29 protein-coding genes and 2 pseudogenes are annotated in these 41,629 nt (G+C 40.0%); 17 read left to right on the top strand and 14 right to left on the bottom strand.

The genetic code is table 11. The features are described 5' to 3' along the window. Positions 1–182 (bottom strand): annotated as a pseudogene (locus V7L31_RS28875) (hypothetical protein); the annotation flags it as partial. 1,651 nt (positions 183–1,833) lie between these two features. Here V7L31_RS28875 and V7L31_RS28880 point away from each other — a divergent pair. Then, a complete protein-coding gene (locus V7L31_RS28880) occupies positions 1,834–2,103 on the top strand; it encodes a hypothetical protein (RefSeq protein WP_334699408.1) in 270 nt (89 codons plus the stop codon). Positions 2,104–2,124: 21 nt separating this feature from the next. Continuing rightward, positions 2,125–2,775, top strand: coding sequence for a tyrosine-type recombinase/integrase (locus V7L31_RS28885; RefSeq protein WP_334699409.1), 651 nt, complete (start codon positions 2,125–2,127; stop codon positions 2,773–2,775). A gap of 172 nt (positions 2,776–2,947) precedes the next feature. Here V7L31_RS28885 and V7L31_RS28890 read toward each other — a convergent pair whose 3' ends face one another. The 3 genes from V7L31_RS28890 to V7L31_RS28900 form a co-directional block, all read right to left on the bottom strand. Then, on the bottom strand, positions 2,948–6,397 hold the full coding sequence (locus V7L31_RS28890; protein WP_334699410.1) for a plasmid replication protein, CyRepA1 family: 3,450 nt from the start codon (positions 6,395–6,397) through the stop codon (positions 2,948–2,950). After that, positions 6,394–6,762: a hypothetical protein gene (locus tag V7L31_RS28895; RefSeq protein ID WP_334699411.1), complete on the bottom strand. Its 369-nt coding sequence runs from the start codon at positions 6,760–6,762 to the stop codon at positions 6,394–6,396. The genes V7L31_RS28890 and V7L31_RS28895 overlap by 4 nt, the downstream gene beginning before the upstream one ends. A 544-nt stretch (positions 6,763–7,306) precedes the next feature. Continuing rightward, positions 7,307–8,818 carry an NB-ARC domain-containing protein gene (locus V7L31_RS28900; protein WP_334699412.1) on the bottom strand — a complete coding sequence of 504 codons (1,512 nt, stop codon included), beginning with the start codon at positions 8,816–8,818 and terminating at the stop codon, positions 7,307–7,309. A gap of 401 nt (positions 8,819–9,219) precedes the next feature. On the opposite strand from V7L31_RS28900, the gene V7L31_RS28905 reads away from it, so the two are divergent. Further along, positions 9,220–11,178: a protein kinase domain-containing protein gene (locus V7L31_RS28905; protein WP_334699413.1), complete on the top strand. Its 1,959-nt coding sequence runs from the start codon at positions 9,220–9,222 to the stop codon at positions 11,176–11,178. A gap of 33 nt (positions 11,179–11,211) precedes the next feature. Then, complete coding sequence (locus tag V7L31_RS28910) at positions 11,212–12,222, top strand: hypothetical protein (protein WP_334699414.1); 1,011 nt, start codon at positions 11,212–11,214, stop codon at positions 12,220–12,222. Here the strand turns inward: V7L31_RS28910 and V7L31_RS28915 are convergent. The 3 genes and pseudogenes from V7L31_RS28915 to V7L31_RS28925 all read right to left on the bottom strand — a co-directional run. After that, on the bottom strand, positions 12,183–14,687 hold the full coding sequence (locus V7L31_RS28915) for a CHAT domain-containing protein (RefSeq protein ID WP_334699415.1): 2,505 nt from the start codon (positions 14,685–14,687) through the stop codon (positions 12,183–12,185). The genes V7L31_RS28910 and V7L31_RS28915 overlap by 40 nt on opposite strands. 18 nt (positions 14,688–14,705) lie before the next feature. Further along, positions 14,706–17,198: a two-partner secretion domain-containing protein gene (locus V7L31_RS28920; protein WP_334699416.1), complete on the bottom strand. Its 2,493-nt coding sequence runs from the start codon at positions 17,196–17,198 to the stop codon at positions 14,706–14,708. 94 nt (positions 17,199–17,292) lie between these two features. After that, a pseudogene (locus tag V7L31_RS28925) lies at positions 17,293–18,152 on the bottom strand (ISAzo13-like element transposase-related protein); the annotation flags it as partial. On the opposite strand from V7L31_RS28925, the gene V7L31_RS28930 reads away from it, so the two are divergent. Then, positions 18,119–18,523 carry an alpha/beta hydrolase family esterase gene (locus tag V7L31_RS28930; RefSeq protein ID WP_334699434.1) on the top strand — a complete coding sequence of 135 codons (405 nt, stop codon included), beginning with the start codon at positions 18,119–18,121 and terminating at the stop codon, positions 18,521–18,523. The pseudogene V7L31_RS28925 and the gene V7L31_RS28930 sit on opposite strands and share 34 nt — an antisense overlap. Before the next feature lie 235 nt (positions 18,524–18,758). Here the strand turns inward: V7L31_RS28930 and rppB are convergent, their stop codons facing one another. The 6 genes from rppB to V7L31_RS28960 all read right to left on the bottom strand — a co-directional run bounded on the left by rppB (position 18,759) and on the right by V7L31_RS28960 (position 26,595). Beyond that, positions 18,759–20,093, bottom strand: coding sequence for a two-component system sensor histidine kinase RppB (gene rppB / locus V7L31_RS28935; protein WP_114084977.1), 1,335 nt, complete (start codon positions 20,091–20,093; stop codon positions 18,759–18,761). Positions 20,094–20,138: 45 nt separating this feature from the next. After that, complete coding sequence (rppA, locus tag V7L31_RS28940; RefSeq protein WP_109009301.1) at positions 20,139–20,873, bottom strand: two-component system response regulator RppA; 735 nt, start codon at positions 20,871–20,873, stop codon at positions 20,139–20,141. A gap of 451 nt (positions 20,874–21,324) precedes the next feature. Beyond that, the gene (locus V7L31_RS28945) at positions 21,325–21,705 is read right to left on the bottom strand and encodes a hypothetical protein (RefSeq protein WP_334699417.1); all 381 of its coding nucleotides are present in this window, start codon (positions 21,703–21,705) and stop codon (positions 21,325–21,327) included. Positions 21,706–21,915: 210 nt separating this feature from the next. Further along, complete coding sequence (locus tag V7L31_RS28950; protein ID WP_334699418.1) at positions 21,916–23,490, bottom strand: GMC family oxidoreductase; 1,575 nt, start codon at positions 23,488–23,490, stop codon at positions 21,916–21,918. 305 nt (positions 23,491–23,795) lie between these two features. After that, on the bottom strand, positions 23,796–25,415 hold the full coding sequence (locus V7L31_RS28955) for an FAD-dependent oxidoreductase (RefSeq protein ID WP_334699419.1): 1,620 nt from the start codon (positions 25,413–25,415) through the stop codon (positions 23,796–23,798). A 382-nt stretch (positions 25,416–25,797) separates the two neighbouring features. Then, positions 25,798–26,595, bottom strand: a complete 798-nt coding sequence (locus tag V7L31_RS28960) for an SDR family NAD(P)-dependent oxidoreductase (RefSeq protein ID WP_334699420.1) — start codon at positions 26,593–26,595, stop codon at positions 25,798–25,800. Between the two features lie 454 nt (positions 26,596–27,049). Between V7L31_RS28960 and V7L31_RS28965 the strand changes: the two genes are divergently transcribed. Both V7L31_RS28965 and V7L31_RS28970 read left to right on the top strand, forming a co-directional pair. After that, a complete protein-coding gene (locus V7L31_RS28965) occupies positions 27,050–27,979 on the top strand; it encodes an SMP-30/gluconolactonase/LRE family protein (protein WP_334699421.1) in 930 nt (309 codons plus the stop codon). Then, positions 27,976–28,518, top strand: coding sequence for a DoxX family protein (locus V7L31_RS28970; protein WP_334699422.1), 543 nt, complete (start codon positions 27,976–27,978; stop codon positions 28,516–28,518). The genes V7L31_RS28965 and V7L31_RS28970 overlap by 4 nt, the downstream gene beginning before the upstream one ends. Before the next feature lie 37 nt (positions 28,519–28,555). On the opposite strand, the gene V7L31_RS28975 is transcribed toward V7L31_RS28970, so the two are convergent. After that, positions 28,556–29,536 carry a VOC family protein gene (locus V7L31_RS28975; RefSeq protein WP_334699423.1) on the bottom strand — a complete coding sequence of 327 codons (981 nt, stop codon included), beginning with the start codon at positions 29,534–29,536 and terminating at the stop codon, positions 28,556–28,558. A 713-nt stretch (positions 29,537–30,249) separates the two neighbouring features. Here V7L31_RS28975 and V7L31_RS28980 point away from each other — a divergent pair. From V7L31_RS28980 to V7L31_RS29025, 10 genes are all read left to right on the top strand, one after another. Beyond that, a complete protein-coding gene (locus tag V7L31_RS28980) occupies positions 30,250–31,062 on the top strand; it encodes an SDR family oxidoreductase (RefSeq protein WP_334699424.1) in 813 nt (270 codons plus the stop codon). A 118-nt stretch (positions 31,063–31,180) separates the two neighbouring features. After that, positions 31,181–32,026: a glycogen debranching N-terminal domain-containing protein gene (locus V7L31_RS28985; RefSeq protein ID WP_334699425.1), complete on the top strand. Its 846-nt coding sequence runs from the start codon at positions 31,181–31,183 to the stop codon at positions 32,024–32,026. 114 nt (positions 32,027–32,140) lie between these two features. Continuing rightward, positions 32,141–32,326, top strand: coding sequence for a hypothetical protein (locus V7L31_RS28990; protein ID WP_334699426.1), 186 nt, complete (start codon positions 32,141–32,143; stop codon positions 32,324–32,326). A gap of 15 nt (positions 32,327–32,341) precedes the next feature. Next, complete coding sequence (locus V7L31_RS28995; RefSeq protein WP_334699427.1) at positions 32,342–33,124, top strand: cation diffusion facilitator family transporter; 783 nt, start codon at positions 32,342–32,344, stop codon at positions 33,122–33,124. A gap of 206 nt (positions 33,125–33,330) precedes the next feature. Continuing rightward, positions 33,331–35,727 carry a glycoside hydrolase family 15 protein gene (locus V7L31_RS29000; protein WP_334699428.1) on the top strand — a complete coding sequence of 799 codons (2,397 nt, stop codon included), beginning with the start codon at positions 33,331–33,333 and terminating at the stop codon, positions 35,725–35,727. Positions 35,728–35,782: 55 nt separating this feature from the next. Next, positions 35,783–36,241 (top strand): cupin domain-containing protein, encoded by a 459-nt coding sequence (locus V7L31_RS29005; RefSeq protein WP_334699429.1) that lies wholly within the window; start codon positions 35,783–35,785, stop codon positions 36,239–36,241. 313 nt (positions 36,242–36,554) lie between these two features. Then, positions 36,555–37,850, top strand: a complete 1,296-nt coding sequence (locus tag V7L31_RS29010; RefSeq protein WP_334699430.1) for a cation:proton antiporter — start codon at positions 36,555–36,557, stop codon at positions 37,848–37,850. Between the two features lie 60 nt (positions 37,851–37,910). After that, positions 37,911–38,702, top strand: coding sequence for an alpha/beta hydrolase (locus tag V7L31_RS29015; protein WP_334699431.1), 792 nt, complete (start codon positions 37,911–37,913; stop codon positions 38,700–38,702). A gap of 23 nt (positions 38,703–38,725) precedes the next feature. Next, positions 38,726–40,366, top strand: coding sequence for an alpha/beta hydrolase (locus tag V7L31_RS29020; RefSeq protein ID WP_334699432.1), 1,641 nt, complete (start codon positions 38,726–38,728; stop codon positions 40,364–40,366). A 488-nt stretch (positions 40,367–40,854) separates the two neighbouring features. Then, complete coding sequence (locus V7L31_RS29025) at positions 40,855–41,553, top strand: hypothetical protein (RefSeq protein ID WP_334699433.1); 699 nt, start codon at positions 40,855–40,857, stop codon at positions 41,551–41,553. Positions 41,554–41,629 lie beyond the last annotated feature (76 nt).

Raw genomic sequence — 41,629 nt, forward strand, 5'->3', positions numbered from 1 at the left:
AAATCGTTACCACCTATTGCATCAAGCTTATCGTGAGAATCGCCTAAGTAGAGATCGATAAATTCGAGCAGCGTGGCTGTTGCGGTCGTCCCTTTCGAGTTGCAACAGGCGATAAACTGCTCCCACTTCCTTTGGTCACAGTTGAAAGATGCTAATTTTTTTTTCCGCCCTGTATTGCTCATGGAAAGCGTATCATCTAGGTAAACTTGGACTGCCCACGCTTATTAAATCGTGTAATTCATCATGATGAATTACCTTGATAGTATCATCGCCAAATGTGTCAGCGCATTCTTCAAGCGATGGTTTTTGTAAAGTGTCCATTAAAGAATTAGTTGTCAGTTTTAAATAATTAGTGTCCAAACGCTCGATTTTTTAGCTCTGTGCAATTTAAATGATGGTCTAGCTCTGTAAATCCAGTTTTTTAAAATTAATGTCCCTTTCACTTACAACAAAGGCCCTCATTATCAAGAAAGGCAGAGGGCAGGAGGCAGGAGGCAGAAGGAAATTCTGACTCCTGCACTCTGCCCGTGACCGTACCGAACTTGGGTTTAAAACCCCGCCGTCTATACGGCGCTGACAATTGGTTGGGGTCTGAATCCCCATCCAATTGTTTCCAACTGAGCCTCCTGCCCTCTGCCTCCTGCCTTCTTCAACCACTCAAGCTTTTCCAGTAAAATCGCGATCTGGCTTCCCGAGCGAGTTTATGACACTATACTTTGGGTTAGGCTGATACTAAGCCTAAGCGATGGCGTACTCGCTCTTTTCGGTGGCGATCGCTGCGCCACGAGATAACCACAATAGTCAATACCTTATTCGGATTTCCAAAAAAAAGGCATTTAATCATTTAATTCTTGAGGAGTCAGTTTTAAGAGAAAAGGCATTTAATTGTTTAAAACCATTCAAAGAATATACGAGTTGCTAAAAGACCAAAATCTCCGTATTAATAAGCTTTATAGCCTCTTACACAGCAAGACATTAATTACTTAAAATTGACAAATAATTCTTTAATGGACAACATCATAAACTAACTCGCAATCACCTAAAGTTCCTTCGCCCATCAGGGAGCATCTTGGCGTTCAGGCACTTACAAGTAATAAAATGCCCAGCCCCTATGGGCTTGGTGCAGTCGCTCATGGGGGAAACCCCCTTGGCGCTAGCCTCTCCCTTTGGGAGAAGACCGCGCTGCCTCACCGTATCAAGAATATTTTGGCTACACAACTATATTTCTGGCGCTTTCGCCCTTCTCCCAAAGGGAGACGCACTCGCGTTCGGGGCGAAAGCTAGGCTCATAGCATTTTATTATTTGGATCTCCCTCACCCTGAAAATTGATTCAGACCAAGTTCGGAATCAATCGGAGAAAAGTTTGAGTTTTTGGTACGCAAGTTTTACCCGTCCGTTTTTTGAAGAATTTTTTATAGAGCAATCACACTACTCTCAAAAATAAACTAAAAATGACTCTATAGTTTTATGGCGTGATAGCGATTAAAAAGCGGGCTATTCCGATAAGCTTGATTTAGCATGAAAGCAACAGAAGCAGGAAAGAATTTTGTAAAGTTTCTTAAAATAAGCACCTTTGCCCGTTTTCTTTAACCCAAACCTACACCTGTAATATTTGTGTAGTTAACTGTTAAGAGTATACTCTTTAAATTTTTATATCACTTATTAACTATAAAGCCATTTTTAGTTTATTTTTTTCACCTATCTTTAGGTTTTTCAATATAGGGGCATTGGCTATAGCCCAATGGCATGAAGAAAGGTAGTGGCTAGGTAAACTGGGACGAAGAGTCATTGAGTCAACCGATCGCTCATCATGATAAAGGTGATTATTGCTTGTGCAGCACGAGCGATGGCAGTCCCAAATGGCAATCGGCTTTTTCTCCTGTGCGCTTAAATGGCAGGTAAATAGTACAGCATTAGTACACCACACCGTTCTGGCTACAGGTGACGGGGGTATTCTGTTGCTGACAAACTGCCACAATTTTCACTTTGTCCGTGAACAGGGAAAGGGAAACGGTAGAGAAACTAGTACACATTGCAGTACAGTTCCACACTTTTTTCACCGAAATAAATCCTGGGACGGGAGCATCGGCGATAATGATTAACTATCGGGGGTAGCATCTGGGGTGAAAATTGACCGTCACGGAAAGGCAAAAGTTTTGTCGCCGGAAGAAATCGGGCGTCTATTCACTTCGGGGTTAACCACAGAGCGAGACAGAACCCTAATAGGCGTGATGCTGTACACGGGTTGCCGCGTCAATGAAGCAGTTACCCTAAAAATTAAAGATGTTTATAACAGCAAGGGACGGATCAGAGCAGAGCTGATCATCCGTAAAGGGAATACAAAGGGAAAGTTAGCTACCCGCAGCATTCCGATTTTGTCAGAACTAAGGTGCTTCCTAGCTACTTACAAACCGACAAACTCCCGTGATGGTTTTTTGTTTCCTGGTCGATGGGGGCGCGGTCACTTGCACTCAGAATATGCAAGCCTAATCTTCCGAGAAGCTTGCGAACGTGCGGACATCGAAGGAGCAAGCACACACAGTTGCCGCAGAACTGCACTTACTTTCATGAGCAATGCCGGAATTCCATTGCGAGTTATTCAAGAAATTAGCGGACATCGCAGTTTGGAGCAACTGCAACATTACCTGGAGGTGGAACCATCCCAAGTCCGGGGTGCGATCGCGGCGTTGTCGATGTTATCACCGCCATCAATTAGCAGCAACAATCAAGACATGCAGAATGCGGATAACACGAAGTTATCATCGGAGGGATAGATCAGGAAATACATGTTAGTTGATCTAGACAGGACTGAGAGTAAATAAAGGCTATAAGGATTTTCCCAAAAAGCCATTTACAATTCCATAGGCAACACCTCAAGCGATAGCCACTGATAAAAATGAGGCACAGATTGCTCTAGGTTTACGTAGCTCAGTCGCGGCGTAGGCTTTATCCCTCCATCGGCAACACTTCTTCATTCAGCAAGGCGTAAAATTCCGGTACTGCTGCCTCCACAAGTCGCAGTTCATTTGCCGCGATCGCTTCAAGTTCCAGCACCGTATCCCAGCGCAAATCCTCAACCCATCGCTTAAGGATGTCCTTAATCGCGTCCACCCCCTGCTTGATACCAGAGCGTAACATTTCCACACAATGAAGTAGCGTAATGCGATCGGTCGGAGGCGACTCAAATGCGGTAGTATCCTCCCCTTGGCAATGGGAGTTCCCTATAGCATCAAGGGGGGGTGTGGATACGGCCTGCTGATTGGGATTTACACTATACGCAGCAGGGGTTTTGGGGGCATAATAGGTTCGATTTTCTTTTTGATTACGCTTCGTTTCACGATGAGCAATTACATGCATTGCAAATTCTAATTCCTCTTTAGATAAAGAAAAAAGTTTCACCTGTTGCCCCCGTTTACCTTGCTTGCGGAAAGTCAACTTTAGCCCCAGCTGCTCTACTAAAGTTGCCAGCAACCAAATAGGTTTACAGTCACTGGGGATAGTAAACCCAAGAATTGCTTTGACGTGAGCAGCGCAGTTTTTAGCGATCACCGCCATCTTAAGTAAGGTGGAATCGTCGGCGGTAACTTCATCACCCCTCACTAAAGAAGTGAGAATCTGATGCAGTCCCAGGTTAAATCTAGCAAGCCACCGTGCCGAGTAATTGCCCCAGTCGATGCACAAAGGTAGATTGTCGCGCTCGGTGCGGTCTTTTTGGGTGACAATTGTTGGTGGGGTAGGATAACTTTGCCCAGTTTTCGGGTCAGTAAACGATTCTTCGGGTGGGGCTAAAATGGCCTCAAGTCCAGCAATTGCTCTAATTAAGCGGCCACCTTTATCCATTTCTACGAGTGATTCGGTTACTTCGATGCCGTAAGAATCAGAAATGCGGAATTTTTCGCATTCAAAAATTTCGCTAGGGTCAAGGTAATCTTTGCTCTGACGGGCACGGTACTCGCTCAAAGTAATATTGTTCGCCTTGGCAACAGCCGAATTGTGGGCACGATCCAAAGCTTGTGCTGCTGCTTTAAGATTTTCAAGGGATTGAGGATCTGAGTCGCTTCCTACACATATAAATGTATTGCCCATTTCGGTGAGGAGCGATCGCAGTGAATCGCGCAAATTATTGAGAGAATAGTGGCGGTTAGCCATAATTTGGCAGTAAGCCTCAAGCGCCCAATCTTTCTCCGCTCCCCGCTTACCCGTTTCTCTGTCAATCCGCAACAGAAAAGCAGTCATTTCATTGGTTTGGAGCAAGCGCTCTTTAATCTTGGATGCGTTTGTATCTTGGTAGCCGAAGGGAGGACGCGGGGCCACCCAAATATGAAACGGGACTTTTGGACGATAACGGTACAGTTGTTGAGCGCACTCAGTAGCGGTTTGGGAAACGCCGTGAAAAACACCGAACACCAAATCAAAATGATACTCAGAAATATCGACACCAGTACCGAGACTGGGAGAGGTGAACAAGGCATCAAAGTTTTTGACGGCGTTGGTGATATCTTTGATGAAAGCGACATTCTCATCACTGCCAGAATTATCGGAATGAACCGACCAAATACGCCATTTTTGATGTGTCTGGGATTTTTCAGAGCTAGATTCTTCGCACTTGATAGTAAAGGATTTGTCGAGTTTTTTGATAAAACGCTTACTGTCACTTGCAACCATGACTTTCTCACCAAGCATCAGCGCTGCCGAGATTTGGGCGACTAGGGCGCTTGAATTATCCCCCTCGTACCAATAAATTGTGCGTGAACCGTTTCGCCATTCGTTTTTAATGATGTAAGGTACTTCACCTTTTGGTCGCATTGCAAGAAAGAAGTTTACCGTTAAATCGTCCATGTGTGCATCAGCGATGACGACCAGTGGCGCATTGTATACTATATATTCCAGTACCTCCAAAATGGCGGCGCGATGTTGTTTGCAAGTATTACTATGTAGTAAGTGGGTGAGATACTGGCAGGCTTCATCTATAAATATGCAGCCGTAGGTGAGAGACTGAGTATTCAGCTTATGCAAGCTGTCGATAGTAATACTAAGGGCTTGAGCCTGAGCTAAACCTGTGTAACCCAAGTCTGAATACATCGCCGTCTGCAAGCGAAGGGCAAGATTTTTCAGCAAATTTACGCGATGCCCATTGTTGAGGAACCGCGCGTCGGGGTTTTGGTCACGCCACCAGCGCATAAGTTGGGTTTTACCAGTACCCATGTCGCTCCAGAGTACGACTAGTCCTGATTTTGGGAAATTGAAGGTAGGGGATTTCTTCGATTTGTCTGAATCAACTCCGCCAGAATTCGTAGACTCTTTCTTTCTTTGATGTCCTTTTATAGATGGCGTGAAAAGTTGTTCCTTTTCAAGATCATAAAGCTCAGGCACTCTCAAGCATTTTTCTTCAAGTTCAGGAATACACAAAGCTTCAGAGAGATACTTGACATTAACAGTGACATCCGGTTTGTACTTGCTTAACCCCCATTTTTTAGCCCGATACGAGCGCTTGTAATCAGCAAGTGATTTAGCATCATCGATGATTGCGGTCAGTAAAGCGTTAGCATCTTCGCCCCGCGCCACAACAAAATCATCAACACCTTTTTCTGGCCCTGGCAGCAATGCAACTTCACAAAAGCAACCTGCCGATTCGATTGCTTTTGCAGTCCGTACCGTTGCCTGGTAAACTGACCAACGGGTATTAGCTTTAGTTTCGTAGTCGAATAAAATAATGAACTTGCGTCCCGCCTGAGCCATTGGTACTAAGTCAGGATGCAACCGTTCATCAAAATCCCGTCTTCCGACTCGCCCGTTCCAAATTCCCGGAAGTGCGATCGCTACAAACCCCAAAGAGAGCAAGCAAGCTGCCTTTTTTTCGCCCTCGCATAAGATAATCGGAATCTCTGGGTGTTGCTTTATCCACTCCCAAAATATTAGTGGATTGAGTTGATCCAGCAAGCGCAATGCTAAAAGCGAATGATAGCGCTTAATTAAATAACGCTTTGCAACTCGGTCCCAGATGGGGTTAGCGACATCAAAGTAGGTAACGCGGTTGGGAGTTTTGGGGGGTGACTCGTATTTGACGGGTTTCCCTTTTTGCCAATCAATGCGAGGAAAGTTGGGCTTGATCCTTCCCCACTCCATTGGTTGCCAGTTTTTAAAGGGGTCAAGTGATTGAATCCAGGTTCCCCCCAGCAATAGATGCTGATACATTTTGATGTATGTATCCGTGGCTCGACCTGCATTTTTTCGAGGGATTTTGTTGGAGATAAACAGGTAGTCATAAATTGTTTCTCCCTCGATGTGGAAGAAGTTGCGCTCAATCAATGCAGGATGAATGGCGCTACCAGTTAGCAACTCATGGTACTCGGCAGCCGTGAGATTGTTTGGGTATTCAGTTGTCGCACTACTCATCGGTTCTCCCCTTGGAATTCCTTGGAGAGAGATGGGTTTAAAGTCATGTCAGTGTTCAAACTTTCCCCACTTGCCAACACGATGCCCAAAAGCAACGCTCTTGAAATCAGCAGCAACAAATCTGTTGCTCTAGTAGTTAGCCAAGTTCCCTTGGCTGGGTAAAGAGAAACGGGTAAAGGGGAAAGGGATAAAATACCTTTCCCTTTTAACTTTTCCCCAATCCTCACCCAGCATTTTTGAGTTGGTAGACGACTAGGCAGGATATTCCTGAAATTACCCGACGCTACAGCACAAAGTTGCCATGCAAAAGCTGCACTCAACCCCATACGCTCTACTACTGCGCTCTTGGGTTTGCTATTTTTCACAATATTTTCCCCTGATAACTCGGTTTACAAGCTTCAGAGGGGGTTGTTGCGCTGCTAAGGATTTTTAACTACGAAATTCGGGTTTTTCTTAATCAAACTTAATATCTTGCCCCTTTGAGAAATTTCAACAGCCAAAAATGCCACATAAAACTGGTGCGTTTCGTGTGGCTTCTCGTATAATATGAGAAGCAGCGCGGATTGAATCTCTTCTGACCGTCAGTGGATAAAAGCGGCCAAACTTTCCATACCACTGCTTCGGTTCTCGTGAGATAACCCCGCTCTGAAATTATTCTGTTTTTGGTACTGGGCAAAGCGTCACTAATTAATGACTCTTTGTCCTTTAAATTTTTGGTGCTGTTGTATATCTTCCTCCATTTCCTGTTCGTTTTTATATTACAGAACTTTTGGTCGTCTGGTGTAATAGCGTCGTTTTGATTTTTACTTTTAGACCTCCATATTTATTAACGATTGTTTTAGTTAGGGGTAATCAGAGGTTTGGTGACACTCTATGTAGGGTAGATTACCCTGCGGTAAAAGCTTTTGTTCAAGACGCATTTGCTAATTTTGGGAAAGCATGGGATATACGTACTAATCCTTGCGGATCTTTCATAATATATTTTTTTATTACTGGTTGAAGAGTAAAACTGATTTCTTTTGTAAATGGGTCTTTATTAGTTTCAATCAACGATTGTCTTTCAAGTTTTTCCAATGCATTTATTAATTCTGAAGTTGATACTAATGCTTGGTGTTTCTGATTTAGATCGTTGATTATTTCAACGAATTTAATAGGTTTAAAATCTGAAGCTACTTTATCTGCTAAATAAATCATAATTTGCTTCTGAGTCTCATTCAATACTTGACCAAATGCTTCATCAAGCATTGCTTGAAGCTCATTGCTAAAAAATGTAGTTTTGTGTTGGAAGAATATTTTTGTACTACCACTAAAGAAGTGGTTAATTCGATCCGCTACTGTTTTAAGTTCTAAAGGATTACCACGATAGGTGTTGATTAACTCGCTGCATTTTTGCGTATCAGTCAATCCTTGAGTAGCCAAAAAATGCATTGCGGTATCTGCGTCTAACCCTTCAACTCTAACCCACTGGATGTGCCGTTTAGCACTTAATAGACTATCAAATTCATCAGGTAAAACTCTACTAGTTAACAGTAAGCGGCTTTGATGTTGTTCTTCTACCAAGCGACGAAAGAATATTCTGTAATCTAGTCTCTGCTCGAAGTTATTTTTCTGGAATAATGCATCAAATTCATCTAATACCAGCAAACATCTGCGCGATTTTAATTGCTTAACGAGTTTTGTAATCATTGTCTGAGTGGTTTCTGGCAAGCTTGAGGATGTTTCTGAAGGTTGGATTAGTTGCATTAGTTCGGCTACTAAGTCCTGAACTTTCGGTGCATAGGCAACTGATTTCCAAATTAAACAATCAAAATCAGATGGAGACTCTATACTAAGCTCTGTTAACAGTTTTGCTGCTAATGCACTTTTACCAACTCCCGCCACACCTATTAATGATACACAGCGTTGCTTTATTATTAATTCTTTTAAATGGATTAGTTCCTGTGTCCGTCCATAAAAATTAGATAAGTCAGGTAATTCGCCTCGGATGCCTTGTACAAAGTCATTAGGAGGAAGTACTTGCTCGTTGTTTAGTCCAAATGGAATAGAATATTTTTTGGTGGCTTGTTCTAAGAAATATCGTAGGTTCCTCTTTCCCACCCGTTCTTCATTTCCAATAGTTTCAGAGAGTAGATCCCATAACTGAGGAGCTAAACGCCGTTGCAAATAATTAGCACTATACGGGGAATTCTCTGCTATCTCCACGAACTCACTGTTATCCCACCCTCCTCTCATAATTCTAATCTCTGCATCAGATAGGGGTTTACCCCTTTTTGCAAACACTAGATTATTCACTACGATCAAAGCTTCTTCAAAAGTTACTGTTTCTGAAATTCTCTGCTCTAGAGGCTCCTCTGCTGTTGTAACAGGGGAGGAGGGGGAAATCTCTGAAAACCTTAGTCCTTGCTCCGCACTGAAATCCATATTTGTACTTTATCCTATCGGTTTAGTAAAGTCCTCCCAAGGGGCGTTTAATTATAGTCAATGGTAGAGGTGTGTTAGATTAGACTTAATAATACTAGCTTTTTGTGCTTATATTTGCTTGATTTGAAGAAAGTAACATACAAATATCTAATAGGTTACTTAAAACTGTGAATGCATCAAATAGTTTATTTTCTGTTAAATCAATGGGATTATTCTACTCAAAGCTTAGAATAAAATAGTTGTATAATATACAAAATAAGTCATAAGTACTGAGTAATATTTACTGTAATAGTCTTTTAGTACAGTATTAGAGCAATAAAACTTAGATTCAAAATAGGTGATGTTTAGTTGATTAATGCCTAATAACCATTGTCAACTGCATTGGTATAAGTTTTTCAAATATGTCATGCTACTGTATTAATCCCCTTTGCGATCAACGTCAAAATCCCGACAATATTGAAAACTGTCTCTCTTGTGGCACTTCGCTGCTGATTAATGACCGCATCCGCTTAATTAAGCCGTTGAGAGCGCTTACTCAAGAATTGTTCACTTATATGGAAGTTTTTGAAGTAGAGGACGCTGGTACTCAGTGGAATCCTGTACGTGAGCAGCGAATTATGAAAGTTCTGAGATGGGGATCGCCTAAGATGGTTGAGTTAATTGAGCAAGAAGCTCTAACTTTACAGCTAATTCATCATCCAAGAATCCCTAAAAGTACCTTAGATGATTTTTTCACTTTTGTTCCTAATGATACTCAACTGACACTGCGTTGTTTAGTTATGGATAAAGTCGAGGGACAGAACCTGGAGCAGTGGATAGAATTTAATGGGAGAATTTCACAATCTTTAGCATTGGAATGGTTCAGACAATTAATCGAAATTCTTCATGATGTACACCGCTCCAATTTTTTCCATCGAGACATTAAACCTTCTAATATAATTCTTCAGTCAAATGGGCAACTATCATTAATTGATTTTGGTGTGGCGCGACGGGTGACAGATACCTATCTAGCAAAAATTAGTGGAAGCGGAGGAACTAATACAGGAAGGGGAGGACGATATGAAATTACGTCTGTAGTTACGCCTGGTTACACTTCACTAGAACAAATTGAAGGGCGGGCAGTCCCACAGTCAGATTTTTTTGCTTTAGGGCGGACTCTTGTACATTTAGTCACTGCGACTCCACCTGTTGATTTGTCTAAAGATACAAAAACAGGGAACTTGCTTTGGAGAAAAGATGCGCCACAGATTGACAAACCCTTTGCTGATTTTATTGATGAGTTGATGGCTCCTTTACCAGGGAATCGTCCAGCAACTACTGAAGTAATTTTGCAGCGATTGGATCGCTTACCATTTAAATCAAAGCTTAATCGAGTAATTAAATCAAAGCCGTTTCAACTTAGTGTGTTTGTATTAGGTTTATTAAGTATTGTTGGTTTGATATATGCATCACTACCTCTAGTAGCAAAATATTATTTAGATTCCGGTAAAAAAGCTTATAAAGAAAATCAATTTGACCAAGCTGAGGACGATTTTCAAAAAGCAGTAAATTTGAATAATAGCTTAAAATACACAGTAGCAGATTATTTTTTGAATCAAGGTAAAGAAGCTTATAAAGAAAATAGGAATGCCGATGCGGAGAAAGACTTTCAAAGGGCAATAAAGTATGGACATAATTTAACTAACTCAGTCTCATTTTTTTACTTTGAGAAGGGTTTACAGCATCAAAATGACCCTAAGATTGCTAGAAATAATTACGAACTAGCTATAAAATATAATCCTAAAGATGATAGTGCTTATAATAATTTAGCAATTGCATGTCAGCAGTTATATGACTACAATTGTGTTAACAAAACTTACGAGATAATTTTTAAATTAAAACCTAATAAATGGGAATCACATTACGGATTAGGTGATTTTTATGATAGACAGGGAGAATATGATTTAGCACAAAAGCAATATGAAATTGCTATCAGAAGTAGCGATCAAGCAATATTTCCTGTTGCAGGTTTAGCAAGATTGAAAAATAAAAAAGGGGATTACAATGCCGCAGCTACTTTAGCGTTAAGCGGGTTAAAAAAAACTAATAATAAAGAGTTGCAAGCATCGTTGTATAAAGATTTAGGATGGGCAAGGTTAATGCAAAATAAGTTAAATGAAGCGCAAAAATATTTAGAAAAAGCGACAAAGTTAGACAGTGAAAGAACAGATGCATATTGTTTACTATCTCAAATAGAAGAATCATTAGGTCAACTTAATTACGCCAGAGCTTATATAGATGCTTGTATATTGACTAAATCTAGCCTACCAGAAGTGTTTGTCTGGAGAGAAGAATTACTAGATCACATACTTGACAAATGATAAGATGCTAAGACACTTTATGTTTGTCAAACAATGAAAAAGCTGATTTTTTTTGGAGAAATGTGCTGTTTAACTTCTCTAATACTAATTCATCTACCATTGCTAGCAAATGTACCGCTCATAAGAGTAAGAAGAAATCAGGTTCGTTGTGAGCCACCGTTAGGAAGGATAATAAGCAAAGGCGACAAACGATTTGAAGTAGGAAGTTTAATTTGTAAGGGAGATAAATTAGAAGTTTTAAATGGTGGTTCTGTAGAATTCTTATGTTTTAGTTCGGGAAAATTTTTAAAATTACCTAGTGGGACTATTCCTCTTGATAAATGTGCCGAATCTGAACAAGCCTCATTTCCTTGCAATCCAAGCAACACTGATGGATGTCGCATACAAAAAGGAGGCACAGAAGGGAGCGATGAGCCGACAATTATTTCTCCTTACAGCACTTCAACATTGAATCCTCGACCGGAAATAACTTGGACTCCCGTTAAGGGTGCTACTTCTTACAAAGTCAAAGTCGAAAGTTACGAGTTTGGATGGGAAAAAATTGTAAATCAAACTCGGCTTGCCTACCCAAGCGATGAAAAGGAATTTCAACCGGGGAGCATATATACAATATATGTCTTTGCTTACAAAGATGGTAATGCTTTTAGCTATGACTCAACGCCTGTTAACCTATTGTCTGTAGTTTCACAAGAAGAAATTGCACAAAATATTAAACGCATTAAAGAATTAGGACTACCACCAGATGAAACTGTTCTTGATATAGACGCAATCTATGCGTCAGAAAATCTTTTAAATGAAACAATTGAGATGCTGAAGTCACAGACGGAGACCGCAACTCCTAGCCGAAATCCAACTCTTTACAGAGTACTGGGCGATCGCTATCTGAGGGCTTGGTTGCCAAACGAAGCTAAACGCCAATACACCAAGGCTTTTGAGGTAGCGAAAAGTAGTAATAATTCAAAAGAGTTACAAAAAGCGCAAGAAGGTTTGAAGATGGTGAAATTCTACAACCAACTTCCCACCAGGAGGAACGGGGCCCAGTAGTAAGATTTTTGATATTGGGGATTTGACAGTAACCTCAATTGTGCCTGACGTAGTGCCTCTGCTTTAGGTAAGCCATTATTCAACCCTTTATAAAATTCTTGCATAAGCAAAGCGGTAGAATTGGCATCCACGCGCCACAAAGTAGCGACAGTACTACGCGCACCTGCCTGGGCAGCTATCCCTGCAATGCCCATCGCTGACTGCTTGTTGCCTTTTGCAGTTTCGCAGGCGCTGAGAACAAGTAACTCAATTGCATCTTGACTATTTTCAGTTTTACCTCTGATTAAGCTGTCAAAGTCTCTAATATTAATTAGTTTGTCATAGGCAACCAGTACTGTTTTGAGTGGGTCAGAACTGAATTGTCCGTGGGTAGTAATATGTACAATAGGAAAATTATTTTGAGTCAGTTCTTCTTTGAACCTTTTAAGGGTAAACTTATCGTCTAACAAGGCGACTGACGATTTAGTTTGTTTTTCAACATTTTCTACTTCTTGTTTAGATGGGGGCAAATTTTCCATGTTTTTAGGTGCATTTTTATCTATATAACTGGGGCTAATTTTTGATAGTCCAGCTATCAAAGCTATCATTTGGTTTTCATGCAAGATTCTAGGTTGTCTTACCCTAGAACCTAGAGTTTCTGCAATACTATAATGCTCTATTAGATAATGTTTTCCATCATATAACAATGCCATTGGTAAGCTTTGAAAAGATTTATCTAAAGTGAATATTAGCGTACCTGATGAGGGTATATATGTTTTAATTGGTGTAATTAAATATTCATAAATTTTTTGAGAATAATGAGTAATAGCATTCTCATTGATGTTAATAAGTTTTTCGCCTTGTAATGCTTCTAAAAGCTGATTCACCTGAAATCGAACTAACTTAGAGTCAACAGAATTATGGTGAAGTGAGCCATCTGGAGACTGAACAATTATCTCTATAGTATCTTCTAAGTCAATAATATTAATTACAGATGGAACGTTCTTGAGATTTTGAAGCTGGTTCAAAGCAACAAGGTCAAGCTTGCCACATCGAAGAAAGTTTTCTAAACGTGCTATTTGCAGTCCTTCATTTATCTGTATTACTTTTTTTAAATCAGGACTAGGAGATGCTAAGAGTAATCGCATATAATTGCGATAGGTCGGCTCCATTTCCTCCTGAAACGATAACTGTAAGTCTCCGTTACTTGACAAAAGACTATCACGAACTTGAGTCATGTTTGCGATCGCAGCATTATAGTTCTGAATCGCTAACTCAGTTTTTCCCTGCTTTTGGTAAATTAGTCCTAACTGCTGCTGCCATTGGTAGGCGATATCCGAAGCCCGAATTGATTGAGCGAATCCTAAAGCCTTCTTAAAATATGCCTGTTTTTGTTCTGTTTGAGTTGAGAATTTACCCAAAGTACCAAAACTATAGGATAACCATCGGATACTATTAATAGTTTCAGCCATTTTCAAGGCTAAATTAGCATATCGAATCGCTATTGATTTCAATTGTTCATCTGGGATCTGGCTGAGGTTATTAGCAAAATTCAACCGAGCATGAATAGATGGCTCAGGTGATAACTCCAAAAAGGCAGAAGAATTGTCATCTATTTGATTTACCAATACTCTAATTTGTTGATTAACTTTCTGATGGAGGTTTGCTTGATTTGGTTGATGACTGAGCCATTTTTCCCAACTGATCAGTAAAGTTAAGTGATTCAACTGAGCTTGCAGTTTAGCTGATTTGGAGATATTTGGGATGTTTTCTAGTGTTTGGTAATACCAGAGTGATTTTTGCGCTTTTTGAGGAATAATGTTAGCAATCTGCTCTCGAAAAAGTGGTTCCTCTATCCAAGAATATTTATCTTGCAATTGCTGATAAATTGACTGTTCGATATTACCCAGAGACAGATAAATCCCACTAATCTTTGATGAGGATACAAGTTTTGCCAGCGTTAATGTTTCTTGTATAACTGTTTCAGATTCATTTAACTGACCTAAAATCCGCAAGACTTCTCCTAGATTCTGTAATCCAAGCAAGTTAACTGATGTTGGTTTCTGCTTACCGATTACTGCCGTCAGTTGCTCTTTTTGATCAATAGCAGGTTGCTGCAAAATCGGATCGCAAATATCTAGAATTGTATTCAACTTTAAAGCTTCTAAAAGTGTATTGCAAGCTTGTTTGTGTAATCCTAATGCTTGGAAAGCAAGGTTTTGATTAATCAGGCTTTCCGTAATTCCCTCTTGATCGTTTAGTTGGCGATAAATTTTCGTAGATTCCTGCCAAGTTCTTAAAGCTTCATCCGCACGGTCTAGAGCTAATTGTTCGTGACCTGATGAAGTCAGGGATGCCGCTTGATTTTTGAGAAATTCTTTTTCTTTTTTTACAGTCTGGGCAGGGGAAGATGATTGAATGAAAATTATAGATAATGCTAAAATGCTTGATAAGAGATATTTAAAGCAAGATTGAGGTGAGATCATTTTTCTATCTTTTTATCATCACTGAGATACTGGAAAACAAGAACTTGCAGACAATGAAGCATTATCCCAGGTTGGATTTGCTTGGTCTGTCGTCAAAATAAAATTCCCATGAGAATCCCGAATCAAAGCGTTGGCTTCTATGATTTGTGTGGGTTGGTTACTGAAGAATGAATTGGGATTATGTGAATTATTAAAAGCTGGAACTGTAACAGAGTTCCTGTCCTCAACATTGTTATACATCAGATTGTTAGGCTTAGATTGTAGATTGCGACTACTAACAACAAAACTACTTCTTCCTGTGCCTAATTGTCTTTTACAAACTGGGGTGATTTGAGGAGTTATTGGAATCACTTCTGCTTTTATTTTAGTAGTGTAAATATTAGGATCAAGAATGTTGTACTTAACCGTACCGTTGATTCCATATTTGGAACTAGCTGTAATCAAGCTATCAGGGGAAAAGAATAGTCCTTGAGCATTAATTGTGATATTTCCACCACGACCCTCAAGAGCATCTGCGGTGATGCTGCTGCTTTTCCAGGCTGTTAATATGTCTGCGTTAATGTTAATGTTTCCGCCATTGCCTCTACTAGCTGCGGTCGTCGTTACAGCACTGTTATTACTTAGCTGTAAATACCGTGTATTTACGAAAATATTACCACCTTCGCCGGAAGTAGTAGTTGCTGTAATGGTACTTTTGTTGTCTAAAGAAAGAGAAGCAGCATTAATTGTCAGCTTACCACCAGCAGTATTGGTTCCTTCATTTCTGATACCAACTTCTCCACCATCTATTAGACTTAAGCGTACAGCATTGATATTAACTTCTCCAGGCGAACCGCTTGGTACTGAAGGAGTTCTAAATATTTTCTGCCCACTTGAACTTGGATCAAGCGCAGAAGAGTTTATTGTGCCACCTCTGATCTCTACATTAGAGGCATCAATGCTAACACTACCAGCAGAGCCAAGACCTCTAGTAGTAGTGTTAACAGTTGCTTCATTTCCTACGAGTAATCTCAATGTTTTTATTGTTAAATTTCCAGCGTTACCTGTTCCGACAGCTTCAGAAGACAAAGAGATGGGGATATAATCGATATATTCTTTTTTCCCATCAGTAAAATCTTTAGAATAAAACAATTCTGTAGAATTTGTTGCATTAATAGTTACGTCTCCGCTAGTACCACTACCACGAGTTATAGATGTGATAAAGCCCCCATTTTGAGCTAACAAATTCTCTGTCGAAACTGTGATATTTCCTGCTTTTCCAGAAGTTAAGGTACTAGTGGATATCCCACTAGGAAAAAAAGGACTAAAAGATGAAAACCCAAATAATTGTATAGATTTATAAGCATTTATAATTACGTTACCTCCATTCCCAGTAGCGTAATTTCTAGTACTTAAATTTGCTCCTCCTTGAAAAATTAAATTTTTAGTAGAAATGCGAATATTATTTCCATTTCCAGACCCGAAATATTCAGTTCTTAATATGCTCGTAAATCTTCCATCTGGAGATGTTCCGCTCAGTTCTAATGAATTAATGGCATTAACATTAATATCACCAGAAGCTAGAAAATTTTTGCTTTGAATTAAAGCTGTTGAACCACCTTTGAAAAAAATATTATTCCCCTGCATAATCAGAGAGCCACCATTATATCCACTAGTATTTAGTAATGCTTTTTCAGATAAAATGATATTTCCAAAAGAAGATATTTTTTCGTATCCTAAGCTCCATCTTTGAGGAAGCGGAGTGAGACTTACTATGCTATTATCAGTAACGCTACCTAACTCGATTCTTCCATCTTGTGCCGTTAATATACCACCATCTAAAGTAATATTCCCCCCTATTAAAGCTAAAGTTTTTCCTGGTGCTACACGTAGACCAAATGTATTATTATTTATAATATAAGGGGAACTTCCTACACTAGGAGCAATCAAACCTTCTCCAGAATTTTGCACTTGAATAGTACTCAAATTGCTATTACTGCCAAATTGTAAACCAGTTGGAGTATTGATTTTTAGTAATGTTGGTGATTGAGGGTTTATAGCACTAAATTCAGAACCATTAGAAAATTTTATACTATTAGCAGTAGTTCCGATAAAGGAACCTCCAATATCTAAGCGTGCATTGTTTCCGAAAATAATTCCATTAGGATTGATAAGCAGCAAGTTCGCATTACCATTTGCTCTAATTAAACCATCAATATTAGAAATAGACTTTCCGGTTATCCGGCTAATAATGTTCTCAATGCCTAAAGCATTGTTAAAGTAAGCAGTATTCCCAGTTGGCAAGGAAAATTCTATGAAGCTGTGAAAGAGGTTATTTCCTGCTTTGGTTCCACCTTCGATTAAATGGATATTTCCTTGATTACTAACAAGAGAATTATTTTGCAATGTAATATCTGGTATAACTTGTGCTGTAGCTGATGATGAAGTAAGCGGCAGCAAAAAGAGGATGCTAACTTTGACGAATAGTGTAATATGTTGTTTTATTGCTTGATTTTTTTTATATTTATACATTGTATTCAATAAAGGATAAACTAATTTTTTAAAATTTAAATATGATATGTCATTTATGAATTCCTGTATTAAGAATAGCTTTTATAAAAAAGTTACGTTTCATAAATTGGGTACGTCGTGAACTATTTTGCGGTCCATTATCTTGATTAATAAGTAGGGTTTGAATATCAGAAAAACGATGATTTTCTTCTAACCAAAAATCTTCTAAAATATCAACAATAAAATCGCTTGTAACTTTCGATTCTGTAAAGCATAAAAATAGCTCATCAAGCTCTGGGAAAAAGATACCATAAGGAGTTACAGTTGTTTTCGGATTATAATCATGGTCGTCAGCCTTCGCCCCATCCCGGCTTTTACCCCCTCGATCAAATGAGCCAATCTTAACGCGGGCTTTTCCGTCCATACTTAGCCGTAAAACACTCTTATCTTCCGAAGCGTCTTTGTTTACTATGTCTAATTGCTCGAAGATTGCATCAGTTTGTGGGATTTTTTTGAGGCTGAACTTTCTTTACCTTTCTGAGCTTGTAACCTAAATTATTTAATTTGATGCGAATTGAATAGGAATGTATGTAAATTTTCATCACTATAACCATATTTTTCAATTAATTGTTTTCTAACTTCGGCGGCACTAAGTCTGCTATATAGTCTTTGACTTTTAAAACTAGGATCAGTTTGACTTTGCGAATCTACTATATTTTTTATATTTTCTAAAAGATTTGGCAAGTGTTCTTCTGCTTTATAACGTCCTTTTGCACTCATGTTATCAATGCAAGTAATACCGCTTTTTAATTCTCTTGTTCCTTTCCGAATCGTATCTCGATTCCATCCTAATTCTGATTGTGCAAGCCTTTGCCCTCCTAAACCTAAGCCTTGAACTGTCTGTGCCATAAATTTGCGCTTTGCTGCACCAATTAAAATTTGTGCCGAGTTGTCATCCTTCGACTTCTGTATCAATGATGATGATTAATGGTACAAAGGATTTAAATGTACATTATAATGGCGATCGGATGAGTCAAAAAGAAGCACTTGTTTCTATTCCAGAAACAGCAAATTTTTGGCGAAGACATGACCAATGTACTTCCTCATCGGAATTTCAAAAGTTAACTGGAACTAAATCTAGTAATCGCCTGCGAGTCAAAACTCTTCGTTACTCAGGTTGTAGAAACAGCTCGGAAGTGTTGCAGTTAGCTGTAGTCAATGGTGGTCACTTCTGGCCTGGTGGTGCTTCAACTGATACTAAATTAAATAAGTTAAATATTCAGCTTGGTTTTGATGCTAGTCAGACAATTTGGAGATTTTTTCAACGCCACAGTTTAAGTAAGTAATTTCATGAAAGTAAAAAATCATTAACTCTCAAGAGAATTGAATACATCGGTGCAAAGACTCTTGGTGTCATTTCGGTTTGACGAAGTATCAACCACTGCGCCAGGTCATTGGTAAGGGTTTTAAGCATATTTATGTTTCGTAATATAATTTGGTTTATTCCCACCAACTTACTTAGCATAGAATATCGTTATCAAGATAAATAATGCATTAGATAGCAACATTTATTTCCAGAAGTCAGGATGAAAGTGGAAGTCGAACTGTAAATGTACTACCTAGGCCAGGTTGACTTTGAACGTGAATATTGCCTTTATGCGCTCTGGCGATCGCGATTGCGATGGCTAATCCCAATCCTGAACCGCCAGAGGTGCGAGAGCGGTTGCGATCTACTCGGTAGAAGCGATCAAAAATTCGCTGTTGATGTTCAACAGCAATACCAATTCCTGTATCTTCAACTTTAATCATGGCGTAAAGCTCACTCTTTTCTAAAAAAACCGTGACTTTTCCACCGCTAGATGTAGCTTGAATTGCATTGGCAATTAAGTTGGAAATTAAGCGATAAAGCTGTTCTTCATATCCCATCACATACAGTTTTTCTGAGACTTGCACCTGTTTAGAGAGATTTACCTTAGTTTCTACTGCCAAAAATGCTAATTCCTCAGTTAAATCGCTAATTAAATCATTCAAACAGCAAGATTGATATTCTCCTGTTAGTTCTTTTTGGTCTATCCTAGTTAATAGCAATAAATCTCCAACTAATTGTGATAAGCGTCGATTTTGGCGTTTGAGTACATCTAAAATTCCCCCATTGGATTTTGGTTCTTGCTGTAACTTGATAGCAGCTTCAATAGTAGAGTACATTGCTGCTAAAGGTGTGCGAAACTCATGGGCAGCATCAGCAGTAAATTGTTGCATTTGTTGGTAGGAAAGATATACAGGTTGCATTGCCCTTCCTGCCAACCACCAACTAGACAACCCAACGAAAATCATGGAAATTGGCAATCCCAACACCAAAGCTAATCTTAAATAAGCAATATGTTGGTCTAAATCAGTGATACTACGCGCCACTTGTAGATAACCCGAAACCTGGTTTTGAGTATACAAAGGTAAAGTGATTTCGCGGTATCGAGTGCCAGAGTCATCTGTTAATATTTGCCAATGCTCTAATGCTGAGGTAATCGGAAAATTGTCAAGTTCCATGCCTCCACTAGCAAAAAGTTTTCCTGAGCGATCCAATAAGCGGATATAGTAATTAACTGGATTCGCCACCTCTGTGATTGATTTTTTAATAGATGTTCTTTTAGGCAAACAATTTGTCTGACCCACACATAATTCTAAAGAAAATTCTTTATTCAGGCGTTGTAATTGTCCGGGTTGTTGCCAAGCCGGTTCAATACTTTTATGGAGTGCGTTTGCGACTGATTGCAATCCCTGGTCTATGGTTTCATAGTAGGCATGGGCAACCACACTATAAACCCCCAAACTAGATAGCCCTAAAATACCGCCCATGACGAGGGTATACCAAGCTGCCAGCCGCAACCGAGTCTGGTGGAAAATGGGATTGCGTTCCATATTTGTATAACCTTACTGAAAGTGTTACTGTCCAGTTAGCAGAAATCATCTGCTTATTTCCGCAGCTGGAATATTGAGACGATAGCCCACACCATAAACAGTTTCAATCAAAGATTCGTTCTCTTCTTCTCCTAATTTGCGTCTCAATAAGCGAATTTGTGCTGCTACGACATTACTAACTGGTTCTGCACCAATTTCCCAAAGCTGATTAATAATTTGGTCGCGGCTGACAATTTGGTTAGGATGTCTCATGAAATATTCCAGCAATTGAAATTCCTTGACAGTTAAAGAGAATACTTGATTTTCACCGTGACCATACTGACGAGTAAGTTGATGAGTGCTGTAATTGAGAGTCAGGCAACCTACTTGTAAGCGTCGGGGTTGGACTTGAGGTGTCAGCGTTGCTCCTACGTAAGAGGATCGCCGTTGTAATGCCCGCAATCTTGCCAGCAGCTCTGCCATATCAAAGGGTTTAACTAAATAATCATCTGCACCGCTATCTAAACCAATAATCTTTTCTTCCATCCGGTCTTTAGCCGTTAGCATTAATACAGGTAGAGTTAATTGGCGATCGCGCAACCATTTACACAACTCTATCCCCGATACTCCAGGCAGCATCCAATCAAAAATCGCAAGTGTGTACTCAGTCCAGCCAGTTTCTAAATATTGCCATGCCTGAGTACCATCTAGAAACCAGTCAACTATATACGCCTCATGGCTCAGGACTTGTTTGATTGCTGCACCTAAATCTGCTTCATCCTCAACTAATATCAGCCGCATAGTCAACCCAATGCTAAAAACCTTCTTTAATTACGCTTTCACGAAAAAGTGAAATCATTATGAAATTTTTATTCTACTTAAGAAATAAATATTGATGCCTGCATAGTTTTTGATTTATTCAAAAATAAAGTTTTTCTGCTTGTTAAGTTATCAATATTTATTATCTCAATAGTAAGAAGCAAACTTTATATAGCAATCATAAATGAGTTTTGGAAAATATTTTTTGAATCGAACCACAGAGATATAGAGGACAAAGAGAGGTAATAAATAGGGATTTTTACGAATGATTTAGGACTGGTAGAGCTATTTTATAAATGATGTGACAACTATGTTATTGATAGTTCTCACAAAAACATTTTCTTCGTAAGAATATAACTCAATTGTGACTGTGGATTGCCTTTATTGACATGATTCTTTTGGATTAATTCGTAATTCGTAATTAATTTTTTGTTTATGTAGCTTGCATTTTTTCACCTTGGGGTTTTGATAGTGCTTGTAGTTCTTCCCAACTATAGTGACTAGGTAATTCAATTGGTTTGTGATTTGCTCCTAATCCCAATCCAACTGTCGGTTCGAGTTCTTCAGTAAATTCCTCTACATATTCTGCCAACTTATTGGCTGCAAGCCCACCAGTAATTGCCCCTGCAAGCCCACCAATTGCAGCACCCATCTTACCACCAATTGAGCGACCCAGTGCGGCTCCTGCAAAGCCACCTCCCACAACACCTAGACCTGTCGCTAAGGGATCAGAATCTATCTGTTCTGACTCGTCCTGTTGAGATTGAATCTGTGGTTGCTCAATTGGTGTAATTTGCCGTTCATCCTTCGTCATAATGTTTCTCCTTTTTGCTATTTACTCTTGACCAATAACCTGTTCATTTCAATCGTTAAGCTATGCGTTAGTGTGCCTTCCCTACGGGATACAGCGCTTCCGGCTATTATGCAATATAGTTTTCTCCTTGCCCCTCTGCTATCATTGCTTTCAGCTTTTAGGATGTACCTCATAGCTGCCGGAAGTGCTGTAAGGGCGAATGGGATCTTGCTATACGGAGCGTGCTGCAAGCAGATCGCCAACACGCAACGCATTCGCCATAATCGTAAGTGTTGGGTTAGCACCGGAATTTGACGGAAAGAAACTACTATCTACCACATAGAGATTATCGACATCATGGGTACGGCAATTGATGTCAAGGACTGAGGTTTTGGGATCTGTGCCAAATCGACAACTACCACATTGATGGGCTACTGCTTGTTCTGGTAGATGAGTGCGGGGATAAAGGCTAAATGGCAGAACGTGTTTAGCAGAGTGCGGGATTGACTTGAGTACAGATGTCCATCGGTGAATTAAGCGATCGCTTGCTTCGGTATTGTTGAGTGTATAGTCAACATGAATCTTATCGCCCACCACCCGAATTCGATTATTTGGATCTGGTAAATCTTCTGTTTGCAACCACCAGCCAACCGATCGCTCGGCCAGCAAATGGCGCTCAAAATGAGGAATCAGCTTCACAAATGGAGCCATCAGTGGGGGTGCTTCTGCGGGAATCATATTAGCTAGGACATTACCTGTATTCTGCACCATACCCATAGGATAAGGGAAATCCGGCTCTCCCCAGTAAAAATCATTGACGGCGATGGTTTTTTGAAAGTTGGCGTGATTCACCTCTAGATGTATGGAAACTATGGCTGTTTCCAGTTGTTTCATGAAATTCCGGCCCACCTGATCGGAACTATTGGCTAATCCGTTGGGATGTTTGTCATTAGTAGAGCGCAATAGCAAAGCGGCTGAGTTGACAGAACCACAGGCAACAACCACAATATCGCTTGTGAACCAATGTTGCTCTCCTCTAATTTCAGTTTCTACCTTCGTCACTTCTCGCCCCGACTCACTGGTATGCAGCCGCAAGACTTTAGTATTAATTAAAAGAGTAACATTGGCATACTTTTCACGAGCCGGACGAATGGCGTTGATATCAGCATCGGCTTTTGCCTGTACCAGACACGGGTATCCATCAAAAGTATCGCAGCGAATGCAGGGGCTATTTAGGCGATCGCTTTCATTCAGCTTTAATCCTAGTGGTAGGTGAAATGGGTAGTAACCCAGTTCCTGAATGCCATCAGCAAGAGACTGCATATCTGGCTCATGACTAACTGGCGGATAGGGATATGGTTCGCTGCGAGGTGGTTCTGTAGGGTCTTCTCCTTCCTGTCCATGCACGTCATATAGCTTTTCTGCTTGGGTGTAGTATGGCTCAAAGTCTTGATACTTCAAAGGCCATTCTGGAGAAATTCCTCCCTTGTGAATTACCTTTTCAAAATCTCGCTCCCGCAATCGAATTAGGGCTGCACCGTAGAGTTTGGTATTGCCACCAACCCAGTAGCCTGTCTGGGGTTGAAAGGCAAAGCCTTCCTTGTTATACCATTGCTCATCTGTATGGTAGCGGTGTTTTTGATAGACTTCCTCTGGATTCCAGTTAGCTTTTTCTCTCGGTAAAAAGTCGCCTCGTTCCAGCACGAGAATTTTTTTACCTATGGGTGCGAGGCGGTGGACTAATGTACCTCCACCGGCTCCTGTACCGATAATGATGATGTCGTAGTGTTCTGTGATGTTCGTCATATTTTGAATTTTGTGTACTAATCGTTTATCGCGTTAATTCTGAGAGATTTGAGGAACGAACCGCAAAGTACGCAAAGTACACGAAGAAAGAAAATTAGCGATGAGTTGCCCATTAAAATTAATGGCACAAATAAGTAGCAATCTATCGCAAAAGTTTTGAGAGGTGAATCAGTTTTCAATTTCTCTTTTTTCTCTTCCTTTGCGACGGTAGTCACTCATAGGGGAAACCCCCAAGACCGCGCTGCCTCCTCTGTGCGTCCTTTGCGGTTCGTTTTCTTAACCATCAAAATTAATGGGACAGACCACTAGCGCTTGCTACTAACTTCAGGCTGTCGCTGAATCAAATCAACTTTACCATGCCGTAATTCTTCAACTGTTGGCATTTGGTTCAAGCGCATCAATTCTGAGATAGCTGCTGCTTCTGTATCCCGATGACTGGTTGCAGCTGCTAAGACTTGATTGTTTTTGATGTAAAAAGCAACGAATTGCTGTTTTTGCAAATCCCCATCTACAATCATTTCATCCCAACTCTGGGCGTGTCCAATATAGCGTAACGAAAACTTGAATTGCATCGTCCAGAAAAAGGGCAGTCCTCTAAATTTGACTGCTTTACCTGCCATATTATGAGCTGCAATTCGCCCTTGCTGGGCTGCGACTCGCCAATGTTCAACGCGAATCGATTCGTTTGTCCGCCAATCGGGATAACGGGCAATATCACCTGCGGCGTAGATGCTATCACCTGCACACAAGTATTCATCAACAACAACACTGTCATCTTTGGGATGCAATTCGACACCCTCAAGAAAGTCTGTTGCGGGTTGTACGCCTACGCCAACAATAACGATATCTGCTTGCAAGCGATCGCTATTATCTAAAATGACTGCTTCTACTTTGTCGCTTCCCGCAAATTCTACCGCTTTTCTGCCAAACTTAAAGGAAACACCGTTTTCTTCATGGACTTGCTGAAAGATTTTGCCGATTTCCTCACCCAAGATTTTCTTAAAAGGTACGGAATCTGGCGAAATCACGGTTACTTGTAAGCCTTGCTGACTCAGACTCGCTGCCGCTTCCATACCGATAAAACTGGAGCCAATGACTACCGCTTTTCCTTTTTGCTTAATCGCCGTCAAAATGCGATCGCTATCAGCAAAACTGCGTAATGTGAAAATGTTTTGCAAGTCTGTGCCGGGAATATCTAGCTGGCGTGGTTTTCCGCCTGTTGCTACCAGTAAGGAATCATAAGTTAACGAATCACCATTAGTAAAGGCGATCGCTTTATTTGTGGTTTGCACCCGTTCAACTTGGTGATTCAACAGCACTTCAATGGCGTGTTCTGGGAAAAAATCGGGCGTTCGCAGGGGCATTTCTTCTGGCGATGCCTTACCAGTTAAGTAAGCTTTACTTAGTTTGGTGCGATCGTAGGGTAGCTTGTCTTCTTGAGTAATCATGACGATTCGCCCTTGATATCCAGCTACTCGCAAAGCTTCTGCGGCATGAATTCCGGCTGCACCTGCGCCTAAAATAACGAATGTGCGTCCATCAACGTTGGGGTTGAATTGCGCCATTGTAGGCGATGCCTGCGGCAGCAAGCTACGTAATTCTGGGGTTTGCTCTGGTACGCTGACAATGACGTTTTCACCTTCAATGCGTACCTCATAACGAGCTAAAGAATCTAAGCCAGGTGGCTCTAGTTGATCGCCAGTCGTCACGTCAAAACAGGCATTATGCCAAGGGCAAATAACACGCTCTCCACTTAACACCCCATCTGCCAATGGTGCGCCATAATGAGCGCAGTGTGCGCTGACAGCATAAAATTTTCCATCGATTCGACTCAGTAAAATTTCTATCTCGCCGACAGAAACTTGTCGCATTTCACCATTATTTAGATCGTTAATATTGGCAACAACTGCTTCTACCTGTTTCATAATCAACCCTTAAATAATTCGTAATTCGTAATTCGTATAGCAGTCCTAAATTATTCGTGAAAATTATATCTCTCTTTCTTCTTTCTTTCCTTTGCGTCCTTGGCGGTTCGTTTTCTAATCTATATTTTTCACAACTCAAATAGGATTGCTATAGTTACTGAATCGATGCTCTAGACCCACAGAAGTTGTTAATAATACTGGGGAAAAATTTTCTCCTATGGTGTACCTTTGATGTATTAGCTTGCACCTTTGTTGCAACAAAGGTGCAAAAATTAAACCGCCCGTTATTCCTCATAATTTTAAAAGCGAAAGACTATAAAGTCCTGACTACGAACTTATTCATCCATTGATGGACTACCAGCTTTCTTTAAACTTGCTTTGCTTACAAACTTGCAACTGAGCCACCATCTACCCGATAGTTGGAACCAACTACAAAGCTTGATTGCTCAGAACAAAGGAAGGCAATTACAGCCGCTACTTCTTCAGGTTTACCACGTCGCTTGAGTTCGATGTGAGGGCGATGTTCATCGAGGAAACTGTCAATTGCCTCATCAAAGCTAACACCTAGCTCTTTTGATCGCTTTTCCATCATTGCGTCAGTCATTGAGGTGGCGATATATGCGGGAGAAACTGCATTCACTAACACGCCATCTTTTGCATAAGCTTTAGATAAATTTTTCGCCAGATTTAATACTGCTGCTTTGCAAGCACAGTAAGGTATTTCTTCTGGGTAAGGCTGTAGTGCATCTTCCGAACTGATGAGGACAACTCTGCCCCAACCACTTTTACGCATCGCCCCAATAAAAGCGCGACAGGTGCGTACTGTCGCCATCAAGTCAACCTCAATTGTCTTGTACCACTCCTCATCACTCAGTTCGAGGAAATCTCCCGTAGCACCTGTAATTCCCGCTGCATGAACAAGAATGTCAACTGTTCCAAAACGCTTCAGAATTTGCTTTTTGGCAGATTCGACTTCTTCAGGTTTAGTGAGATCCGCCTGAACTGTAAATATTTCTCCAAACTTTCTTAACTCTTGGGCTGCGAGTTCCAGATTTTCGGAAGTTTTATCGACAATAGTAACCTTTACACCTTCATGAGCGAGTAGTTTAGCTGTCGCTTTACCAATGCCGGAATCACCTCCAGTAATTACAGCGACTTTAGCTTTAATACCTAAATCCATACGCTATTTCTTTTAATTAGGAACAATTTATGCCAAGCTGATTAATTGAGAAATATTCAGATATTTTTTGCTTGCACGTTTTACTTTATGTCACAAACTATGATTTTTTCAACTCATCAATGGTATATCCCTAAAATGATAATTTCAGCCTTTAGACATACAGCAATCCTATTTAAGTTATGGAAATTATTGAACCGTTCATAACGCCAATAAGATAAGAAACTCTAGAACTGCTATGAGTAACATTTAAAAACACGCGATCTAAAATTTTAGACTCTATCCAATGGCTGAATTTTCATTTATGCCTAAAGAAAGGCTAAGATTTCATTTCAATTTAATTTATGTTTATATATGATGTAAGTCATGCATATTTGATATTTATAAAAACTAAATTTGTATTAACTTGAACCTGCCATTTACCGCCAGTAACCAAGTTAAATAACAGGAGATTCCTATGGCTGAAGCCATTGAGGTTTATGACGATCGCCTCCTTGCTATTGTACGCCCCGGTGCTTCACTCCAGCAGCTAGCCAACGATGCTGTTCATAGCGAGGGGCCTGTTTACTTCCACGAAGATGATAGCGTTGTCTGGAGTGACGCTCACGGCAACCGCCTGTTACGCTGGAGTTCTACCGATGGTGTAAGCGTCTTGCGATCGCCATCTGATTATCAAAGCGGTAACTACCGCGATTTAGAGGGTCGTCTAGTTGCGTGTTCCTCTGGTCTGCGTGCTATTATTCGACGCGAACATGATGATGAATGGAAAGTTTTAGTCGATCGCTACGACAACAAACGCCTGAACAGTCCAAATGATTTGGTAGTCAAAAGTGACGGCACAATTTGGTTCACCGATCCGCCTTATGGGATCACCGAACCAAACCAAGGTTACGGCGGCGAACAAGAACAACCGGGAAGTTACGTCTATCGCTTTGACCCGGTAACTGGTGAGATTTATCCTGTAGTAACAGACATGGTGCGCCCGAATGGGTTGGCTTTCAGTCCAGACGAAAGCATGCTGTATGTTTCAGATACAGCTGCGTTTAATATTCCTGGGGGGCCTCATCATATTCGTGTTTATGAGGTTGTAGGCGATTGCTATCTAAAAAATGGCCGCGTGTTTGCAGTCATCGATCCAGGACAGCCCGATGGACTGCGGGTTGATAAACATGGTAATGTTTTTACGAGTTCTAAAGATAGCGTGCAGATATATGCCCCCGACGGAACTCGCTTAGGAAAGATTTTTGTACCGGAGACATCTGCTAATCTGACTTTCGGGGGTAAAAAAGGCGATTCCCTTTCAGGGACACTTCGCGATCGCTTATTTATCACAGCCGGTCATTCGTTATATGTTATCGACCTTAATACTTGTGGTGTACAGCGATGATTTATCAATTTGGGTTGGGTGTAGCGATCGCTTTTTTCCTCGCTGCATTTAATTTCCCACAGCTAAGTCCACAGTTGTTAAGTTCGCTTTCTCCTATGTATCCTGACGGATTTCCCGGATTAGCACTTTTACTTTTGAGAGTTAGCCTTGGTTGGTTGTTTATATTACACGGCTATCCCAAAATAACCCATCTTCAACAGTGGGCTGAGTCTCTAAAAACGCCTGTCTTTCTTTGCTTTTTATCAGCTGCATCAATGTTAGGTGGCGGAATTTTTCTGATTATTGGATTCCTCACACTTTTAGCAACTTTGCCTATTCTCTGCTCAATGATTTTTGCGATATATTTGCACATCACTGGAAGTAAGCCTTTTGTAGCCCAAGATCCATACTTAATTCCTGAAGAACAGTATCAGGGTGCTTTAGGACAAGGTGAACCACCAAGTTGGGAAAAGGCGTTTATGTATTGCGTCATGCTGATTGCGATCGCGGTTTTAGGCCCTGGTTCATATTCGCTAGATGCTTTAATTTTTGGACGTTGAATCATCAATCATAAAAACTGGATCGTGAATTTTGCCTTTATTCTGCTATTAGCAATATTGCGTGTCCATCAGGATCTTTAACTAGACAACCTTGCCGATAAGGAAAAGAGTGATCGCTAAACTGTACAATCCGCGACGATACAAACTGAACTCCATTACGCCGTAGCTTATCCACTAACTGCTCAAGATTATTTACAACTAGCTCAATTTGGATATGTGCAATATCGCAACTTTTCCAGTCACTCGGCATTGGGCGGCCTTTTCCAGGCACAATATAGTCTAACAGTTCAATACCCACACCATCTTGAACAGGTCGCAGTGCTGTAATTTTGACTTCGGCTCCTGGTAAATTATCCAAGCGAGATTGGGTTGCACGCCAGTTGAGACTGCGGCTATCAATTTGCATTCCCAAGAGGTCGCGGTAAAAGTGTAGACTCTGCTCGGTATTAGAAATAGCGTAGGCGTAGCCCGTCGTAGACATCGCACTATGATCAATTCCCAAAAACAAGCGATGGTTTTTCTGATGCCATTTATTTTGTCCTTTATCAGGCGGAAACCAAATTAACTCTAAATCATGACCATCAGGGTCTTTAAACTTGAAGGCGCGGACACCACCAGATGTTTCATTACCAGGTAGTATTGTCTGGGGAGCAACGGAAATTGGTTCAATAGGAAATGAACGCAAGTGAGCATAAGCGCGATCCATATCACTGACTACAATTGCGAAATGTTGAAACCACAGGTCATTACTTTGTGAATCGCTAGGAATGGGTTTACCCTGAATGTTTAGATACTCCATCAACTCAATAAATTCATCTCCAAGTCGCAAAGTAACAATGCGAATTTTTGCTCCAGCTACGCCTTCTAAGTCGCTGTAATCCTGTCCTTCAACAGTGATATCAGAAACTAGTTCAAACAAGAGTGCTTGTATGTAGAAATCTAAGGAGCGATCGCAGTTTGTCACTGTTAATCCAATAGCCCTAACTCTTTGCACCTGTATATCGGTTTGACTAGACATATTCAACAGCCTCAGTACTTATAATTAATGTTCTATTAAAGGAGATTAAGTCTAGATAAAAGCTTTTTTCCAGTTTCCACTCCTTATTTACTTTTCTTCTTATCTACGAATATTTGTAATAATTTTATCGAACAGAATTCAGGAGTCAGAATTCAGAATGAATTTTGACCGAAAAAGCGGATGAATAATCGGGTTTAAGACCCCCACCAAATTGAAAATTTGGTGGTCTTCTCCCAAGGGGAGACGCCAAAAGCGAACAATCAGTCGCGGGTCTGAATCCCCGACTGATTTATTCTGACTCCTGAATTCTGACTTCTGAATTCTTATTCAACGCAACTCAACCCTGGGAATATATTAGGCAATAGGTAATAGGAAAAATGGCTTATTCTTTGTACATGACTTCGCAAAATCCTAGAAATATTATTCTTGTACAAATCAATATAAAAAAATATTATAAAATTTATCTCCAGCTTAAGAAAGACATTCAACTGACTTCATCCTTTAAAGATTTCATCCAATAATGAAATTGGTATGAAATTATTCTAGTTCTTTTGATAGAGATATTTATTATTCCAATGGCTAGAAGCTTTTATTCTTGTAAACCTCTAGAGTGATGCCAGAATCAAAAAAATAGCTCTAAAAAATTAAACACACATCATCTATCCTCAAACTTTGCAAGTGAAAATACATAGCAAAAATTCTGAAAAAGTATTATGAGTTATTCCCCTTATCTGCTTAAAGGTCAAAAAGCACTTGTGACAGGTGGTAGTTCTGGAATTGGTGAAGCGATCGCTCGCTATCTGGCTGCATCAGGTGCAGCAGTAGCTATTAATTACCATTCGGAAGCTGAATCAGCCCAAAAACTTGTCGATGAGATTAAGGCGGCTAATGGTGAAGCTTATGCGATTCAAGCTGATGTCAGCAAAGAAGACCAAATAAAGGCGATGTTCAGTCAAACGATCCAGCAATTTGGCACTATTGACATTTTGATCAACAATGCGGGTCTGCAAAAAGATTCACCGTTTGTAGATATGACCCTTGACCAATGGAATAAAGTTATTGAGGTGAACCTGACAGGACAATTCTTATGTGCTAGGGAAGCTGCAAAGGAATTTTTGCGCCGAGGTGTACAGCCGCATATTTCATCTGCCGCAGGTAAGATTATTTGTATGAGTTCAGTACATCAGGTAATTCCTTGGGCTGGTCATGTCAATTATGCCGCGAGTAAAGGTGGTATAAATATGATGATGCAAAGTATTGCTCAAGAACTTGCACCTCACAAAATTCGCGTCAATAGTATTGCTCCTGGTGCAATTAAAACTCCAATTAATAAATCAGCTTGGGATACCCCACAAGCAGAGGCAAATTTACTAAAACTAATTCCAGCGAAGCGTGTAGGAGATGTAGAAGACATCGCCAAAGCAGCAGTTTGGTTGGCTTCTGATGACTCTGATTATATCAACGGTACAACACTGTTTGTAGATGGTGGTATGACTTTGTATCCAGGTTTTACAGAGAATGGTTAAAATAATTCGTAATTCGTAATTCGTACTTAAGCTTTGTAACTGGGATTTAAAAAGAGCCACAAAACTTACCGCTTGTGAGAAGCGGGGGAATTAAAATCACATAATTGGTTAATTGACAATGCCTACAACAGTTACTATCAATCCTGGTTTGATAACTATCAACGATGGTTCATCTTTTTTAGTAACAGCTAGTGATGGTTCCATCGACGAAAATTTACCTCAAGGTTTTTTTGTTTGGGACACACGCGTAATTTCTTACTACGAAATTTCTCTCAATCGCTATCGACTTTCGCTGCTAGCCTCTAGCAATATCACGCATCATAATGCGCTTTACCAATTTACCAATCCGCAACTTCCTATTATCAACGGCTCTTTACCTCCTGGTAGTTTGCTTGTAACGATTCGGCGCGACATTGTGGAAGGGATGCATGAAGATATTGATATAACTAACTATCACAATGAAGTTGTTAAGTTTCAATTAATGCTAGCTGTGCGGTCTGATTTTGCGGATATTTTTGATGTCAAATCACAGCAAATATTGACGGGAGGTGAGACAGAAACTAGATGGGAAAATGGTGTACTCACCACTGAATATCGCAATGATTCTTTCTTGCGAGGTATTGTGATTGAGGCGGTTTGTGCTATTTCTGAGCCACGCTATGCCAATGGTCGTTTAATGTTTGATGTAGTCATCGCTCCTGGGAAAACATGGCACACTTGTGTCAATTTTACAGCCTTAGCCGATGGAAAAATCTTCAAACCTCAAAACACCTGCACTGTGCCTCACAGCACAAAAGCAGGAAAGGTTAGGGATGAGTTTCTGACTAATGCGACAAAGTTGCGATCGTCTAATGCTGAAATTGCCGAATACTATCAGCAAGCGATCGCGGATATGGGAGCGTTACGAATTGAGGTGGATGATAATGGGCATCAATTTTGGATGCCGGCTGCTGGTATTCCCTGATTTGTTGCCGTTTTTGGCCGTGACTCAATAATTGCTAGCTTACAAGCGATCGCAGTTTATCATGAATTTGCCCGTGGCACTTTACTGAAACTGGCTCAACTCCAGGCTACTGAGTTGGATGATTGGCACGATGCCCAACCGTTAAAAGTACAGCCGAATCTACCAGATTGCTTACCCGATTTAGAACTCACAAATTTGTCAGTGGGAGACACTACGGTGGGATTGCGCTTTTGGCGCGATGGCGAACAAACTCAATGGGAAGTTACCCATCTTGATGGTGAATTAGAAGTTTATACATAATTATTATTTACTCTTATGGCATCTGATTCATCTCATAAAATTATATATGCAGCGATGGGTGCTAACTTAGCGATCGCTATTACTAAATTTATCGCCGCCTCTATTACTGGCAGTTCGGCTATGATATCTGAAGGTATTCATTCAGTTGTAGATACTGGCGACCAACTATTACTTTTGCTGGGAATTCGCCGCAGTAAAAAGCCAGCAGATGATAGTCATCCCTTTGGTTACGGACAAGAACTTTATTTCTGGACTTTTATCGTTGCCATCCTGATATTTGCTATTGGTGGCGGGATGTCAATTTATGAGGGAATTACTCATTTAATTAACCCCAGTCCTTTAGAAGACCCAATGTGGAATTATATTGTGTTAGGTATGGCAATATTCTTGGAGGGTTATTCTTGGACTGTAGCTTTAAAAGAGTTTTTGCCGACAAAGGGTAAACAAAATTTTTGGCAAGCTATCAAAAGCAGTAAAGATCCCACAGTATTCACCATATTATTTGAGGATACTGCGGCAATTTTAGGTTTACTCGTTGCCTTAATAAGTATCTTTTTAGGACATTTATTTAATAATGTTTATTTTGACGGTATCGCCTCAATTATTATTGGCATTATCTTAGCTATAGTAGCAGTGGTACTAGCGAGAGAAAGTAAAGGATTATTAGTTGGTGAGAGTGCAGATCCTCAAACTATAGCTAATATCCGTTCTTTGTCAAAAACAGAACCAGGAGTGAAAGAAGTTATCCGGGTGCTAACAATGCAACTTGCTCCAAAAGAAGTATTACTCAACTTATAACTTCAATTTTCTCACAATCTTACAGGTGAAGAAATAGCTTTAACTGTAGAAAGTTTAGAAGCAAGTATTCGCCAAAAGCATCCTGAAATCAAACAAATCTTTATTGAAGCTAAATCCTTAACTGCTGCTCGCAAGTCTTATCAAAGTTCTCAATAAATTTTTAATCAAATAAATTTCAACTACAGCACTGAACTGGATAAAAAATTATGGTAAAAATTCTTGGTCAAAGACAGGCTTTTGGCTCACCGGGTATCGAGCCTCGATGGACTCATGCCAATAAAGATGGAGTCGGAACAGCTTACTCTACCTCTAGTAACATTTGGTTTACTATCTGGAATGGTGTTGTGACTGAAATCTATCATCCCACAGTAGATAAACCCCAAGTTCGAGACTTGCAGTATCTAATTTCTGATGGAAAAAGCTTTTTTCACGAAGAGAAACGCCATCTCGAATCAAAAGTTGAACCGATGTGGACTCATGGTTTAGGATATCGGATCATTAATTCCGATCCACAAGGGCGTTATGCTGTAATCAAAGAAATAATTGCTGACCCTCATTTACCCTGTATTTTACAACATACAAAGTTAACAGGAGATAGCGATTTTATTTCCCAACTCCAGCTATACACTTTGTGTGCGCCACATCTGGAAGTTGGAGGTAGAGGTAATAATGGTTACGCTGTACAAGTTGCTGGACATCGGATTCTCACAGCCGAGAAAGGAGGAACATGGTTAGCGCTGGGTGCAACAATTCCCTTTACCCGGATTTCTTGTGGCTACGTCGGTGAAAGTGATGGTTGGACAGATTTAGCTGATAACTTTCAGATGGATTGGGAGTTTGATAGTGCTGTAGATGGCAACATAGCATTAACTGGAGAACTAAATTTAGATAGCACTAAAGAGTTTACTTTAGGACTGGCATTTGGGACAAATCTGCACAACGCAATTTCCACACTATTTCAGTCACTCAATATTCCTTTTGAAAAGCAGAAACAGCTATATAACGAACAGTGGAAGCGATCGCGTGAGGGCATCAAACCATTAGAAAATATTTCTTATGATGAGGGCAAGTTGTATCACAACAGTATTAGTTTGTTGTTGGCACATGAAGACAAAACCTATCCTGGCGCATTAATTGCATCTCTGGCTATCCCTTGGGGTGAAGCCAAAGACGACCAAGACCAAGGAGGATATCACCTTGTCTGGACGCGGGATATGGTTAGCAGTGTATCAGGTTTAGTGGCTGCTGGCAAAACTGATACAGCAGTGCGATCGCTAATTTATCTCGCTACGAGTCAGCAGGAAGATGGCGGTTTTCCCCAAAATTTCTGGGTTGATGGTAAACCTTATTGGACAGGTATCCAGCTTGACGAGGTGGCATTTCCCATTCTGTTAGCATGGCTATTGCACCAACATAAAACTTGTTTAAACTTTGATATTTATCCGATGATTTTACGGGCGGCGGGTTATTTAATTCGTCACGGCCCAGCTACCCAACAAGAACGCTGGGAAGAAAATAGCGGTTATTCACCATCAACATTAGCATCTAATATTGCTGCCTTAATCTGTTCTGCTCAATTTGTTCGTGAACGTGGCGATGAAGCAACAGCAAACTTTATCGAAGAATACGCTGATTTTTTAGAATCTCACATCGAAGCTTGGACAGTTACTACTGAAGGAACCTTAGTTTCTGGCATCAAACGCCATTACATTCGGATTACTCCTACAGATATTAATAATCCTCAACCCAACGAAAATCCTAACCAAGGAACTCTTGTTATCAGCAGTCAACCACCTGGTGAACCGTCAGAATTTCCCGCGAAGGAAATTGTTGATGGTGGGTTTTTACAATTAGTACGCTATGGAATTCGCAAACCTGATGACCCGATTATTGTTGATTCTGTCAAAGTAATTGATGCAGTTTTAAAAGTAGATACACCTGCTGGGCCTTGTTGGCATCGTTACAACCACGACGGCTACGGCCAGCAAGAAGACAACAGTCCTTATACCGATTTTGGTAAGGGACGCGCTTGGCCTCTCTTAACAGGAGAACGGGGACATTATGAATTAGCTGTTGGCGGCGATGTCAAAACATATATCAAGGTGATGGAAGGATTTGCATCAGATACTTGTTTACTACCCGAACAGGTTTGGGATGAAGCAGATATACCTGAAAACCATCTGTATTTAGGAAAACCAACAGGTTCGGCAATGCCTTTGATGTGGGCGCATTCGGAGTATATAAAGTTGCTACGGTCAAATCATGATGGTCAGGTATTTGATTTGATTCCAGAGGTATCCAATCGATATTTAGGTGAGAGAAAGCAGTGTAAATCGTTGGAAATATGGAAGTTTAACCGTCAAATAGACAAAGTTAAAAAAGGTTATACATTGCGAATTCACGCTTTAGCATCTTTTCATTTACATTGGTCAGATGATAATTGGCAAACCGTAAAAGATACACCTGCTACTTCTACAAAATTAGGAGTTAATTTTGGAGATATTTCTATTTCTGCTCATCAGCAACAGCCAATCAACTTTACCTTTTTCTGGATTGAAAGCAGCAAATGGGAAGGACGAAATTATACGGTTATAATTTCCTAATTTCTAATTTCTAATTCGCATTTCAATACATTTCGGATCAAAAAGAACCATTATTATGCAGAAGAACTCATCACCAAAACCAACAATTGAATACTGGCATGTCTGGACTGACAAGGACGGTATAAGTCATCAATCCCGTTGTCAAATTGAAGACTTCATGCAAAAAGGCATAGCCCCGGATACCTCACCGCAATGGCTTTCTAATTTGAAGCAGTCCGGTGCTACAATCACCTTTACTGTGCTACCTGTGGGATGGGTTGGTAACTGGCATGAGAACCCGAAACCCCAGTGGATCATACCTTTGTCGGGACGCTGGTTTGTGGAGACTATGGACGGACAGCGAGTGGAGATGGGGGAAGGCGAAATTTCCTTTGGAGAAGATCAGGGTACGAAAGCAGACGCGCAAGGTCATAAAGGTCACTTATCTGGAACAGTAAGCGATGCGCCAGCTGTTTTAATAATGGTGCAATTTGAAGAGACTCCGACTGTAGAGCAATCCTGTCGATTTAGATAAGTGAGTTAGTAGCCAATACAGTTCAGAATGAGCAACAAAATATTTGTAGAGACTGCGATTTATCGCGTCTCGAAAACCCAAAATTGTTGCCAGTAGCCCTTAACCCAGGCGTATTGAGTTAGCGATCGCTAGCAGTGCGTTAGTATACTCCTTTAGTGAAGTAAACTATGCATAGCCTGTCGCGCCAGCATCAACCTGTAAAAAAGCTAGTACAGCACAGCGTAAATAGCTATCATTTTCTTCCTGAAATATAAACCTCAGAATTTAAAAGTATTCAGTTCTAGGAGGTTGTACAGCGCAACTTAATTTTTCTATGGAAGAATCCTTGCCCATTACTATTCTGATCAGTGCAACAGTTGTAGCTGGTATTGCTGCTCAAGTTTTAGCTGGTTATTTTCACATTCCTAGTATAGTCTTGCTACTTCTGTTTGGGATTCTTCTCGGACGAGATGGGTTTGATTTTTTAGATCCCTCTTTACTGGGGATTGGTTTAGAAGTTGTGGTTTCCTTATCAGTGGCGCTGATTTTATTCGAGGGTGGTTTAAATCTACAGTTAGGAGAGTTAAAAGAGGTTTCTAGTAGTCTTCGTAATCTTGTCACTTTTGGAGTGCTGATTACATTAACTGGTGCTGGAATGGCTGCATGCTGGCTGAGTGAATTTCCTTGGTCAATTGCTTTTCTTTATGCCTCCTTAGAAGTTGTGACAGGCCCAACAGTAATTAATCCACTCCTCAAACAAATTGGTGTAGAAAAAAAAGTCTCAACACTTTTAGAAGGAGAGGGTGTTTTTATCGATCCAATTGGTGCAATTTTGGCTGTGATTGTACTTCACTTTGTTTTGAGTGGAAATGTGGAGCCACTCATTTTAATTAAGGGTCTGGTTTTGCGTTTGGGTATAGGCGTAGCCATTGGTATAGCTGGAGGCTGGTTACTATCCCAACTTATGAAACAGGATCAATTCTTATCCCAAGAGTTAAAAAATCTAGTCGTTTTAGCTAGTGTCTGGGGTTTATTTAGTTTGGCACAGGTGTTACGTGGTGAGTCTGGTTTGGTGGTTGCTGTAGTTATGGGGATAGTTTTAAGAGCTAGTAACCTACCTTCAGAATCTTTATTGCGTAAGTTTAATGAACAGTTGAGCATTTTAGCTAATTCGGTTTTGTTCATTTTGTTAGCAGCAGACTTATCAATTGCCAGTGTTTTCGCTTTAGGTTGGGGTAGTGTTCTGACAGTTCTAGTCCTGATGCTAATAGTGCGTCCTATTAATATTTTAATATCTACCTGGAATCAAGGTTTTAACTGGCAACAGCAGTTATTTTTATCTTGGGTTGCTCCTCGTGGAATTGTAGCTGCTTCTTTGGCTTCTTTATTTGCAGTTTCACTTACAAAACAGGGTATCAATGGCGGTGATTCAATTAAAGCCTTAGTATTTTTGACAATAATGATGACAGTTTTTTTCCAAGGATTGACGGCTGCTTGGGTTGCCAGTCTGCTTGATTTACGTTTAGTAGATCAAATAGATCAAAATTCTTTGCAAGCAACTACTGATGATGTCAATAGCCAAAAAGATGTAGATAAAAACAGCTTAATTTCTGATTTAATTGAGTCGTAGCTAAAATTTTTTACTAACTTATCGAAATTATCACTCTTGTTCTCGTAAATTAGTTTATTTATGCCATCTAAAATTCGTAGTCATCCTTATTTTTTAACTCCAGAATTATCTAACTCTAATTATCCACTCTTTGTATTTCTACCTGGAATGGATGAGACTGGCAAGGAATTGATGTATATTCAAACAGCAGGTTTAGAAGCAGCTTTTGATGTACGTTGTTTTGTCATTCCCCCTGATGTTCTAACAAGTTGGGATGAAATGACAGAAAAAGTAGCAAGTTTAACCAAGATAGAACTAGAAAAAGTACCGCAATCGCACGTTTATCTTTGTGGAGAATCATTCGGTGGTTGCTTGGCACTTAAAGTATTAGAAAAGTTTCCTCAATTATTTACAAAGATTATTTTAATTAATTCTGCTTCTTCATTTCATCGAGTACCTTGGTTAAACTTAGGTTCACTTTTATTTCCTTACACACCTCAATTTTTTTATAAAATATCCTCGTTTTTATTTTTACCTTTTTTAGCCAATTTAAGTCGAATTTCACCTACTGCAAGCCTTGCTCTTTCAAAATCGACTAGTTCCGCACCACAAGAAACAGCTAATCAGCGATTATCCCTGATGAGAGAATTTTATGTTGACGAGAATAAATTATCTCAAATTACTCAACCTGTATTACTAATTGGTAGTAAAAATGACCGACTTTTACCTTCAGAAGCAGAAGCACAATATTTAAGTAATATTTTCCTTAATTCTCAGATAATAAATTTACCTCATAGCGGTCATGCTTGCTTAGTTGAAAGGGATGTTAATCTCTATCAACTTTTATTATCCGCTAAATTTACTGTTGCATAATGTACTATTTTAACTGATATACCATGACTCATTTGATAGATAAAAAAACTGTTTGGCTAAAATTGGCTTTGAGAATTTTTAGTATAGGATTGCTACCTACACTAACTGTTTATCCCGCTTTCGGTGCAGAGCGCCTAAAATTTAATTATGGTCTTTTAGAAAGCTCTATCCCAATTAGTTCGCTCGAAACCTATGCTAAAACAGGCAAAATAGACAATGATTTAGCTGGATATAGTCATTATGTAGACAAAAAACAACTAGCTCAACTGCGTCAGGTTTTACTAACTCCTATTCCTTTAAATCAAGTAGAAATTTCGCAATTCCTTTATACACCAATTGGTGAGCGATTATTAGAAAAATTGGGGAAAGTTATTCAGACAGAATCTCGCTTATCAGGGTTCTATGCAATTCGTGCAGCACTGATTTTGTCAGCCGCAGATCAAAAAAACTTTACACTTTTAAATGTATTACGCAAGTTTCCGGCGAGTGCGATTTCAATTAACTTAAACCGAAGTTTGGCAATAGCAGAGTCATTACAGAATTTAGTAAATCAAACTCAAAATGCAGTAGCACTTATTAACCAAGAATCTCAAAAAAAGGTAACTACAGCTTCTACACTTAAGACTGTTCCATTAATGGACTTGGGAAAAACCGGAAGTTTTCGCTTCTCAAAGCAAACTATTACACTTAATGATCTCTCGCGTCAGAGGAGATTTCCTGCTGATATTTACCTCCCGACTGCTCAAACTCCTCGTCCGATAATTGTCATTTCGCACGGACTTGGTTCTGATAGAACGAGTTTTGCATATCTAGCTGAACATCTCGCATCTTATGGTTTTGTGGTTGCTGTTCCAGAACATCCTGGTAGTGATGCAAAACAACTGCAAGCATTATTAGCAGGTACAGCCGATAGAGTTACTAATCCTAGAGAACTAATTGATAGACCTTTAGATATTAAATTTTTACTAGATGAACTTACTAGATTATCACAGTCTGATTCAACATTTAAGGGACGTTTAAATTTAGAACAAGTTGGTGTAATAGGGCAATCATTTGGTGGATATACGGCATTAGCTTTGGCGGGTGCAAAGATTAATTTTGAGCAACTGAAAGCTGACTGTCCAGCTTTGGAAAATACGTTAAATGTTTCGCTTTTACTTCAATGTTTAGGGCTAAATTTACCAAATGCTAAATATAACTTATCTGACGCAAGGGTAAAAGCAGTAATTGTGATCGATCCAGTCGTTAGCAGTATTTTTGGTCAAGCTAGTCTCAGCCAAATCAAAATTCCGGTGATGATTGTATCTGGCAGTTCTGATACAGTTGCTCCAGCTTTAACAGAGCAAATTCAGCCTTTCACTTGGTTAACAACTCCAAGTAAATATTTAGTACTTATCAATGGCGGTACACATTTTTCTACTATTGCAGAATCACCAAATGCAACTATACCTGTTCCTACACAAGTAATCGGTTCAAGTCCTGCTTTGGCACGTCGTTATGTTAAAGCTTTGAGTGTTCCTTTTTTTGAAACATACATTGCTGAACAGTCGAGTTACCTTCCTTATTTGAGTACAGATTACGTTAATACAATTAGCCAGCAGCCACTACCGTTAAGTTTAATAAAATCTCTGACACCTGAAGAATTAGAACAAGCGTTTAAATAAAGGTTTTGAAGATATAGATCGATGAAATAAACACTAAATATTATTAATGTGGAAAGCAAGGCTTAATAATTAGTAGTAATTATGAATATGGCAACTCGCAATGAGACAATCTATGTATTGTGCCTAATTCCAGAAATATCACTTATTTGGATTACTTTAGGCTTATTGCTGTTAATATTGCCAGCAGCAGGTGCAAGTTGATATTAAGCCATTATTGTTAATTTGGAATAGGTTGCGATGACCTCCGGTCGGTCGGAGGCATCGCCTATGGTGGGGCGTAGCCCATCACCCTCCAACTGTGAGGGAATGGCAAAATATTAAAATAGAGCAATCCTTAAAGAATATCTGCGGTAGTAGGGTAATGAGTTAGATAGGGGAGGAATGTAAAGTAAGTTTTGTTGTAGATAAAATAGATTGGTCACTTATATCGATAATTGTCCAAGTATAATGAACAAGCACTATAGTGGTATAGTTTTTGGGGGTGATGTTTGAGTTTATTTCGTAGAGATTACAGGCAAACTAGACCTAAGAGTAAGCGATCGCATCTAAAAAACCGTCTCTATTCTACTGGGATGTTTGTTTTTGTCGTACTATCTCTCTCCAGTGGACTAGGCTACCGTTTTTATAACCAACCAAAACTGGATGTAGGTAAGATAGCTCCCCAAACGCTTACCGCACCAAGTTCAGCCAATGTTGAAGATGTAAAAACAACAGAAGAAAGACGCAGGGAGGCTCGTAGCGGTGCTTCAGCAGTCTGGGTTGACGACCCAGTAATTAATGAGCAAATTCACCAAAATCTCCAGCAATTATTCACAAAAGGCAATCAAATCCGCGAAAATTTGGGCAATTTTCCCTTTATTAAGACTTCAGTGTTGTCCACTGCTACACAAACTTACCTGCGACAAGCACCAGAACCTCAATGGCAGCAAGTATTACGAGGTTTGGATAAAAATAGCAATCTGACTGGTTTAAATTCTGCACAGCAGCTAGCAGTAAAAAAACTGCGAACTTACCGAGAGTCTAACTCTTCCCAGGCTTTTGCTCAACTATTAAAAGCGATCGCCCAAGCTCGTCAGCGCTATAATATCAGCCTAAAAGCCCTGAGCGCGATGTCTAAAGACAACACGCAAAGCGTCTATGCCCAACCCGAAACCCTAGAACTCTTGCATAAATATTTTGTGGTATAATTTGGGGTTGTTTTATTTTAAATTTTGGGACATTGAAATAGTAAGAGGCTATCATTTTCTTCAAGCAAGTATTATA

Source organism: Nostoc sp., from assembly GCF_036916655.1.
Lineage (GTDB): Bacteria > Cyanobacteriota > Cyanobacteriia > Cyanobacteriales > Nostocaceae > Nostoc.

Excerpts from the sequence above, each read along its gene's own strand:
- V7L31_RS28890 (WP_334699410.1), bottom strand. The coding sequence starts at position 6,397 with ATGAGTAGTGCGACAACTGAATACCCAAACAATCTCACGGCTGCCGAG.
- V7L31_RS28900 (WP_334699412.1), bottom strand. The coding sequence starts at position 8,818 with ATGGATTTCAGTGCGGAGCAAGGACTAAGGTTTTCAGAGATTTCCCCC.
- V7L31_RS28905 (WP_334699413.1), top strand. The coding sequence starts at position 9,220 with ATGTCATGCTACTGTATTAATCCCCTTTGCGATCAACGTCAAAATCCC.
- V7L31_RS28910 (WP_334699414.1), top strand. The coding sequence starts at position 11,212 with ATGAAAAAGCTGATTTTTTTTGGAGAAATGTGCTGTTTAACTTCTCTA.
- V7L31_RS28915 (WP_334699415.1), bottom strand. The coding sequence starts at position 14,687 with ATGATCTCACCTCAATCTTGCTTTAAATATCTCTTATCAAGCATTTTA.
- V7L31_RS28920 (WP_334699416.1), bottom strand. The coding sequence starts at position 17,198 with ATGTATAAATATAAAAAAAATCAAGCAATAAAACAACATATTACACTA.
- rppB (WP_114084977.1), bottom strand. The coding sequence starts at position 20,093 with ATGGAACGCAATCCCATTTTCCACCAGACTCGGTTGCGGCTGGCAGCT.
- rppA (WP_109009301.1), bottom strand. The coding sequence starts at position 20,873 with ATGCGGCTGATATTAGTTGAGGATGAAGCAGATTTAGGTGCAGCAATC.
- V7L31_RS28945 (WP_334699417.1), bottom strand. The coding sequence starts at position 21,705 with ATGACGAAGGATGAACGGCAAATTACACCAATTGAGCAACCACAGATT.
- V7L31_RS28950 (WP_334699418.1), bottom strand. The coding sequence starts at position 23,490 with ATGACGAACATCACAGAACACTACGACATCATCATTATCGGTACAGGA.
- V7L31_RS28955 (WP_334699419.1), bottom strand. The coding sequence starts at position 25,415 with ATGAAACAGGTAGAAGCAGTTGTTGCCAATATTAACGATCTAAATAAT.
- V7L31_RS28960 (WP_334699420.1), bottom strand. The coding sequence starts at position 26,595 with ATGGATTTAGGTATTAAAGCTAAAGTCGCTGTAATTACTGGAGGTGAT.
- V7L31_RS28965 (WP_334699421.1), top strand. The coding sequence starts at position 27,050 with ATGGCTGAAGCCATTGAGGTTTATGACGATCGCCTCCTTGCTATTGTA.
- V7L31_RS28970 (WP_334699422.1), top strand. The coding sequence starts at position 27,976 with ATGATTTATCAATTTGGGTTGGGTGTAGCGATCGCTTTTTTCCTCGCT.
- V7L31_RS28975 (WP_334699423.1), bottom strand. The coding sequence starts at position 29,536 with ATGTCTAGTCAAACCGATATACAGGTGCAAAGAGTTAGGGCTATTGGA.
- V7L31_RS28980 (WP_334699424.1), top strand. The coding sequence starts at position 30,250 with ATGAGTTATTCCCCTTATCTGCTTAAAGGTCAAAAAGCACTTGTGACA.
- V7L31_RS28985 (WP_334699425.1), top strand. The coding sequence starts at position 31,181 with ATGCCTACAACAGTTACTATCAATCCTGGTTTGATAACTATCAACGAT.
- V7L31_RS28995 (WP_334699427.1), top strand. The coding sequence starts at position 32,342 with ATGGCATCTGATTCATCTCATAAAATTATATATGCAGCGATGGGTGCT.
- V7L31_RS29000 (WP_334699428.1), top strand. The coding sequence starts at position 33,331 with ATGGTAAAAATTCTTGGTCAAAGACAGGCTTTTGGCTCACCGGGTATC.
- V7L31_RS29005 (WP_334699429.1), top strand. The coding sequence starts at position 35,783 with ATGCAGAAGAACTCATCACCAAAACCAACAATTGAATACTGGCATGTC.
- V7L31_RS29010 (WP_334699430.1), top strand. The coding sequence starts at position 36,555 with ATGGAAGAATCCTTGCCCATTACTATTCTGATCAGTGCAACAGTTGTA.
- V7L31_RS29015 (WP_334699431.1), top strand. The coding sequence starts at position 37,911 with ATGCCATCTAAAATTCGTAGTCATCCTTATTTTTTAACTCCAGAATTA.
- V7L31_RS29020 (WP_334699432.1), top strand. The coding sequence starts at position 38,726 with ATGACTCATTTGATAGATAAAAAAACTGTTTGGCTAAAATTGGCTTTG.